This window comes from Sphingobium sp. CFD-1, assembly GCF_024611115.1.
Lineage (GTDB): Bacteria > Pseudomonadota > Alphaproteobacteria > Sphingomonadales > Sphingomonadaceae > Sphingobium > Sphingobium baderi_A.
Genome location: NZ_CP084399.1, coordinates 1 through 54,306 on the forward strand (window position 1 = coordinate 1; position 54,306 = coordinate 54,306).

At 63.2% G+C, this 54,306-nt stretch carries 62 protein-coding genes (1 of these 62 only partly in view); 31 read left to right on the plus strand and 31 right to left on the minus strand.

Annotation, left to right across the window (positions count from 1 at the left end; translation table 11 throughout):
- The first annotated feature begins 54 nt into the window (after positions 1-54).
- The 15 genes from LDB26_RS19290 (at position 55) to LDB26_RS19360 (ending at position 8,371) form a co-directional block, all read left to right on the plus strand.
- On the plus strand, positions 55-351 hold the full coding sequence (locus LDB26_RS19290; RefSeq protein ID WP_257542283.1) for a hypothetical protein: 297 nt from the start codon (positions 55-57) through the stop codon (positions 349-351).
- 5 nt (positions 352-356) lie between these two features.
- On the plus strand, positions 357-1,235 hold the full coding sequence (locus LDB26_RS19295; RefSeq protein ID WP_257542285.1) for a zeta toxin family protein: 879 nt from the start codon (positions 357-359) through the stop codon (positions 1,233-1,235).
- 97 nt (positions 1,236-1,332) lie between these two features.
- Positions 1,333-1,698 (plus strand): WGR domain-containing protein, encoded by a 366-nt coding sequence (locus tag LDB26_RS19300; RefSeq protein ID WP_257542287.1) that lies wholly within the window; start codon positions 1,333-1,335, stop codon positions 1,696-1,698.
- A gap of 344 nt (positions 1,699-2,042) precedes the next feature.
- The gene (locus tag LDB26_RS19305) at positions 2,043-2,375 is read left to right on the plus strand and encodes a single-stranded DNA-binding protein (protein WP_257542289.1); all 333 of its coding nucleotides are present in this window, start codon (positions 2,043-2,045) and stop codon (positions 2,373-2,375) included.
- Between the two features lie 881 nt (positions 2,376-3,256).
- The gene (locus tag LDB26_RS19310; protein WP_257542291.1) at positions 3,257-4,195 is read left to right on the plus strand and encodes an ArdC family protein; all 939 of its coding nucleotides are present in this window, start codon (positions 3,257-3,259) and stop codon (positions 4,193-4,195) included.
- A 59-nt stretch (positions 4,196-4,254) separates the two neighbouring features.
- Positions 4,255-4,557 (plus strand): hypothetical protein, encoded by a 303-nt coding sequence (locus LDB26_RS19315; protein WP_257542293.1) that lies wholly within the window; start codon positions 4,255-4,257, stop codon positions 4,555-4,557.
- Positions 4,554-4,820, plus strand: coding sequence for a hypothetical protein (locus LDB26_RS19320; protein WP_257542295.1), 267 nt, complete (start codon positions 4,554-4,556; stop codon positions 4,818-4,820). The genes LDB26_RS19315 and LDB26_RS19320 overlap by 4 nt, the downstream gene beginning before the upstream one ends.
- Complete coding sequence (locus tag LDB26_RS19325) at positions 4,817-5,416, plus strand: hypothetical protein (protein ID WP_257542297.1); 600 nt, start codon at positions 4,817-4,819, stop codon at positions 5,414-5,416. Before LDB26_RS19320 ends, LDB26_RS19325 begins: the two co-directional genes overlap by 4 nt.
- The gene (locus LDB26_RS19330; RefSeq protein WP_257542300.1) at positions 5,413-5,835 is read left to right on the plus strand and encodes a hypothetical protein; all 423 of its coding nucleotides are present in this window, start codon (positions 5,413-5,415) and stop codon (positions 5,833-5,835) included. The genes LDB26_RS19325 and LDB26_RS19330 overlap by 4 nt, the downstream gene beginning before the upstream one ends.
- 348 nt (positions 5,836-6,183) lie before the next feature.
- Positions 6,184-6,450, plus strand: coding sequence for a hypothetical protein (locus LDB26_RS19335; protein WP_257542302.1), 267 nt, complete (start codon positions 6,184-6,186; stop codon positions 6,448-6,450).
- Positions 6,451-6,452: 2 nt separating this feature from the next.
- Positions 6,453-6,689, plus strand: coding sequence for a hypothetical protein (locus LDB26_RS19340; RefSeq protein ID WP_257542304.1), 237 nt, complete (start codon positions 6,453-6,455; stop codon positions 6,687-6,689).
- Positions 6,690-6,711: 22 nt separating this feature from the next.
- On the plus strand, positions 6,712-6,918 hold the full coding sequence (locus LDB26_RS19345) for a hypothetical protein (protein WP_257542306.1): 207 nt from the start codon (positions 6,712-6,714) through the stop codon (positions 6,916-6,918).
- Positions 6,915-7,187: a hypothetical protein gene (locus LDB26_RS19350; protein ID WP_257542308.1), complete on the plus strand. Its 273-nt coding sequence runs from the start codon at positions 6,915-6,917 to the stop codon at positions 7,185-7,187. The genes LDB26_RS19345 and LDB26_RS19350 overlap by 4 nt, the downstream gene beginning before the upstream one ends.
- Positions 7,184-7,975, plus strand: a complete 792-nt coding sequence (locus LDB26_RS19355) for a hypothetical protein (protein ID WP_257542310.1) — start codon at positions 7,184-7,186, stop codon at positions 7,973-7,975. Before LDB26_RS19350 ends, LDB26_RS19355 begins: the two co-directional genes overlap by 4 nt.
- A gap of 72 nt (positions 7,976-8,047) precedes the next feature.
- Positions 8,048-8,371: a hypothetical protein gene (locus LDB26_RS19360; protein ID WP_257542313.1), complete on the plus strand. Its 324-nt coding sequence runs from the start codon at positions 8,048-8,050 to the stop codon at positions 8,369-8,371.
- Between the two features lie 123 nt (positions 8,372-8,494).
- Here the strand turns inward: LDB26_RS19360 and LDB26_RS19365 are convergent, their stop codons facing one another.
- The 3 genes from LDB26_RS19365 to LDB26_RS19375 all read right to left on the minus strand — a co-directional run bounded on the left by LDB26_RS19365 (position 8,495) and on the right by LDB26_RS19375 (position 9,678).
- A complete protein-coding gene (locus LDB26_RS19365; RefSeq protein WP_257542315.1) occupies positions 8,495-8,794 on the minus strand; it encodes a type II toxin-antitoxin system RelE/ParE family toxin in 300 nt (99 codons plus the stop codon).
- A complete protein-coding gene (locus LDB26_RS19370) occupies positions 8,791-9,051 on the minus strand; it encodes a CopG family ribbon-helix-helix protein (protein WP_257542317.1) in 261 nt (86 codons plus the stop codon). Before LDB26_RS19370 ends, LDB26_RS19365 begins: the two co-directional genes overlap by 4 nt.
- Positions 9,052-9,339: 288 nt before the next feature.
- Entirely contained in the window at positions 9,340-9,678 is a 339-nt protein-coding gene (locus LDB26_RS19375; RefSeq protein ID WP_257542319.1) for a hypothetical protein, read from the minus strand.
- 476 nt (positions 9,679-10,154) lie between these two features.
- On the opposite strand from LDB26_RS19375, the gene LDB26_RS19380 reads away from it, so the two are divergent.
- The 3 genes from LDB26_RS19380 (at position 10,155) to LDB26_RS19390 (ending at position 12,437) form a co-directional block, all read left to right on the plus strand.
- Positions 10,155-10,547: a DUF3768 domain-containing protein gene (locus LDB26_RS19380; protein WP_257542321.1), complete on the plus strand. Its 393-nt coding sequence runs from the start codon at positions 10,155-10,157 to the stop codon at positions 10,545-10,547.
- Between the two features lie 63 nt (positions 10,548-10,610).
- Positions 10,611-12,053: a DUF4942 domain-containing protein gene (locus tag LDB26_RS19385; RefSeq protein WP_257542323.1), complete on the plus strand. Its 1,443-nt coding sequence runs from the start codon at positions 10,611-10,613 to the stop codon at positions 12,051-12,053.
- A 195-nt stretch (positions 12,054-12,248) separates the two neighbouring features.
- Positions 12,249-12,437 carry a hypothetical protein gene (locus LDB26_RS19390; protein ID WP_257542325.1) on the plus strand — a complete coding sequence of 63 codons (189 nt, stop codon included), beginning with the start codon at positions 12,249-12,251 and terminating at the stop codon, positions 12,435-12,437.
- Between the two features lie 187 nt (positions 12,438-12,624).
- Here LDB26_RS19390 and LDB26_RS19395 read toward each other — a convergent pair whose 3' ends face one another.
- A complete protein-coding gene (locus LDB26_RS19395; protein WP_257542327.1) occupies positions 12,625-12,924 on the minus strand; it encodes a DUF721 domain-containing protein in 300 nt (99 codons plus the stop codon).
- Positions 12,925-13,184: 260 nt separating this feature from the next.
- On the opposite strand from LDB26_RS19395, the gene LDB26_RS19400 reads away from it, so the two are divergent.
- The 6 genes from LDB26_RS19400 to LDB26_RS19425 all read left to right on the plus strand — a co-directional run bounded on the left by LDB26_RS19400 (position 13,185) and on the right by LDB26_RS19425 (position 17,227).
- On the plus strand, positions 13,185-13,433 hold the full coding sequence (locus tag LDB26_RS19400; protein ID WP_257542329.1) for a hypothetical protein: 249 nt from the start codon (positions 13,185-13,187) through the stop codon (positions 13,431-13,433).
- A complete protein-coding gene (locus LDB26_RS19405; RefSeq protein ID WP_257542331.1) occupies positions 13,433-13,603 on the plus strand; it encodes a hypothetical protein in 171 nt (56 codons plus the stop codon). Before LDB26_RS19400 ends, LDB26_RS19405 begins: the two co-directional genes overlap by 1 nt.
- A gap of 28 nt (positions 13,604-13,631) precedes the next feature.
- Positions 13,632-14,396 (plus strand): ParA family protein, encoded by a 765-nt coding sequence (locus LDB26_RS19410; RefSeq protein WP_257542333.1) that lies wholly within the window; start codon positions 13,632-13,634, stop codon positions 14,394-14,396.
- The gene (locus tag LDB26_RS19415) at positions 14,396-15,361 is read left to right on the plus strand and encodes a ParB/RepB/Spo0J family partition protein (protein WP_257542335.1); all 966 of its coding nucleotides are present in this window, start codon (positions 14,396-14,398) and stop codon (positions 15,359-15,361) included. Before LDB26_RS19410 ends, LDB26_RS19415 begins: the two co-directional genes overlap by 1 nt.
- Before the next feature lie 212 nt (positions 15,362-15,573).
- Positions 15,574-16,113 (plus strand): mobilization protein, encoded by a 540-nt coding sequence (locus LDB26_RS19420; protein WP_257542337.1) that lies wholly within the window; start codon positions 15,574-15,576, stop codon positions 16,111-16,113.
- Positions 16,100-17,227, plus strand: coding sequence for a relaxase/mobilization nuclease domain-containing protein (locus tag LDB26_RS19425; RefSeq protein ID WP_257542339.1), 1,128 nt, complete (start codon positions 16,100-16,102; stop codon positions 17,225-17,227). Before LDB26_RS19420 ends, LDB26_RS19425 begins: the two co-directional genes overlap by 14 nt.
- Before the next feature lie 60 nt (positions 17,228-17,287).
- Here LDB26_RS19425 and LDB26_RS19430 read toward each other — a convergent pair whose 3' ends face one another.
- From LDB26_RS19430 to LDB26_RS19445, 4 genes are all read right to left on the minus strand, one after another.
- Entirely contained in the window at positions 17,288-17,686 is a 399-nt protein-coding gene (locus LDB26_RS19430) for a hypothetical protein (protein WP_257542341.1), read from the minus strand.
- 93 nt (positions 17,687-17,779) lie between these two features.
- Complete coding sequence (locus tag LDB26_RS19435; RefSeq protein ID WP_257542343.1) at positions 17,780-18,115, minus strand: hypothetical protein; 336 nt, start codon at positions 18,113-18,115, stop codon at positions 17,780-17,782.
- A gap of 332 nt (positions 18,116-18,447) precedes the next feature.
- Positions 18,448-19,788 carry an ATP-binding protein gene (locus tag LDB26_RS19440; RefSeq protein ID WP_257542345.1) on the minus strand — a complete coding sequence of 447 codons (1,341 nt, stop codon included), beginning with the start codon at positions 19,786-19,788 and terminating at the stop codon, positions 18,448-18,450.
- A complete protein-coding gene (locus LDB26_RS19445) occupies positions 19,785-20,444 on the minus strand; it encodes a winged helix-turn-helix domain-containing protein (RefSeq protein WP_257542347.1) in 660 nt (219 codons plus the stop codon). The genes LDB26_RS19440 and LDB26_RS19445 overlap by 4 nt, the downstream gene beginning before the upstream one ends.
- Positions 20,445-20,522: 78 nt before the next feature.
- On the opposite strand from LDB26_RS19445, the gene LDB26_RS19450 reads away from it, so the two are divergent.
- Both LDB26_RS19450 and LDB26_RS19455 read left to right on the plus strand, forming a co-directional pair.
- Entirely contained in the window at positions 20,523-21,338 is an 816-nt protein-coding gene (locus tag LDB26_RS19450; RefSeq protein WP_257542349.1) for a TlpA disulfide reductase family protein, read from the plus strand.
- Positions 21,335-22,036, plus strand: a complete 702-nt coding sequence (locus tag LDB26_RS19455; RefSeq protein ID WP_257542351.1) for a DsbA family protein — start codon at positions 21,335-21,337, stop codon at positions 22,034-22,036. Before LDB26_RS19450 ends, LDB26_RS19455 begins: the two co-directional genes overlap by 4 nt.
- Before the next feature lie 23 nt (positions 22,037-22,059).
- Here the strand turns inward: LDB26_RS19455 and LDB26_RS19460 are convergent, their stop codons facing one another.
- The 4 genes from LDB26_RS19460 to LDB26_RS19475 all read right to left on the minus strand — a co-directional run bounded on the left by LDB26_RS19460 (position 22,060) and on the right by LDB26_RS19475 (position 28,440).
- Complete coding sequence (locus tag LDB26_RS19460; RefSeq protein ID WP_257542353.1) at positions 22,060-23,478, minus strand: efflux transporter outer membrane subunit; 1,419 nt, start codon at positions 23,476-23,478, stop codon at positions 22,060-22,062.
- Positions 23,465-24,628 (minus strand): efflux RND transporter periplasmic adaptor subunit, encoded by a 1,164-nt coding sequence (locus LDB26_RS19465; protein ID WP_257542355.1) that lies wholly within the window; start codon positions 24,626-24,628, stop codon positions 23,465-23,467. Before LDB26_RS19465 ends, LDB26_RS19460 begins: the two co-directional genes overlap by 14 nt.
- On the minus strand, positions 24,621-27,803 hold the full coding sequence (locus tag LDB26_RS19470; RefSeq protein WP_257542357.1) for an efflux RND transporter permease subunit: 3,183 nt from the start codon (positions 27,801-27,803) through the stop codon (positions 24,621-24,623). Before LDB26_RS19470 ends, LDB26_RS19465 begins: the two co-directional genes overlap by 8 nt.
- A 154-nt stretch (positions 27,804-27,957) precedes the next feature.
- On the minus strand, positions 27,958-28,440 hold the full coding sequence (locus LDB26_RS19475; RefSeq protein ID WP_257542359.1) for a TetR/AcrR family transcriptional regulator: 483 nt from the start codon (positions 28,438-28,440) through the stop codon (positions 27,958-27,960).
- A gap of 126 nt (positions 28,441-28,566) precedes the next feature.
- Here LDB26_RS19475 and LDB26_RS19480 point away from each other — a divergent pair, with 126 nt between their 5' ends.
- Positions 28,567-29,334 carry an SDR family NAD(P)-dependent oxidoreductase gene (locus tag LDB26_RS19480; RefSeq protein ID WP_257542361.1) on the plus strand — a complete coding sequence of 256 codons (768 nt, stop codon included), beginning with the start codon at positions 28,567-28,569 and terminating at the stop codon, positions 29,332-29,334.
- Between the two features lie 104 nt (positions 29,335-29,438).
- On the opposite strand, the gene LDB26_RS19485 is transcribed toward LDB26_RS19480, so the two are convergent.
- The 4 genes from LDB26_RS19485 to LDB26_RS19500 form a co-directional block, all read right to left on the minus strand.
- Positions 29,439-30,545 carry an FAD-dependent oxidoreductase gene (locus tag LDB26_RS19485; RefSeq protein ID WP_257542363.1) on the minus strand — a complete coding sequence of 369 codons (1,107 nt, stop codon included), beginning with the start codon at positions 30,543-30,545 and terminating at the stop codon, positions 29,439-29,441.
- Positions 30,546-30,616: 71 nt separating this feature from the next.
- Positions 30,617-30,961, minus strand: a complete 345-nt coding sequence (locus tag LDB26_RS19490) for a carboxymuconolactone decarboxylase family protein (protein WP_257542430.1) — start codon at positions 30,959-30,961, stop codon at positions 30,617-30,619.
- A gap of 47 nt (positions 30,962-31,008) precedes the next feature.
- Positions 31,009-31,692, minus strand: a complete 684-nt coding sequence (locus LDB26_RS19495; protein ID WP_257542365.1) for a cupin domain-containing protein — start codon at positions 31,690-31,692, stop codon at positions 31,009-31,011.
- Between the two features lie 3 nt (positions 31,693-31,695).
- The gene (locus LDB26_RS19500; RefSeq protein ID WP_257542367.1) at positions 31,696-32,439 is read right to left on the minus strand and encodes an SDR family oxidoreductase; all 744 of its coding nucleotides are present in this window, start codon (positions 32,437-32,439) and stop codon (positions 31,696-31,698) included.
- Positions 32,440-32,563: 124 nt separating this feature from the next.
- Between LDB26_RS19500 and LDB26_RS19505 the strand changes: the two genes are divergently transcribed.
- Complete coding sequence (locus LDB26_RS19505; protein ID WP_257542432.1) at positions 32,564-33,487, plus strand: LysR substrate-binding domain-containing protein; 924 nt, start codon at positions 32,564-32,566, stop codon at positions 33,485-33,487.
- A 47-nt stretch (positions 33,488-33,534) separates the two neighbouring features.
- Here LDB26_RS19505 and LDB26_RS19510 read toward each other — a convergent pair whose 3' ends face one another.
- Genes LDB26_RS19510 through LDB26_RS19525 form a run of 4 tightly spaced genes read right to left on the minus strand, consistent with a single transcriptional unit; the run spans position 33,535 to position 37,131 of the window.
- Complete coding sequence (locus tag LDB26_RS19510; RefSeq protein ID WP_257542370.1) at positions 33,535-34,053, minus strand: carboxymuconolactone decarboxylase family protein; 519 nt, start codon at positions 34,051-34,053, stop codon at positions 33,535-33,537.
- A gap of 23 nt (positions 34,054-34,076) precedes the next feature.
- The gene (locus LDB26_RS19515) at positions 34,077-34,571 is read right to left on the minus strand and encodes a DUF2938 domain-containing protein (protein ID WP_257542372.1); all 495 of its coding nucleotides are present in this window, start codon (positions 34,569-34,571) and stop codon (positions 34,077-34,079) included.
- Complete coding sequence (locus tag LDB26_RS19520) at positions 34,568-35,809, minus strand: MFS transporter (RefSeq protein ID WP_257542374.1); 1,242 nt, start codon at positions 35,807-35,809, stop codon at positions 34,568-34,570. The genes LDB26_RS19515 and LDB26_RS19520 overlap by 4 nt, the downstream gene beginning before the upstream one ends.
- 2 nt (positions 35,810-35,811) lie before the next feature.
- The gene (locus LDB26_RS19525) at positions 35,812-37,131 is read right to left on the minus strand and encodes a tetratricopeptide repeat protein (protein ID WP_257542376.1); all 1,320 of its coding nucleotides are present in this window, start codon (positions 37,129-37,131) and stop codon (positions 35,812-35,814) included.
- A 135-nt stretch (positions 37,132-37,266) separates the two neighbouring features.
- Here LDB26_RS19525 and LDB26_RS19530 point away from each other — a divergent pair, with 135 nt between their 5' ends.
- On the plus strand, positions 37,267-38,052 hold the full coding sequence (locus tag LDB26_RS19530; RefSeq protein WP_257542434.1) for a helix-turn-helix domain-containing protein: 786 nt from the start codon (positions 37,267-37,269) through the stop codon (positions 38,050-38,052).
- A 249-nt stretch (positions 38,053-38,301) separates the two neighbouring features.
- Here LDB26_RS19530 and LDB26_RS19535 read toward each other — a convergent pair whose 3' ends face one another.
- Both LDB26_RS19535 and LDB26_RS19540 read right to left on the minus strand, forming a co-directional pair.
- Positions 38,302-39,279 carry an SLAC1 anion channel family protein gene (locus LDB26_RS19535; protein WP_257542378.1) on the minus strand — a complete coding sequence of 326 codons (978 nt, stop codon included), beginning with the start codon at positions 39,277-39,279 and terminating at the stop codon, positions 38,302-38,304.
- 120 nt (positions 39,280-39,399) lie between these two features.
- Complete coding sequence (locus tag LDB26_RS19540; protein WP_257542381.1) at positions 39,400-39,594, minus strand: heavy-metal-associated domain-containing protein; 195 nt, start codon at positions 39,592-39,594, stop codon at positions 39,400-39,402.
- A gap of 157 nt (positions 39,595-39,751) precedes the next feature.
- Between LDB26_RS19540 and LDB26_RS19545 the strand changes: the two genes are divergently transcribed.
- Together LDB26_RS19545 and cueR are read left to right on the plus strand one after the other, a co-directional pair.
- Positions 39,752-42,256 carry a heavy metal translocating P-type ATPase gene (locus LDB26_RS19545; RefSeq protein WP_257542383.1) on the plus strand — a complete coding sequence of 835 codons (2,505 nt, stop codon included), beginning with the start codon at positions 39,752-39,754 and terminating at the stop codon, positions 42,254-42,256.
- Positions 42,253-42,705 (plus strand): Cu(I)-responsive transcriptional regulator, encoded by a 453-nt coding sequence (cueR, locus tag LDB26_RS19550; protein ID WP_257542385.1) that lies wholly within the window; start codon positions 42,253-42,255, stop codon positions 42,703-42,705. The genes LDB26_RS19545 and cueR overlap by 4 nt, the downstream gene beginning before the upstream one ends.
- A 9-nt stretch (positions 42,706-42,714) precedes the next feature.
- On the opposite strand, the gene LDB26_RS19555 is transcribed toward cueR, so the two are convergent.
- The 9 genes from LDB26_RS19555 to LDB26_RS19595 form a co-directional block, all read right to left on the minus strand.
- Positions 42,715-43,896, minus strand: coding sequence for a bifunctional alpha/beta hydrolase/OsmC family protein (locus LDB26_RS19555; RefSeq protein WP_257542387.1), 1,182 nt, complete (start codon positions 43,894-43,896; stop codon positions 42,715-42,717).
- A gap of 15 nt (positions 43,897-43,911) precedes the next feature.
- The gene (locus tag LDB26_RS19560; RefSeq protein ID WP_257542389.1) at positions 43,912-46,095 is read right to left on the minus strand and encodes a protein-disulfide reductase DsbD; all 2,184 of its coding nucleotides are present in this window, start codon (positions 46,093-46,095) and stop codon (positions 43,912-43,914) included.
- 164 nt (positions 46,096-46,259) lie between these two features.
- Positions 46,260-48,536, minus strand: coding sequence for a TonB-dependent receptor (locus LDB26_RS19565; RefSeq protein ID WP_257542391.1), 2,277 nt, complete (start codon positions 48,534-48,536; stop codon positions 46,260-46,262).
- 197 nt (positions 48,537-48,733) lie between these two features.
- Positions 48,734-49,306 carry a DsrE family protein gene (locus LDB26_RS19570; RefSeq protein WP_257542393.1) on the minus strand — a complete coding sequence of 191 codons (573 nt, stop codon included), beginning with the start codon at positions 49,304-49,306 and terminating at the stop codon, positions 48,734-48,736.
- A gap of 51 nt (positions 49,307-49,357) precedes the next feature.
- Entirely contained in the window at positions 49,358-49,492 is a 135-nt protein-coding gene (locus tag LDB26_RS19575; protein WP_257542395.1) for a DUF2474 domain-containing protein, read from the minus strand.
- On the minus strand, positions 49,473-50,486 hold the full coding sequence (gene cydB, locus LDB26_RS19580; protein WP_257542397.1) for a cytochrome d ubiquinol oxidase subunit II: 1,014 nt from the start codon (positions 50,484-50,486) through the stop codon (positions 49,473-49,475). Before cydB ends, LDB26_RS19575 begins: the two co-directional genes overlap by 20 nt.
- Positions 50,483-51,889 (minus strand): cytochrome ubiquinol oxidase subunit I, encoded by a 1,407-nt coding sequence (locus tag LDB26_RS19585; protein ID WP_257542399.1) that lies wholly within the window; start codon positions 51,887-51,889, stop codon positions 50,483-50,485. Before LDB26_RS19585 ends, cydB begins: the two co-directional genes overlap by 4 nt.
- 63 nt (positions 51,890-51,952) lie before the next feature.
- Positions 51,953-52,744 carry a sulfite exporter TauE/SafE family protein gene (locus LDB26_RS19590; RefSeq protein ID WP_257542401.1) on the minus strand — a complete coding sequence of 264 codons (792 nt, stop codon included), beginning with the start codon at positions 52,742-52,744 and terminating at the stop codon, positions 51,953-51,955.
- Positions 52,741-54,306, minus strand: partial view of a bifunctional protein tyrosine phosphatase family protein/NAD(P)/FAD-dependent oxidoreductase gene (locus LDB26_RS19595; protein ID WP_257542404.1) — the 3' portion only. The gene runs 15 nt beyond the window's last position; only the last 1,566 of its 1,581 coding nucleotides appear in the window; the start codon falls outside the window, past its right edge — the gene reads right to left on this strand; its stop codon occupies positions 52,741-52,743. Before LDB26_RS19595 ends, LDB26_RS19590 begins: the two co-directional genes overlap by 4 nt.

Sequence of the window (54,306 nt, forward strand, 5' to 3'; positions counted from 1 at the left end):
CCTGTTCGCGGTCCCCAATTGTTCCGCCACGCCTTTTCTGATAGGATCATCGCCATGACCGAGATTGCCGCTCCCCTCTGGACTCAGGACCAGGCCGTCGCCTTCGAGGCGGCGCGCGAGGCGGTGGTTGACGTAATCGCGGGCTACAGCGCCGAGATCGATGCCGAGCAGACCAAGCCGCAGCCCGACGGCGATCGCCTTGCCTTTCTCGAAATGCAGACGCGCCATTGTTTCGACGTGATGAAGTCGCTGCGCGTCGCCGATGACGCTACGGTCGCGCAAGTCCTCCGCGAATATAGCGCGATTGTCCGCGCGCGCGACGGCAAGAGCGAGTTGGCCGTCGCCGCCTGATCTGCATGGATCGTGACCCGGATCGTTATCGTCTTTCCCCGGACAAGCATCGCGCGATCTACAAAAGCCGCATCGCGCCGCTGCTGTTCGCGCAGGCCGCGCCGGTCGAGCGCCCTACCGCTCTGGTGCTTGGCGGCCAGCCTGGCGCTGGCAAGAGCGCCTTGCTGGCGGCCGCCCACGCCGAGTTCGATCGGCGCGGGGGCCTGATCGAAATCATCGGCGATGACCTGCGCGCCTTCCATCCGCGCTATAGCGAATTGCAGCGTCAGGACGACCGCACCGCTGCTTTCTTCACCGATCGCGATTCGGGCCGCTGGATCGAAATGGCGATTGCCGACGCTGCTGGGCGGCGCTGCAATGTCGCGGTCGAAGGCACCATGCGCCTGCCCGACAAGGTGGCGGAAACCCTCACCCGCTTTCGCGACAGCGGCTTTGTGACCGATGCGCGAGCGCTGGCGGTCAACCCGGAGTTGAGCGCGCTTGGCATCCTTCAGCGCTTCATCGCGCAGAAGGACAGCCGCGGCTACGGGCGCATGACGAGCATGGAAGCGCATCGGGCCGCGCTGGGCGGAATGCTCGATACGCTGGACCGGATGCAGGATGAGCGCCTTGCCGACCGCCTCACCATTTATCGGCGCGGCGGTGAGATCCTGCATCGCTTCGATTTTTCCCGTCCCCCCTCCCCGGACGAGCCGCGCGCGCGTGCGATTGTCGAGCGCGAGCGCGGGCGCCCCCTTACGGCTGAGGAAGTAGCCTATAGGCGCAGGGAAATCGATCGCCTCGCGCCCGCGCTGCAACGCTATGGGATCGTTCCGCAGGCGAAGGCGAAGCCTGATCGCGGGCGCACCGATCAAGGGCGTGGCAAGAACCCGCGCGAACGCTAGGCGCGGCGCGCGACTGATTCATTGCGTGAATCAGTCGCGCGAGTTTGATTCGAAATAGTCGTCAGACTTCGCGCGCCGGGGCCGGTAGAATCCGGGGATGCATTGCAGCTTCCCGGCCCTGTTCGTCCCGATCGAGCTGATCGCGCTCGATCATGCCCGCAATATCCGTCGCCGCTATGAGATCGTCGTGACCCGCGACCTGTTCGGCTCCTATATCGTTGAGACGAGCTGGGGGCGCATCGGCGCGCATGGCCGGAGCAAGCGGCTGTCCTTTCCGGATCGCCCCAGCGCCGAGCGGCACGTCGCCGCGACATTGCGTCGACGCGGAACGGCGAAGAAGCGGATCGGTGTGCCCTATCTCCCCTCGCCCTTTTGCAATCGACCCGCAGCGTTCGACCGCACCACACCGCCAGCCTTGTCGCCTATTGCGGATAGCTTCGCGGAAAGACCTGCGCGGTTGTAAAACAATAGGCATTATGTTTTACACTTCCAATTGTCCTCGTGGTTGCCGGTTTGCTTGATCCTTGAGCACGTCGGCAGCGATAAGGCGGAACGCGGGCCGCTGCCGGACTGGCTCACACCATGCGGCAATCCCGAACAGGCAAGGAACTGCATCCATGTCCTTCAACGGGCTTTTTGCTGATGGAAGATCGCTCCGCCCCGGCTCAGACGTGCAAGGAAACAACCACCCCGTCGAGGTCGGGGCTACGGTTTCCGTGTGCCACGGACCCTCCGTTTCTTTCCTTGCACGCGCCGAAGCTGCCGCGACGCCCATTTCCATCATCAACCCGAAGAAAGGAAATGAAGATGCGTAACCTTGCCAAGTTCGAGATCATCGGCCGCATCGGTGAGATCAAGGCCGGTAACGGTGTGGTCCACCTGAAGATCGCCGCCAACTATCCCTACAAGGATGAGAACACCGGCGAATGGGCCGATGACACCTATTGGAACCGCGTCGCGATCTTCCGCGAAGGCACCCGCAATTATATCGCGGACAAGGCCAAGGTCGGCGACCTGGTGCGGGTCGAAGGCCGCCTGCGGGACAGCAGCTACGAGAAGGGCGACGAGACGGTTTACACCGTCGACCGCATCGTCGACCAGTTCGGCATCCTCGCTCACGCGGCCGAACGCGCCGAGTGACGGCGCCGGGGCGGGCCGCAAGGCCCGCCCCTCCTTCCGTGTTCGTAATGGCTGCGAATCTCCCGGTTGGACGCCCTAAAATGCACCGCCGCGACCGTCAATTTCGCGTCCGAACGGCCGTGATCCTCGTAAGCTGTCTTGATGCCCGAAGGCGAACGCGCTCTCCAATAGCGCCGTAGAGAGCTTTCGGGCTTCGGAGGTCCGAGTTACGCGATCGAGGGGGGAAGTCTCCCCCTGAGTTCGAGCCGCGTGCCGCGTCTCGCCCTACCCCCTCTGCAGGGGGACACGTCCCCCCGCAACGCCCCCCTGCCCGCGCTTCCACGTCACCCAGCTCGCCGGCGCAATGCTTGCCGCCTGGTCGACGCCGCGGTCGATCAGTGACGCCGCCCAGGGGCGGCGAGATCCTTTCGCCTTGTCGGGGAAAGGAGCGCGCGGCCCCCTCTCCCCAGCAAGCGAATTAGACCGGGCCGAGGCTCGCTTCGTTGCGCCCGCACCACCCCGATCGAATCCGCCTGCCCCCTCTCCCTGCGCGTTCTTGGGCGGGCCATGGGCCGAGCCGTTTTCTGAAGCACCGATCATTCGTCGTCGCGCTGACCCATGATCGTGATGGCCGCCGATAAATCGGCCGCGCTATTTGCAGGGATTCCGGGGCCTGTTCCGGCCCCCTGGCGCAAGGGCCAGGCCGTCTCGGTCGCAAGCTCCCTCGCTTGGTGATCGCGGGGGTATCCCCACCCTTCCGCGCTGCGCTTGTGCAGGGCGGGTGATCCCCCTCCCCCGCGATCAGCCCTCCGTTGCGCCATTCCCCGACCCGCTTCGCCAGCAGGCAGAAGCCGATGTCGCCAGCGCCTTCGGCTTCATCTTTTAGGAAGGGAAACAAGCACATGGCACGGAACACAGCCCGCAGCGCGCAAGCCAACCGGATCGACGTTTACGAAGAAGTCACAGCGGGCATTATCGCCTTGCTGGAGGCAGGCACCCGCCCGTGGTCGCCGTCATGGGCATCGGGCGCGGCAACCCTTCCCTTGCGTCACGAAGGGACTCCCTACCGGGGAATCAATATCCTCCTGCTTTGGTCCGCAGCGATGGCGCGCGGTTACGCCAATCCCTATTGGATGACTTACCGGCAAGCGCACGAGCTGGGCGGTCAGGTCCGCAAGGGCGAGAAGGGCAATCTTGTCGTTCATGCCGGAACCTTCACCCCGAAGGACGGCGAGGCCGAGCAGCACCAGAGCGACGATGACGGCGAGGATCGGACGCGGCGCTATCTGAAACGCTATGTCGTGTTCAATGTCGAGCAGATCGACGGCTTGGATATGGCGAAATATCCGGCCCCGGTTGTCGAGATCAAGAACCGCGATGAGCGCGACCCGGACCTTGACGCCGCCTTTGCCCATTACCCTGTCCCCTATAGCGAAGGCGGATCGAGCGCGTTCTACCGGCAGTCCGAAGATCGCATACAGATGCCCGTCTTTGGCGATTTCGTGAGCGGCAACGCCTTCTATGCAACCCTTGCCCATGAAGGAATCCACAGCACCGGGCATCCCGACCGCTTGGACCGCGACAGCCTTCGCAACTACGGTGAAAGCAAGGAAATCCGGGCTTTCGAGGAACTGATTGCCGAGATTGGCGCGGCGATGCTTTGCGCGCAGCTAGGCATGGAACCGACCGAGCGCGAGGATCACGCCGCTTATATTGCCGATTGGCTCAAAGCGCTTCGGGGCGACAAGCGCGCCATCTTCCGCGCCGCCAGCGCCGCACAGGCCGCGAGCGAATTGATCCTCTCCCACATGGCCGACGAACCCGCAAGGCAGGCCGCTTGATCGATCAGGGGCGGCGCGCCGCCGCCCCATTCCGTCCCTGTTCTCCCAAGGATCGACCCATGCCTAAGAATCCCCCGCAGATCGAATTGCGCTGGCGCGATGAAAACTATGGCTCCGTCTATGCCGTCGCTGCCTTCCGCAATTATGCTGGCACCTTCGATTGGAGCGAGCGCACCCACCAGCGTTTTCGCGGATGCCTGAAACGCGCCGGTTTTGAGTTTCATTGGGGCCGGTGCGCCTACATCGCGAAAACGGGCGACACAGCGGAGCGCAAGTGCGCGCTATGCGATGAACTGGCCGCAGCAGGCTTCCGGATCATTCATGGCGATGTGCGCCCCCAAGCCGAGGGAGGCGAAGCATGAACCGCGAACGCCGCAAGCGGATCGCCACCGTCCGCAAGAAGGTCGACGGCATCGTGGCCGATATTCAGGCCGTTATCGAGGCATTGCAGGAAATCCGCGACGACGAGGAAATCGCCCGCGACAGCCTGCCCATGAGCTTGCAGGAGGGCGAGCGCGCCCAGCAGATGCAGGAAAGCATCGACGCCTTGGAGGGAGCTATCGCGGCGCTGGAATCGTTCGATGCGGACGATATCGGCGAGACGCTGGAACGGGCCGCAACATGAGTAGCGGGGCCGGAGAGCGCGCCCGCGCCGTGATGGGCTATGATCCGAAAATCGCCACCAATTCGGAGGAGGAGTTTGCCGAGCTTATGGCGCTGGCGCGTGAGCGGCCGCCACTCACCCCCGATGGGCAATGGCGGCACGATTATCACGCCGCCATGATCGCCAGACGCACCATAGGCGTGCAGCCCGATCTATTCGGCGCGAAGGTGGTGACACACATGCACCGGACGAGGCCGGGGCCGGTCATCGACTGGCAACCGGAGCCTGTTGACGAGAAGCTGGCCCGGATCGCGCGCGATCCCCATGCAGCATTCGGCATCGGCCGCCCCCAGCTAAGCGACGAAGAGAAGGCGGCGATGCTCCGTTCAGCGGCGAATTGGCTGCGGCTTGGCCAGCGCGTTCGCCTGATAGGATCGTCAGCCTCCATCGACGGCCAATTCGAGCGCAGGGTCGGCCGCGTCGGCGTGGTCTGGCGCGTCTCCCGAACCATCACCGATTATGTCCATATCTATCTTGATCCGGTAGGTGCCGAGCGATCCGAGAAGATCGTTTTTGTCGAGCTACGCGACGTCGAACCGATCGAGGACGGGCAATGAAGGCCCCCCGCCCCGGCATAGGCGACAACGGGGGACCGCCGCTAGACGATCCGGCACCGCAGACACCGCCCCCAGCCTATGCGCCCCGGCCCTATGATGCGGCCTGTGGCCGCTGCCTTCATTGGAAGCCGCCCACCGCGCGCGAGGAATCCGACTATCGGGCATGGCAGGGAGGCTATGGCCGCAGGGTCAAGGAGCCGAGCGGCTATTGCAATCATATCCGTCATCGGCCGGGTGGCCCTGTCGCCAGTGGCGGCACGATGGGCCGCAGCTTCTGCTACAATTTCGAGCGCAAACCCGATCCCGAACCGGAGCGGGGCCGTGGTTTCGTCACCATCTGGCAAGGCGACAAGATCGCATGGCAGGGCCGGGAAGGCGAGGAACCCGCCGAGTTCCGGCAAGGCGAGCTGGACCTGTAGCAGTCGCCGGATCGGCGGGCCGATCCGGCGGGGTTTTTGACCGGGATCATTCGCCGGCGCCGCCGCCAATGATCGTGATGGCCGCCGATAAATCGGCCGCGCTGTTTGCAGGGATTCCGGGGCCTGTTCCTGCCCCCTGGCGCAAGGGCCAAGCCGTCTCGGCCGCAAACGGCCTCGCTTGGTGATCGCGGGGGTATCCCCACCCTTCCGCGCTGCGCTTGTGCAGGGCGGGTGATCCCCCTCCCCCGCGATCAGCCCTCATTGCGCCATTCCCCGACCCGGCTCGCCGCTCAGGCAGAAGTCGATGGCGCCCATCGCCTTCGGCTCCATTTTAAGAAGGGAATTGGAATGTTGAACCACGCCAATATCGAACCCAGCGGTTTCAAGGCCGGTGAATATGTTGGTTACACGATGGCCGGGAAAACCTCCTATCTCATGCGGATCAGGCGGGGCGGACGAGGCTGGGAAACATATTACCATGAGCCGCTGGCCAAGGCAGCGGGCGGGTGTTTCAGCTATGTGACCGCGCGGACGCTCAAGGAGATGTCCGGCAAGCTGGACGCCATGGCCCGTCGCCATCAGGCCGGTGACAGCCTTCCCGCAGAGGGGGTGTGACCATGCCCACCCTCGTAGAAACCCGCGAGCAGCACCGGGAACGGATCACACGGGCACTTACCGAACTGGAGCGTTTTTGCGCGCGGCGGGACGATTTTCTGGCCCGGATCGACTGGCAAGCCATGACCAGCGCCGACCGCGAGCAGGTTGAAGATTTCGACCTCGACCTTGCCATGTGCGCGCACGAGCTTGGTTGCGAGATGGCATCCATTTGGCGCGGCGACCACGGCATTTTCTGACTTCCCGATAGGAACGAGCATCATGGAAAGCATCGAAATGCGCTGCCCTCATTGCGGGAGCGCCAGCATTCTTAAGGACGCAGCGGCTGCATGGGACGCCGAAGCGCAGGAGTGGACCCTTGTGTCGGTTCACGATCACGAAACTTGCGAGGATTGCGAGCGGAGCGGCGATTACATGGCCGAGCGGCGCACCTTCGAGACGGCCGATGGATCGGGGGACGCACGATGACCAACGATCAGGAGCTTTTCGCAGCGATCCGAGCCTTGCCGCATATGGCGATCACCAAGGCGGACGGAGAATATCGGATCACATACCGCCTCGCGTCTATCGCCCTTGCCGATCAGCGTCAGCATAGTGCCGACTGGCACCGGGATCACGCCGAGCGGGCGGCTTACTATACGAACGACAGGGCCGATGCCCTTGGCACCGCCAAGTCGCTGTCCGCGCAGATGGTGCGCCTTCTGGACCGCGTGACCAGCAAGGAGGCGGGGAAATGACCGAAGCAATCAAAGACGAGCTGGGCGAACGGATCGTCGCGGCGGGCTTCGCGCCGAACCTCGCCGTTCTGGACATAAACCGTTCGTTCGACGTGCCCCGTGACTTCGCGCTTGCCGCGCCTTGGAATCTGCCCTCGCGCATGTTCCGCTTTCCTATCGAGGTTTGCCCGCCCGATGGCGACCAGCCTCGCAGGATCGGGCTTCGCCATCCCCTGCTGGCCGAACATCCCTATGTGCGGCGCGTAGAAGCCGCGCTGGGCTTCGAGATCGACCGCAACGGTGCTCCCAACCGCTTCGGCTATACCACCGCTCCCACGGCGCGTTGGTGGCATGCCGTCGACCTTATCAGCGCAGGCAAATGGCGCGAATTGCTCGAAACGCAGGATTTCACCGAATCCGGCTGCATCATGCGGGCCGTCGCCTACGGGTGCCGCTATTCCGACCATGAGGACAAGAAGGCCGCCGGTCATATCAACACGGCGGAGGCGCGCGCGATCATGCGCGAAATGGGCGCGACCGAACCCGACGACCGGAGCGCGATCATTCGTGCATTCAGCCAGCCCACGATTTGCCGACAGGACAATGGCAGCGAGCATTGGCCGATCAATTCCGGCCCCGACTGTGCCGAGGATTTGGCATGGGGCTTCATCATCGGCGTCGAGGACGGATGGTTCAGTCGCGACCGTTCCGGCTATCTCCAATGGTCCCAGCTAGGCCGCGACCGCTATGCGGCGGGTGATAGCGCGAGCTTCACCGAAAGCAGCGGACAGGCTGCTTTTGCCTTCTAGGCACCCGATGCCTTTCAGGGAGCCTTTGCCTTCTGATCCCGATGCGCCATGATGCAGGCCAAGAGGTGCGAGATGAACGAAACCGACAATATCCCCCATTCCGAAGCGCAGGCGGCGCTTGATCGCCTGTTAACCGTGGCTTTGTCGGACACGGGGCAGTCACGTATCACCGCGAATTTCCTGCTGGCATGGTGGAACGCGCACGATTGGGGCGGTTTCGATATTGCCGACCTGTTCGGCGTCGATCGGGCGATCGCGGCGGACATGGCGAGCATCTTCGCTTATCTTGGCCAACATGGCGTTGCGACCTATGCCGATGCCTTCGGTCGCAAGGGCGAAATGGTGGAGCTGATCCGGCTATGGCGACGGGCCGATGTGGAGACGGCCGAGGCGTAGCGCCGACGCGCCCCCGCCCTGGCGGCGGCGCTCCCCACCGCCAAGGCGGCGCGGCGGGCGCGGCCATCGGGCCGCGCGGGCGCTATTTGGGATGGTTCATCGCTCGTAAGCTGGCGCACCGCGCTATTGCGGCCATTCTTCCTCTGGCCAATTCCGCGACGTGTGGATGACGTGGAGGATCGTCACCACGCTTTCATCTGCGCTTAGCGCATAGGCAATAATGTAGGGGAGCCGGGCGACTGACTTCTCATAGGTGCCGCTGACCCGTCCGGGGTGGCCAGTCGCGAAATCGGCTAGACTGTCGCCGGTCGCGCGAATCCGCTTCGCAACCCGCCGAGCTGCGTCGGGGTTGTCCTTCGCGATGGTGACGGCTTGTCGTTCCAGATCATCCAGCGCGTCGTTCGACCATTGCACATGCCTCATGCGCCGTTGTTACTGGCAGCTTCTATCGCGGCATCAATCCGATCCATCGCTTCCTTATGCGGAGTGACCCGTCCTGCCTCCATGTCCGCAAGCCCGCGCTGAATACCTTCGATGATACGCAGTTCGCGGTTCACATAGGATTCGACCGCTTCGGCCGCGAGATAGGACCGCGTGCGGCGCGTATTGTGCGCCAATCGGCCCAGCTTCTCCTTGAGATCGGGCGTGACGCGGATCGTCATCGTTATGCTCGCACCCATTGGGGCCTCCTTTCCGTGTTTCGTGCACGTTGTAACACACTTGCCAGCCCATGTCTCCATAAGCTGCACGGGCAGCTTCCCCATGCTCTAGGCCGGACAGCGGCTTTCTAGGTTGGAAGAAGGGCAATAAACGGGGGAAGTCTCCCCCTGAGTTCGAGCCGCGTGCCGCGTCTCGCCCTACCCCCTCTGCGGGGGGACACGTCCCCCCGCAACGCCCCCCGATTGAACCTGTTCGACGCTTGATGCGGCGTTTTTCGGCTACCGGCGCTGGCTGGGATGTGGCTGCGATCAGGCGGCCGGGCCGGTTCGCACAAGGTCCAGCGTCAGCGCATTAGCAGCGGGAGCGGCGCCGGATAGCCGATCTTCGCCAGAAAGCAGCGTCAGCCATTGCCGTCCATAGGAACGCGCGGCCAAGAAATAGACGCTGCCATGACAGCCGACCACGCTGCACCTGTCGAGCTGGTCAAGGGGGGAAGCGCTCGCCCCGAAGCGAAGCGCCTGCACCGAGGCATCCACGCGCTGCTGGATGCCGCAGAGACGGCATTGCGACCGCACATGGGCATTGGCGCGGGCAAGTGCGCCCCATGAGGACGTCCAGCGCGGGAAAAGGCGGTCCATCTGGGTCATGCCGATCCGACTATCAAATCTTCCGCCCTGCCGTCCATCTTCGTTGCGGCAGCGCGGCGCAGACCTCCAGCGCCGACAATGATGCCCGGCCTTGCCGGACGCCTGTGTGAAGGCCGCGCCCGTCATGTCGTGGCGCGGAGAGACAGGGCTTGCCCTGTCCTGTGGCGCCCGCAGACGGGCACGTTCGCTTTTCCCTTGCCTCGATAGTGAGGCGGCAAGCCGCCGCGCTGTTTGCAGGGATTCCGGGGCCTGTTCCTGCCCCCTGGCGCAAGGGCCAAGCCGTCTCGGCCGCAAACGGCCTCGCTTGGTGATCGCGGGGGTATCCCCACCCTTCCGCGCTGCGCTTGTGCAGGGCGGGTGATCCCCCTCCCCCGCGATCAGCCCTCATTGCGCCATTCCCCGGCCCGGCTCGCCGCTCAGGCAGAAGTCGATGGCGCCCATCGCCTTCGGCTCCATTTTAAGAAGGGAATAAGCAGATGAAAAACTTTGCGGAAATGACTCCCGAACGGCTTGCGGCCTATCGTGAGTGTGTTGCGGTGCTCAACGATCAGATGCGCGCGAAGCTGGACAGTCCCGCACCCAATATCGTGGTGATGACGCAAGGCATTCTTGCGCTGGTCGATAGCAACCCGGCGATCGCCATCGCGCGCCAGTTGGAACTTATGTTCATCGTCTCCACCTATTCGGCCTTCAGCGAGGACAACAACCCGCACGGCGAGCGCGATTTCGGTGACTTCGAGTGGCGGGGCACCCGCTGCTATTGGAAAATCGACTATTACGACCGGCAGACGGATTACGGATCGCCCGACCCGGCAGACCCCGCCGTTACCTGTCGCATCCTGACCATCCTGCGCGCAGACGAATACTGATCGGCCACGCGCCGGGGGCGGAACCGACCGCCCCCCTTCCCCCCTAATTGCGAGGAATCGCCCATGTCTTTTGAATTGATGAACCGTGTCCAGATCGATGAGATCACCGCAGGCCGGGATTTGGCCATCGTGCGTTGGCTGGACGCCTTCGACAGCTTCCATCGCCTGAGCGACGAGGCCGCCGGATTGAGCATTGGCGGGGCGCTCTCGCTAACCGCGCCGTCAGGCGACCGCTACAACGATACCGGCTTGACGCGCGCATTCCTCGCAAAAGCCGACCATGAAACATACGACCGGGAAACTCGCAGCACGATCAAGACCAGTGCGCGCGACCATTTCGCCGCGAAGATGACGGCGGCAGTTGATCGGCGGTGCTGGCGGCATCTGCTGGAAACACTTGGCTTTGACCAGCTTCTCGACCGGCAGGCGCGCGAGGAATTTTATTCCGGCCTTGAAGGGGTGCCACCTGCCTTCACGACCGAGAATTGCGCGGCGACGTTCGGCCATATCTGGGAGAACCGGCGCGATATTTATCTGCGCGGGATTGCCAACACCTTTGCGGCGCTGGACCGGCGTTTCCGCTCGCATGATGGTTTCAAGATAGGGAGCCGTCTCATCATCGAGCGCGCGCTAAGCGATAGCGGGCGGTGGTGGAGCGACTATAACCGGCGCGATACCTTGCGGGACGTGGAGCGGGTTTTCCGCGAACTGGACGGGCTAGGCCCCTGCCCCGAAAGCATGAGCATCATCGAGCAGGTGACTTCCGGGCGCGATTATACGCCGTTCGTCATTAACGGCGATTATTTCCGCGTCCGTGTTTTCGGCAATGGCAATCTGCACCTGTGGTTCGAGCGCAAGGATTTGCTCAAGGAGGTGAACAAGCTGCTGGCCGAATATTATGGCGAGGTGATTGGCGACGGCTACGGCACCACCGAAGCAGCCGAAGCGCCGGAATATCATATGACGCCCGCAAAGGATTTCGGGGCGTTCATGTCGTCCGAGGCGGTCGCCCATCGCGTGATCGAAGATGCCCAGATCGGCAAGGGCATGATTGTTCTGGAACCGAGCGCCGGAACCGGCGTGCTGGCCAAGGCAGCGCGCGAGGCCGGGGCGCTGGTGGACTGCATCGAGATTCAGCCCGGATTGGCGCACGAATTGCGGGTGCTGCACGGCTTCGAGGACGTGCGGCAGGCGGATTTCCTAACCCTTTCCCCCTCGCCTTCCTATGATCGCATCATCATGAACCCTCCGTTTGATCGGGGCCGCGATTGCGATCATGTCCGCCACGCCTTCGGCTTCCTGAAACCGGGCGGTATCTTGGTTGCGGTGATGAGCGCGCGCGCCGAATTTCGCGACGACAAGCGGCACCGCGCGTTCCACGAGATCGTGGAGCGTTGCCGTCCCGCCTATGGCTGGCGGAAATGGCACGATCTGCCTGCCGGATCGTTCGCCCATGCGGGGACCAACATCAACACCGTCATTCTGGCGATCAGGAAGCCGGATTGATATTGTCGAAATGCTATGGCTTGCCCTGCGATTGCGCAGGTCAGCTACAGCTTCCCCTTCCCCTTCCCCTTTCCTTTCCCCAGCAGCCGGAAGATGAAGGCGATATGTCCGAAAGCTGCCTATATCGCTGGCCGATGGAACCCTGTGGTTCCACCAGCCCCTTTCCCCACTGATCCCGCGAAAGGAGATCGTGCGATGACGACGAGTAGCAACAGCAACCAGCAGGCTATCGACCTTGCTAATTGCATCAAGGATTGGTGGCAGCAGCACAAGTTCGACACCACCGGAGAGCGCGGAGAATGGAACCTCTACGACGATGAGCCGGAATTTGTGACGATGGCAAAGAGGATCATAGGCGATTGGGAAAAGCCGTCCGACGATTGAAGGCTGCGCATCCCAGAGGTCCGCGCAGCCGTGATCTTCCTAAGCTGTCTTGAGGCCCGAAGGCGAACGCGCTCCCCAATAGCGCCGTAGAGAGCCTTCGGGCTTCGGAGGTCCGGACGACAACCCCCTTCCCATCGACCGCGCGACTATGCACATGCATAGTCGCGCGGCCTTCATACCGTTCGAATCAACGGCGAACGCAGATTTTGATGTGTTCCACAGCCGGATAGCCAAACAGTTCATTGATTCGGGCGATCAGTTCGGGGATTTCTTTGCGCAAGGCGGTCGCCTGCGCCCGATCGGTCGCTACATCGAGAACCCCCCGCGCGCGACTGCCGGGAGGGTGGCGCAGCGTCATCGGTGTCGTATGTTGCGCGAGCGCTGGACCGACAATTTCCGGCCAGCGTGCAACCAATTCCGAACGGCCGAACCCCATATGGCGCATGACAGGCGCGGCGACGGTGCGCAGAAGGTCGCCGATCGCCATCGCCTCCCCTCCGCGTTCGTCGCGTCGTCCGAATCCTTCGCCGTCCTTCATGCTTGCCATCTTGCCACGGCGGCCCCGGCCCGTCGAGAAATGGCGTGTCGCCATTTCGGCGCGGCGCGACTATGCACATGCATAGCCGCGCCGCGCCTGCCACCATAGGCGACCTTCGACAAAGAGCATGAAGTATTGAGTTCATTAAGCTGTTGGCCTATGGTCCTGCCCCGCGTTCCTCTTCGAGACGCAGAAAAAGGACGGACGGTTTGAACGAGCGAAAGTCGGCCGCGAGCGGCGTCGATGCGATGGACGAGGATGCAATCGTCCAGATCCGCGTCACGAAGGCGCTGCGCAACGAGATCGCCCGGATCGCGTTGGATCGGGGCGGGATGACCTTTCGCGCGCTCATTTTGTCGGCGCTCAAGACCACTTACGGGCTGGAAGTTGCCGATTCCGATCTACGCGACCGGCGCGGGCGGCAACCTGGAGAGGGCGCAGGGCAAGGAGATGGGTGATGTCTGATTATTTTGCGGCGAATCCCGACCATGCCATCCTTGTCGGCATCATCGGCTTCTTCGCCTTGTCGTATTTTTTCGGCAGATCGAGGCGGCGTCGGCGCGGAGATCGTGCCGCCGAGGAATATTATCAGCGGATGTTGCGGGGCGGTTGGCGAGACGATGGCTAAGAGAGACGGAAAAGCTGGTATCCGACCGATGCAGACGATCGTAATCAACAACCGCAAGGGCGGCGTTGGCAAGACCATGCTGGCGACGCACCTTGCATGGTTCTTGGCCGAAGATGACGCGAGGGTGCTGTTCATCGACCTTGACGCTCAGGGCAACGGGTCGCGCACGCTTGCGGCCGCGGGCAGGGGAGGGCGATCGTCGGACCTGTTCGATCCTGATGCCAAAATCGAATTGACGGGCGCTCCTGGCCTCACCGTGCTCGAATCAGATGAAACGCTTGATATCGTCCAACTCCAAGACGTTCAGCAGATGGTGAAGGCATTCAATGCTTTTCCTCCGTTATTCGATTATTGTGTCATCGATACTCCGCCGACGTGGGGTGCGCTGAATTTCGCTGCGTTGACTGTTGCGGATCATTTGGTCGCCCCGATCGAGATGAAAGACTACGCGCTTGATGGTGTCGAACAGCTTCTGAAAACCATTCAGGCGGCGGAGCAAAGTGGCCGGGGAGGGCGTAAGATCAACTTTCTTGGCCTCCTGCCGTCTCGGTTCAACAGCCATAGTCCGCGCGAAAAGGAGAATGTCGCGGAGATCGTGCGGACGATCGGAACGAGCATGGTGTTCAACGGCCTGTTGGCGCAGCGCGACGGCTATGAAGAGGCCGTGTCGCAGGGTGTGCCAGTCTGGACCCTCAAAAAGCGGGCGGCAATGGTTGCAGGGCAGGAAATGCGCTTCGTGCTGTCCCAGATCCGCGACCGTATGGATGGCCTTCCGGCCAAGGAGATCGTGTAGTGAGCAGTTTCAGGGAGCGAGCGGCGCAGATCAGCGGCGTTCTTCACGCGCGGACGGCCGAGGCTGCGGTGCAGGAACTGGCGTTGGACGATGTGATCCCCGATCCGGAGAATCCGCGCCGTGACTTTGATGAGGAGGAACTGGCCAAGCTGGCGAAATCGATCGAACGACGCGGGGTTCTACAACCGATTACCGTCCGGCCCGCAGATAAGGACGGAAAGTTTGTCATTCGTTTCGGGGAAAGGCGTTGGCGGGCCTCGAAAATCGCGGGCAAGCCGACGATTCGTGCGATTGTTTCCGAAACCGCCAGCGAAACCGACAATCTTGTTGAGCAGGTTATCGAGAACGAGCAGCGGGCGGACCTGCGCACCAGCGAAATGGTCGAGGCGGTGCAGCGGCTATTGCAGAAGGGTTGGAGCAAGACGGCCATCGCGGAGGAGCTGAGCTGCAAGCCTGCCGAGATCACGCAATTCGCGGCGGTCCCCGAAATGGCGGATTATCTGCGCGAACTGATCGACGTTTGGCCCCGGCGAGCGCTCTACGATCTTCACATCGCCTCCCGCAAGCATTCCGACGCGATCAAGCGGTTTGTGGCATCACGGCGTGAGCAGGGCGTGACCACCGCGGCGGTCGCCGGTTTCGTGCGAGGGCTTAAAGACCCGCAGCCCCCCAAAGCGGTTGCCCCGGTCGAAACTCCTGCCCCGCCATCTTTCGAAACGGCGAGCGAGGAGCACGGCGGTCCCGATCCGGCTGAATCCGATTCAGTGCCTGCATCGGTTAGGGGGAAGGGGAGGCGTAAGGCAGTCGCCCCTGCCGCCCCGGTTGCCCCGATCGTAACCGTTATCGTGGGCGGCAGGAATGGACGGCTGATCTTGCCCGATACGGTTTCCGTGCTGTTCGAAGGCGCAGACGGGCCGGTGACGGTGGCCGCCAGCGAAGTCCGGCTTATCGGCGCAGCTTCCTGATTTTCGCACCGAACGAGCTTTTCTCGCGCACGACTATGCATGTGCATAGAGGCGCGGTCCGCACGTCAACCTGAAACGCACAACGCGCCTGGCGGGGAGGGTCGCCGGCGTGAGGCTATGCATGTGCATAGTGAAAGGGAAAGGGAAAGACTCTAAATGCTTGATGGCGGGATAGGCTTGCAGCCGGGCTTGTAAAACATTAGAGCTATTATGTGACATTTTTCGGGGTCCGCCTTCCTGCCGACTTGGCTCGGCGTTTCGACCGCGTGGCAGCGGGGCAGGGCGGTCGTTCGGTCTTGCTCCGAAAGGTGATCGAGCGAGCCACAGCAGACGCAGGGGAGGCAGAAGCGCCCGCTGCCGGCCCCGTGCGTCGGTCCCGTCGCGTCGAAATCCGGTTGTCCGATGAGGAGCTTACGTTGCTTGACCAGGCCGCCGCAGAACGCGGGCTTACGCGCAATGTCTGGGTCGCTACGTTGGTGCAACATCGGCTCCGTGACGACACGCCACCGGCGCTCCCGGAGCGGCAGGCCCTTGCCGATGCTTGGCGGCAAATCAGGCGGGTCGGCCTCAATATCAATCAGGCGGTCCATGCCCTTCATTCCGCGACGATGACAGACTCCCGGCTTGATCTTGCGCGCGAGGCGGCGCGGGTCGCGGCCATGCGCGAAGATGTGGCTGAGCAGACGCGCGCGATCGGTCAGGCGCTCAAGGGCGACCTGTCCTACTGGAGAGGCGATAATGAACGAGGATGATGTGCTCGCGCTGCCTTCGCTCATGGAGGCATGGCGGCCGCCTGTAGGCGGCAAGCGATCCGTGAGAGGGGCCACCCTGCGTATATCGAGCGGGCGGGGAAGGGGACACACAGCGGACAATGTGCGCGCGAAGCTGGCGCGCATCGTGCGTAAGGCGCCCGAGGTGGTGGTCAAGGTTTCGGGGCGACAGCGCGGCGGGGGCCATCTGAGTGCCCATCTCGAATATATAGGACGTCACGGCAAACTGGACGTCGAGACGGGCGATGGAGAGCGGATCGCCAGTGTCGCAGGGTTATGGGAACTGGCGGCCGAATGGGAAGCGCTGGACGACGCTACCAATCGGGGCCGGTCGCGTCCGACGTCCATATCCATGGTGCTGTCCATGCCAGCAGGAATCCCGGCTGATATCGTTCACGACGCCGCACGAGCCTTTGCGCGTGTCGAGCTGGGGGAGCGATTCAGCTACGCCATGGCGCTCCATACTGATACCGGCCACCCGCACGTCCACATCACGGTTGCGGCCGAAGGCTATCAGGGGGTGCGGTTCAATCCGCGCAAGGCGGACTTGCACGCATTTCGTGAGAGCTTCGCCCATGAATTGCGGGCGCGCGGCGTAGAGGCAGAAGCAACGCCGAGACGTGCCCGTGGCATCGTCCGGAAGGCTGATCCATCGGCAGTGCGACATATCGAGCTGCGTGGCCACCGCAGGCCAAAGGATAGGGGAGGGGAGTCGGTTCGCCTTCGACGCCGAACGTTGGACGAGGCGGTTCGGATCGCACGCGCGCCGGAGCCGGAGTATCGGCCTCAGGACGATCAGGCATTACGACGCCAGCAGGCGATCAGGGGAGCCTATGAGGAAGCGGCGCGGGCGCTTGACGGGAGTGGTAGGTCGCAGGACCGGGCGCTAGCAGCGGAGGTCCGCAATTTTGTCGCGGATATGCCGTTGCCGCTCTCGCGACGTCTGGCACTGGCGGTCCAGATCGGCCAACGTGATCGGCGCGTAGTGGCGGGGCAGGGGAGTGACCTTGAGCGCGGGGGCGACAAGAAGGGAACCGAGCGCGGGGCTGATCGCCGTGAGCCAGCGCCAGATGACCGGGGCGGCCGCCGGCGCTAGTCGGAAAGCGTTGGCAAGATGAAGCCTGCGTATTTGGGCAACTGTTAGTGTGTGAACGGTTTAGCGGCTCGACGACCCTTCGACCCCGAGCGTTCGCGCGGCGAGTTGTTCCGCGTCAGCAAAGGAGCCGACAAAGGCTGTCGGGTAGGGAAAGGCTATTGATGCGCGATTGCTGCGTTCCTCCATGAACTTGCGTTCTGCCGCATCTTCGACGACGTAGATGGCAAGTTTGACCTTGGCAGCGAGGGTTTCGCGGCGCGCTTTTAGCCAGAGTGCGAGCGGCTTACCCGCTTCCGGCCCTGGCCGTTGCGCGGCGTCCAGAATCACGACAACCGCGTCATGCTTTTCGATCAGGGCATCGTAGGCTTGGGTCCATGCGTTCCCATCATCTTCCGTTTCCATGACGCGTGTGCCGGAGCGATAAATGCCTGGACCGAGCGGGACAAAAAAGCTGTTCATATTACAGATTCCATATTGCGAGTCTTTCGCAATAGATATGCGCGGCCGGGCCAGCGAGCAAGCTGTCAGGCTAAGGGTAGCATGGTCAGGCGGTTACGCTTGCAAGACGGGAAGCCGCATACCGAGGCGCTTTAGCTGTTGCGCTGCGCCGATCATTTCTTTCCGTAAGGCGGATCGCAACTCCGCGTCGATCATAGGCCCGACCATCGGACAGTTGGCGGGGATCTTGCGGCGCTGTGCGAGAGCGAGGCAGGTCAGAAAATTCCATTCATCACGCGAGACCGAGCCGGCTTCCCGAATGGCGATGTCGAGGCCGACAATCATCAAGAGGCCGCACAGGCGGCCGAGCTGAACGAGAGCGTGACGATCGCCACCGACAGCAGCGAGCGCCGCCGCCCCCATCTCTATCGTGCGGCTGTCGCCGGCCAAATTTCGGATCAGCCTGAGAACCCATTGAGCGGAGTGACCGAGCATGTCAGCAGAACGCGGGATGAGCGAATGGGCTGGTGGCGGAAGGTCGTTATTCTTTGAACGCCTCCGCTGCACCGCTCACTCTCCATGATTGTCATCATTCCGCGAGGCGCGGCGTGACATCTTGTCGTTCGTGGCGGCCCTGAAAAATGGGCAAAACCCCTGCATGGAACAGTGGTCTTTTCCGAACCTTAAGGGAATCTTATGGCCAGTATCATGCGCGACAGTCGTTTGATCCAGATTGGACCTATTCCGCCGGAGCGAAATTTCGGCGCCGCATCGTAGAGAGATTAACCGGCCCGCTTTGTGCTCAGTGCGCTGTCTGGAATATGGATTGCGGCAATCAGGCCGGACGGTTCCGCACAGCGGAGATCCAAGCGGCCTCCCACCGAGCCGATCGCCGCTTCGACGATCGAAAGGCCAAGACCGCTACCGGGAACATCGGTGCCATTACCGCGCTCGAAGCGACGGCGGAGGCGATCCCTTTCTTGCAGCGGAATGCCGGGACCAGCATCGGTGACGCGCAGTTCCAGACCGCTATCCTTCGCGCATGTGATCCGCACGAGTCCCCCGGACACCCCGTGAAGGATGGCATTCTCGACCAGATTGCCGATCGCGAGCACCAGCACTTCGGGCTCGATCGCGATAAGAAGATTGCGGCAAGTCGCATCGATGTCGAGCCTCACGCCATTCGCGCGTGCAAGCGGCTCATAGGTCTGGGCAATCTCATCAAGCACCCTACCAAGTTCAGCGCGGGGCGGGGGATCGCTGCGCACGCGCCCTTCCTCTCGCGCGAGGTCGAGAAGTTGGCGGACGAGACGGCTCGTGCGATCGACCGAGAAGGCGATGCGTTCGAGGGCGTGATCGCGCATCGCGCCATCGCTCGCCCGGCGTGCCACTTCGGCCTGGGTCTTGAGGCCCGCGAGCGGAGTCAGCAGTTCATGGGCTGCGTTCGCCACGAAATCCCGTTCCGCGCGGCGAGCGGCATCGAGGCGAGACAGCAGACCATCCATCGCGTTCACGACCGGAGCCAGCTCGTTTGGCGCATTGGTAATTCCGAGCGGGGAAAGCATGTCCGGCGAGCGCGCCTCGATAGTCCGAGCCAGCTTGTCCAACGGGCGCAGGCCGCGCGAGATGCTAAGCCAGAAGAGGATGGCGAGGGCGATCAACCCGACGATCGCAGGCAGCAACAATCCCGTAATCATGCTGGAGATCAGTTTGTCGCGAACGATCAGGTTGTCGCCGACCATGACTCGGATGCCGCGTTCGGGATCGACATGGGTATAGACCCGCCAATGTCCGTCCCCGATCGCGCGTTCGGAGAATCCGGGCTTGCCGCTGGCGAGCGGCGACGTGGGCGTGCTGCCGGAATGACTGAGGAGTTCGCCGCGCAAGGACCAGATTTGGCAAGACAGTTGCCGGTCGTAGGGCGTGCGAGGCACACGTTGCGCGATCGCCGAGGCGGGGACATTGAGCGCCGCGACCATCCGGGCCGCTTCCACCAGACGGCTATCGAGCACCTTTTCGACTTTGGCGCGGGTGGAAAGCGATGTCCAAGCGGCTGCGCCGGACCACACGAGCATGGTGACGGCCGCGACCAGCGCGAACAGGCGAACACGCAGCGAGTTCATGGACGAGCGATCCGATAGCCCTCGCCGCGAACCGTCTCGATCCAATTGCGACCGAGTTTGGAGCGGAGCTTGTGGATATGGACCTCGACCGCGTTGCTCTCGACCTCCTCTTGCCAACCATAGATGCGATCTTCGAGCTGGGCGCGTGAGAGGATATGGCCCGGATGCGCGACGAGGGCGTGGAGAATGGCATATTCGCGGCGGGAGAGGGGGATTTCCTGCCCGTCCAGCCGGACTTCGCGGCGCGCTTCATCGATCGTCAGCGCGCCCACGACAATCTCGCTATGCGCGCGCCCGTTGGACCTGCGCAGCAACACCCGCAGGCGCGCCGACAACTCCGCAAGATCGAATGGCTTGCCGAGATAATCATCCGCGCCGCCATCCAGTCCGTCGATGCGATCCGAAACGAGGTTGCGCGCCGTCAGCAGGAGAATGGGTGTCGTGATGCCCTCCGCCCGCCATTCGGTGAGCAGATCCAGACCCGAACCGTCGGGCAGGCCGATATCGAGCACGATCGCCGCATGATCGCCGCTGGCGATGCCGGCGCGCGCGTCGGCGCAGCTTGCGACCGCATCGACCTCGAATCCATCGAGGCCAAGCCCGGCGACCAAGCCATCGCGCAGCACATCATCATCTTCGACCACCAGTATTCGCATCGTTCCTTCCGTTCAGGTCGCCAGCTTACCGCACACTTAAGGCGTGCGCTAAGCCTGTCTTAAGTTTGCCATCCAATCATGGGAATGATGGACGGCGTCATTCAGCTTGGCCCCTTGATGCTCGCGAGCGATCGGTTGTTCGCGGTCGCGGCGCTGTGGCTGTTTCTCAGCGCCGGCACATGGATTGGCGCGCGCACTGAGAGTCGGGCGGCGCGCGCGGCATGGGTCGCCGCGCTTGCGGGTGTCCTTGTCGCACGCCTTGCCTATGTCGCGGAGAATTTCACGGCTTTTGCGGTCGAACCCTGGACCATCCTCGCATTCTGGCAGGGCGGTTTCACCATCTGGGCGGGCGTGGCCGCCGCGGCCGTCATGGTGGCCTTGTTGCTTGGACGGCAACGCGCGACGGGCGGGTTGCTTGCGTCGCTCGCCGCGCTGGCGCTGACGCATATGGGCATGATGCACTGGCTTGCACCGCCCGCCCGTCCGCTGCCCCAAGGCATTGTCCTGGCCCAAATGGACGGTCAGTCGCTCCCGCTCGACAGTTTGCGCGGGCGACCGTTCGCGCTCAATCTCTGGGCGACCTGGTGCCCACCCTGTCGCCGCGAAATGCCGATGCTGATCGACGTGGCCAGCGGCTCGAAGGTGCCGATCCTGCTGGTCAACCAGCGCGAGGGGCAAGCCGCGATCACCGCCTATCTGAAACGCGAAAAGCTCTCTGCGGCGTCTATCGCCGTCGATCCCACCGGCTCATTGAGCGAGGCCACCCAGGCGCAGGCGTTTCCTACGACTCTCTTCGTTGATGCTACCGGACGGATACGCTCGATCCATGCCGGTGAAATCTCACGCGCCGCCCTGACTGCGGCAATCCGTGATCTTGAAAGGAATCCGATATGAAGAAATTACCCCTGATCGGCGCAATGAGCGCCATCGCGCTTGTCGCCGGCGTTGCAGTCCTCCGGGCCGGTGACGACGGCGCCCACGCCCAATCAGCCACCGGCAGCGTTGATGCGCAGGCGTCGGCCGAGGGCGAGCGCATCCGGCACGAGATCCAAAACGATCCTGTTGCGCCGACCGTTGCGCCGCAGGGCTATGATGTGACGATCGTTGTGTTCTCCGATTACCAGTGCCCCTATTGCCGCAAGGTCCACCCGGCGCTGGAAGCCCTGTTGCGTGAGGACAAGAAGGTGAAGCTGGTCTATCGGGACTGGCCGATCTTCGGGGCGCCCTCCACCGAAGCCGCCCGGGCCGCCATCGCGTCCCAATATCAGGGCAAGCATGCTGCATTCAACGATGCCCTCATGCAGTCACAGGGGAAGCTTAGTTCGGAATCGATTAGGGCGGCCGCCGATCGCGCTGGCGTCGATTGGGCGAGATTGCAGAGGGATTTGACCCAGCATCGCACCGAGATCGACCAGGCGCTTGGCCGCACGAGCCGCTATGCCGCGATGATGGGGCTTTCAGGAACGCCGGGCTTGCTGATCGGCAATTATCTGATCCCCGGCTCGATCGATCTGGCCAATCTGCGCGAAGCGGTGACTCTCGCTCGCTCGCAGGGTCAACAGATGCAAGAGCCGCGTCCCGCCGCTGGATGACCCGGCAGCGCTGCGCTTCCGCTTTATGGAAGCGCGGCCTGCCCGGATGTCTCCGCCCCACCGCCGATAGCCCGGACCAGCGCGATCGCGGCCCTTTGCTGATCGACCGACACCCGTATGTTGTCCTGCTGCGCCGCGAGCGAAGCCGCCTGTGCCGTCGTGACTTCGAGATAATCGGCCGCGCCCTCGCGATATCGGTCGAAAGCCAGTTCCTCCGTCCGCCTCGCCGCTGCCGCACCCTCACGTTGCCGGACATTCTGCCGTTCAAGTGAGCCTATCCGGGCAAGCGCGTCCTCAGTCTCGCGGAAGGCGTCCAGCACAATATTGCGATAGTTCGCCGCCAGTTCCTCATATTGGGCCTTGCTGAGCGCGAGACGGGCCTTGCGCCGCCCCCCGTCAAACAGGTTGAGGACAGCGCTTAACGGTCCCAATCCCCAGAAGCTGGTAGGCGCGCTGATAATCGGCGCATCTGTGGCCTGAAAGCCGCCAGTGAGGCCCAACGAGATATCTGGATAGAAAGCGGCCCTGGCTACACCGATCCGGGCATTCGCGGCCGCAAGGCGCCGCTGCGCGGCCGCGATGTCCGGGCGTCTCTGAAGCAGCTCCGAAGGCAACCCGCTGGGATAGGCGGGGAGGGTGGCGGGACGCACCTGCGCGGCCAAGGTGAAGGTCGAGGGCATTTCACCGACGAGCACCGCAATCTGGTGTTCGAGTTCGGCATGTTCGGCCTTCAGCGCTTCGGCGCGGGCTGCGGCGATGGAGAGTTGCGTCTGTGAACGGCTGACGTCGACGCCCGACGCAATACCCCCATCATGGCGCGTGACGATAAGCTGGTGCGCACGGTCATAAGCCGATACCGTCCGTTCCAGCAGCACTTGTTCCGCCTCGATGCCGCGAAGGCGGATATAGGCGTCCGCGACCGCCGCCTGGAGGCTGAGGCGCGCCGAGCGCAGGTTGGCGGCTTCCGCATCGGCATCGGCTTGCGCGGCCCGCACGGTGTTGTGCACACGGCCCCACAGATCGAGTTCATAGGATAGCGCGCCGCCCAGCATGAATTGATTGGCCGTCACCGGATAGCCGGGACCAATGGGGCGTCCGGCCGACAGCCTCTCTCGCGAGGCGGACCCTTGCGCGTCGAGCGTTGGATATTGCGCGGCGCCGGCGGCCCGCGCGTTCGCCACCGCCTGATCGTAGCGGGCAAGCGCTGCGGCGAGGGTAGGGGTGGCGGTATCGACCCTCGCCATCAGGCCGTCGAGGACAGGATCATCGAATGCGCGCCACCAGTCGCCACGATCAAGCGTGTCGGCGGGCCCTGCCACCGTCCATCCGTTCTCGTGCTTGTAGGAGGCCGGCACAGCCATCGTTGGCGGTTCTTGTGTGCTGACGGTCGCGCAACCGGCGAGGCCGAGGGCGGCGAGGGGCAGGAGACTAGCTTTTCGCATTGCTGGCCTTCGGCGTGTTGGCGCGCACCACGCGGACCTGATCGCCTTGAACGAGGGAGTCGGGCGGCGTCAGAACGATCCGGTCCTGCGCGCTTACGCCGGACAGGATTTCGATCGTCGTGCCCTGATCCCGGCCAACCGTCACGGGGCGCATTGAAACGCGGCCATTGCGATCGATGACCGCGACCCGCGCGCCGTCCGATCCCAAGATCAACGTGCTTGCGGGAAGCTGGAAAGTCCCGGCCGCGCCGGAAACCGGAATCCGGACGTCGACATAGGCGCCGGGACGAAGCTGGCGGTCACGATTGTCCACCAAAAATTCAACGAGCATCGTGCCGGAACGGCGCTCGACGGCTTCGGCGGTGCGGACCAGCACGGCATCGATTTGCTGGCCGGGCTGCTCCGGCAGCGAGAATTGCGCCCGCACCCCTTCAGCGAGGCTGTGCGCGAGAGTCTGGGGCACGCGGACATAGAGCCGAAGGCGGCGCACGTCCGCGATCGTGAACAGCGGTTCGCCTCCGGCGCTGCCCGCATTGACCAGCGCGCCGAGCTGGGCAGATCGGTTCGTCACCACGCCGTTGAAGGGCGCCTTGAGCTGCGTGAAGCCGCGCATGGCGCTCAGACGGCCGACATTGGCCTGTGCAGCCCGCGCGCGCGCATCGATCGAGGCGAATTGGCCGTGCTTTTCGTCGCGCTCCTGCCGCGACACCGCATCCTTGGCCAACAGGCTTTCCCATCGCTGGGCGCTGATCTGGGCCAGTTCGCGATCGGCAACCGCCGTCTGGTAATCGGCCCGCGCCTGTGCAAGCTGCTGGTCAAGTTCGGGTGCTTCGAGCACCGCGAGGGTTTGCCCGGCGCGAACCGTATCACCGATATCGGCACGCCATGCACTGACATAGCCACTGACCCGCGCATTGATTTCGGCGCGGTTCCAGGCTTCGAGCGTTCCCGGTAGAACGACCTGTCCCGCTTCGGCAGGTTTAGGTTGGATCACGCTTACGTTCGTCACCGCGTTTTCGGCCGCGATGGTCGCTTGTTCGCGTTCGGCCGCGCTGCGTGCGACAAGGCCGCCGCCGACCAACGCGAGAACGAGAAAGCCGCCAGCACCAGCGTAACGCCAGACTTTCTTTCGGGAAGGTTGGTCAGACATGATTGAGTTCCAATTCTCGTCCATGTGATGCAGGCGCACCCTTGCGATGCGCGAAGCTGAAGAGTGCGGGCACGAACACGAGCGTCGCGACCGTCGCGAAAATGAGGCCGCCGATAACGGCGCGGCCCAGCGGCGCATTCTGTTCGGCGCCTTCGCCGATCCCGATCGCCATCGGCGCCATGCCGATGATGATTGCGAGCGCGGTCATGATGACGGGCCGGAAGCGCACGGTCGCGGCATCAAGCGCGGCCTGGATCGCATCGCCCGTTTCAGCGAGGCGTTCCCGCGCGAAGCTGACGACAAGGATGGAGTTGGCTGTTGCGACCCCCATGCACATGATCGCGCCGGTCAAGGCTGGCACGGAGATCGTCGTGCCGGTGAGGAACAGCATCCAGACGATACCCGCAAAGGCGGCGGGGAGCGCGCCGATGATGACGAGCGGATCGACCCAGCTTTGGAAATTCACGACGATGATGAGGTAGATGAGCGCAATAGCGCCGATCAGCCCGAAGGCGAGGCCGGAGAATGCCTGGTTCATCGTCTGATACTGACCGCCGACGGTTACATTGACGCCCTTGGGGCGTTCTTTCTCCAGACCCTCGATGGCTCGCTGGATGTCATTCACGACCGCGCCAAGGTCGCGTCCCTGGGCGGTCGCATAGAGATTGACCATGGGCTGAATATCGGAGCGGCTGACCACGGAGAACGTCGTGTCGCGCGAGACACGGCCCAGACCGCCCAGAGTTTGCGATTCCGAAGTCGCCGACGACGAGATCGGGAGCGATTCCAGAGAGTCGATCGAATCCACCCGCATTTCCGGAACCTGCGCGACCACGGGATAGGAGACGCCGTTTTCCGGATTTAGCCAGTAAACCGGGGCCGTTTGCGCGGTTCCGGCAAGGGCTGTGGCGACATTGTTGGTAACGTCGCGCTGGGTTAGCCCGACCTGAGCGATCCGCGCCCGATCGATATCCACATTGATTTGCGGAGAACGCGACGATTGCTGGATGCGCGCGTCAGCGAGGCCGGGAACGGTGCGAATGCGCTGCAACAGCTTTTTGGCATAAGCCTCATTGGCGGCGAGGTTGCGCCCCTTGATCTGAATGTCGATCGGGGCAGGGGAGCCGAAGTTGAGGATCTGGCTGGTGATATCGGCGGGCAGGAAGGCGAAGTCGATGCCGGGATAGCTCTTGGGCAGCTCGCGGCGCAGCGTCGCGACGTGATCGTCCGTCGGCGCATGATCGCGCTGAAGGGTAATCAATATATCGCCTTCATGCGGGCCGACCGTGCCGGAATTATTGTAGATGACGTTGAGCGGCGCGGTCGAGAGGCCGATATTGGCAACCATCGACTTGATTTCCTTCGGCGGGATCAATTCGCGCACCCGCTTTTGCACCTGGGAGAACATGGCCGCGCTATCTTCGAGGCGGGTTCCGACCGGCGCGCGGACATGGAGGGTGATTTGCCCTGAATCGACGCTGGGGAAGAAGTCGCGGCCCAGCGTCGGAATGAGAGCCAGCGACGCGACCATCACGGCAAGGAAGGCAGGCATGAAGATCCCGCGGACGACGAGAATGCGGGAAAGCAGACTGCCGAACCGATCCTTGCGATGATCGAACCAGGTCGAGAAGCGATGCTGGAACCGCACCAGCGGATTGCGCGACGTCGCCCGCTTTTCCTCATCGCCATGGTGATGAGGCCGCAGCAGATACATCGCCATCGTCGGGATCAGGGTGCGCGAGAGGATGAAGGAGGCGATCATGGCGAAGACCACCGCCAGCGCCATCGGCACGAACAGATAGCCCGCCACGCCCGGCAGGAAGAACATCGGCACAAAAACGATGCAGATACAGGTGACGGCGACGAAGGCGGGCGTCACGATCTGCGCAGCGCCATCCATGATCGACTTGAGCACCGGCTTTCCTTTTTCGAGGTGCCAGTTGATGTTCTCGATCGTGACCGTGGCATCGTCGACGAGGATGCCGATCGCCAGCGCCAGTCCGCCCAGCGTCATGATGTTGAGTGTGTTCCCGGTCGCGCCAAGCGCAAAGAGCGCCCCCAGCAGCGCCAAGGGAATGGTGGCGACGATGATGACCGTCGACCGCCACGAGCCGAGAAAGAGCAGGATCATCAGCGATGTCAGCAGCGCGGCCAGGACGCCTTCATAAGCGACGCCGGACACCGCTGCCTTCACCAGCACCGATTGATCGCCGATAAGCTGGACGTTCAGGTTCCCCGGCACACCTTCCATGATGGCAGGCAGGCGGTCGCGGATCGTATCGACGATGGTGAGTGTAGAGGCCGCCCCGCTCTTGAGGACGGTCATCAACGCCGATCGCTGCCCTTCGACCTGAACGATATTGGTCTGTGGCGGGGCGCCGTCGCGCACCTGGGCGATATCGCGCATGAAGATGGTGGCGCCGTCGACAACCTTGATCGGCAGGTTGTTGAGCTGTTCGACCGATTCCGGCGCGCTGTTGAGGCGAACATTATATTGAAGGCCGCCGATCTTGGCGAAACCCGCCGGCGTGATTTGCGTCTGCGAGGCGATCGCGGCGCCGACGTCGCTTGCCGAAAGGCCCTTGGAGCGCAGGGCTTCCGGGTCGATGTCGATCTGGATTTGACGCTGCTTGCCGCCGTAGGGGAACGGCATGGCAACGCCGGGCACCGTGACAAGCTGGGGACGGATCTGATTCACGCCCAGATCGTAGAGCTGCTGTTCGCCCATACCCTCGCCGGACAGGGCAAGCTGCACGATCGGCACGGTCGAGGCGTCGTAGTTGGTAATCATCGGCGGCACGATGCCGGGCGGCATTTGCCGTAGGATGGTTTGCGAAATGGACGTGACCTGCGCGGTCGCGGTGCGAATATCAGCACCGGGTTGGAAGTAGATCCGCACGACCGCGATGCCGTTCAATGACTGGCTTTCGATCCGGTCGATATCGTTGACGGTCGTGGTCAGCACCCGCTCGAATGGATTGACGATACGGCCAGCCATATCTTCGGGCGAAAGACCGTTATAGCTCCAGGCGGTGGCGATCACCGGCACGCCGATGCGCGGGAAGATGTCGACGGGCATCCGAAGGACCGACAGCAGGCCAAGCCCGAAGATCAGGATGGCCATGACAATGAAGGTCAGGGGGCGCGTGAGCGCGATCCGCACCAATGCGATCATGGGCGGCCGCTCCACCGGCGACTGTAAACTATGAGCATTGCAGATTCCTCCCGCGTTGCGCGGGGGAAGACAGGCTCTAGCTTAAGGCTGTCTTATCGCGTGGAAAGCGCGCGGCGGGTTATTGCAAATAGTGATGAAGCGCACCGAAGGGACGTTAAGCAGCGAGCGACGCAGTGGCTTCGTCGAATGTCGATGGATCACCAAGAACATTCGCTAGCAGCATCGCGCCTTCCAGCGCGGCCAACGTCTGCACGGCTTTCGCGTGCGAAAGTCCACGTTTTTCGAGCTTTTCCAAGCATAGCTGGAAAAAGCGCCGGGCTTCTATCATGACTTCTTCCGGAAGGTCGTGAGAGGTGGCGCCGAGCACCCCGCACAGGCACATTTTACCATCGCCATGAAGCGCGCGGCGAAAAGCCGTGATCCAAGCTTCGATCTCGGTGCGGCCCGGCACCGCCTCTTGATCCAATGCTGACAAAAACCGCTCTGTATAGCGGCGGGCGACCGACGCGGCCAAACGCTCCTTCGTGGGGAAATGGTAATGAACGCTGGCGCTTTTGACGCCGACATCGGCCGCGATCTCGCGAAAGCTGAATCCGCTATATCCCGCTTTGCGTATCCGCCGCTCGGCGGCATCCATGATGGCATCGGCTGTTTCGCTCAACATTCCCCGTCCTCGATCTATCTTCTGATAGATAGGGGTTGCAGCTAGGCATGGCAAATACTAGATGGCCAATCTACCTATTGATAGATAGAGGAGGTGAATATGCGTTTTGATGGACAGGTCGTTGCGATCACCGGAGGTGGTTCGGGGATCGGAAAGGAAACCGCGACGCGCTTCGTTGCAAAAGGAGCCTATGTTGCGATCAACGGCCGCGACATAGGAAAACTCGAAGCCGCGGCGCGCGAGATCGATCCAAGCGGGCAAAAAGTGATCGTCTCTGCTGGAGATATTGCCGATCCGGCGACTGGCGCTGCGCTGGTGGAAGCCGCCGTCTCGCGCTTCGGTAAGCTCGATGTGCTGGTCAACAACGCGGGCGTTTTCAACCCCAAGCCTTTCCTCGACCTTACCGAGCAGGACTATGATTGGTATCTGGACACGATTCTGAAGGGCAAGTTCTTTACCGCGCAAGCGGCTGCGAAAGCGATGAAAGAAAAGGGTGGCGCCATTGTCCAGACTGGCTCCATGTGGGCGATCCAGGCCATCGGTGCCACGCCCTCCGCAGCCTACTCCGCCGCCAATGCGGGTGTCCACGCCATGGTCCGGAATCTAGCCATTGAACTGGCGCCCTACAAGATTCGCATTAACGCCGTGGCTCCGGCCGTCGTCGAAACGCCTGTTTACAATACCTTCATGACCGATGAGCAAGTGAAGGAGACTTTGCCGACCTTCGATGCATTCCACCCATTGGGGCGTAACGGTCAGCCGGGCGATGTGGCTGAGGCGATCCTGTTCTTCGCCTCGAAGGAGGCATCGTGGATTACGGGGACCATCCTGCCCGTCGACGGCGGCGTTACCGCGGGTCGACAGTAACCCGGTCACGAGTATCAAACGGTTGCTTGGATCATGGCTGCTGATGGAGCGGTCATGATCCAAGCCAAGTTTCGACGCCATGTTCCGGGGCGGTGCTTTCGCTTTCAGGACAGGTTCTCCGATGAATTTTCTTGTAGGCGGCGGATAACCTCGATTGCGCTTCGCTCTCCGGCTTCCACCGCTCCCGCGAGATAGCCGGGTTCAGTCAGGCTCGTTTCACTCGCTGCAAGAATGAGCCTATCCCGCCACTCAGCGCCCACCCATGAAGCGGACGCAGGAGAGGGGTGTTCGGCGCTGTCATGGTCAAGCTCTGTTGCGGTCAGCGGATCGGCGGCCCAATCCTTGAACAACGTGGCGCGCGGATGGGCGGCGTCAGACCCAAATAGCCGCGCCAACTGGAGCACGCACGCCGCCTTGATCGTCTCAACGCCGGCGTGCCGGCGTTGCGATGCGGGCAGGCCGAGGAAGCCAAAAAGCGCTGCTTGGCCGGAAGCGCTCGTTGCATCATGAATCTCGACCATTGGGCCGACCATGCTGCGCGCATAGCCGGAAAGGCCGGAGTCTCGCCAGAACGGGCGGTCGTAGAGCGCGAAGAACTTGGCATGAGGCGCCATCCAGGTCGGGGTTCGGCGCCAGCGTCCGATCGTTGCATCATCCAGCGCTGGCGTGAAGCCCATCGCGTTCTGAGCGAGCCGGGGCGGGATCGCAAGAACCGCCAGTCTGGCATCGATCGTATCGCCCTTGCCGGTCGTAAGCGCCACGCCGTCCACCGTCTGCGCGATATGGGTGACGCGCGTATCGAGCCGGATTCGGCTCGCGGGCACGGATTGGGCAAGGACAGCAATGATGGCCCCGGTGCCGCCCGCGAGCCGGATCGAAGCCGGGGCCGACGGCATGGCCCGATGGCGTTGCGGTGATTGGCGGGCGGCGCCTTCGAACAGCATGTCGCCGTCGCTGAATTGGGGAAAAACGGGCAATTGCAGTTCGCGGACCAGCGCCTCTAGCTGCGGTTGCATGTCGGGCCAGATCCACGACGGGCCAAGATCGAACCCGTCGCTGGACCATGCACCGCTAGCGTCGGCCGAGAGGATGCGACCGCCTAGCCTGTCGCGCGCTTCGAGCAGCAGGCAGTCTATTCCAACCTCACAAAGCCGGTGAGCAACGAGGAGGCCGGAAAGGCCCCCTCCGATTATGGCGACATCGGTTCGCATCGATCAGCCGATAGCCTCTGTCCGCCGCCGAACGCCGTAATCCGCGATCAGTATAGCGCGCACCGGCGTTCTTACTTCCCGTCCGAAAATGCGCTGAAGGCATCCATGACACGCGCCGAATAGGCGACGGCGGCGCCAGCATTGAGCGCGACTGCGACCGTGAGGGTTTCGGCAAGCTCCTCCTTCGTCGCCCCGTTTTCGGCGGCCGCCCTTGCGTGCGTGGCGATACAGCCGTCGCAACGGGTCGTGACCGCGACGGCCAGCGCGATCAAAGAATGCATCTTGGCGGGCAGATGGCCGGGGGCCTCCACGGCTCCGCGGAACGTCTGAAGGCCCTGGCCCAGCTCCGGGCTGAGCGCCGTCAATTCGCCAACGCGGCCCATCATGTTCTCCAGATAGGCGTTCCAGTCCTGCATCATCGTCCATGTCCTTCTTTTGTGGTGATTGCCCCAACGGGCGGGAGTCAGTTTGCGTCGAAAGCGCACACGTCATCGTGGAGCAGCGGCGCGGACTTGAGCCATGCGCTTGCTCCCTCCGGTCCGATGTGCGCGGTCAGCGGCTCGCCGGGCGGCAGTCGCAGCCAGCTCCAGCGCGTCAGCCGATCGTTTTCGCTCTCGAAGCTCCCACCTAGGACCAGCATTTCCAGTCCTTCGGGATTGACCAGATTGATTTCGGTATTGGGTTGCCACGTTTCGAGCATCACATGCTCCGACGCGCTCTCGAACAGGACATGCGAGGATGCGACGCCTGGGCGGAGCGCGGCCGAGGCGCCTTCACCGGGACGACACACGATGCGTTCCCGATCGGCCTCACCGAATTGCCACAGCTTGACGAGGATGGTGCAGCCATCGTCGCTGCCCGGCGCGTGAGCGGTGCCGGGCGGATTGCGGACATAGGTGCCGACCGGGAAGTCCCCGGTTTCATCCTGAAAGGTGCCTTCCAGCACAAGAAACTCCTCGCCGCCCGGATGGCCGTGGCACGCGAAATGGCTTCCCGGCGCGTAACGGACGATCGATGTCGCGCGAGCTTTCTCATCGCCGATCCGAAACAGCATCCGGCGCTCGACGCCCTTGGCCGGGCTTGGCACCCAATCCAACTCGCCGGCATGGACCAGCGTGCGGACGGAGAGATCATCGTTCAGCAGCACGGCTCACAACTCCGCGCGGCCGCCATCGACGACGATTTCAGCGCCCAGCATGTAGCTCGATGCGTCGCTGGCGAGGAACAGGACGGCCGCTGCGATTTCTTCCGGACGGCCCATGCGCCCCATCGGCACTTGCGCGCCCACCTTCTCCGCATAGGCACGAAATTCTTCCTCGCTCTGTCCGTTGCTGCGATGGATCGGCGTTTCGATCGAGCCGGGGCTTACCGCGTTGACCCGGATCTTCCGGTCGATCAGTTCGGCGGCCAGCGTGCGGGCGAACGAACGGACCGCCGCTTTCGACGCCGACAGGAGCGCGCGGCCAGGCGTGCCGACCTGATTGAGCCAGGACGTGTTGAGGACGATCGAGCCGCCCTCGCGCATGAGTGGCAACACTGCCTGGACGGTGAAGAAAACGCCCTTCACATTCACGTCCATCATCCGATGGTAGCCGGCTTCGTCGGTCGTCGCGATCGGCGTGCCGAAGGCGACACCGGCATTGGCGAACAGAATGTCGAGGCCGCCAAAAGCGGTTTCGAGCGCATCACGCACCTTCGCAAGATCATCGAGTGAGGTGACGTCGCCGCGCAGCGCCACGACATCATTGCCGAGATCGGCAACGGCACGATCGAGCTTTTCCTGCGAGCTGCCCATGATCGCCACCCGCGCGCCCTTGTCCCGAAGCAGACGCGCCGCGGCTAGCCCGATACCGCTCGATCCACCCGTTACCAGGGCCGTCTTTCCATTCAGCATAATCCAGACCTCTTTTCGCTTTTCTCGAACATGGACCCCGCCAAGCGACTTCGCGAGGCAAACGAGCAGCATCGGAAAGAAACAAAATCTTTGTCGTGACGCCGTTATGGGCTATCATCAGGATATGCGCTTCCTGACCCGACTGAAATCATTGCAGGCCCTTGAGGCGGCCGCACGACATGGCAGTTTTGTCGGGGCAGCGGCCGAACTCGACGTGACGCCGCCCGCCGTCGGGCAACTTGTGCGCTCGCTGGAAGATTGGGTTGGATATCCGTTGTTCCGGCGGACCCGATCGGGCGCCGAACGCCTGACCCCGGTGGACGAGGCGCGCGAGGCGCTGGAGGACATCGCGCAGGGCCTCGACAAGCTCGAAGCTGGATTGCGCAAGCTGCGCGGCCGCAAGGCGCGTTCGGTAGTGGTTGTCACGGCTTCGCAAGCTCTGGTGGCGAATTGGCTCCTCACCCGGCTCAATGATTTCGCGGCCGAGCATCCGAGCATCGATGTGCGGCTCGATGTGTCGGATCGCGTGATCGATCTTGCGCAGGGCGAGGCCGATATCGGTATCCGCTGTGGCCTGGGATCGTGGAGGGGTGTGAAATCCACATACCTCATGGGCGAGGAAATCATCGCCGTCTGCCATAAGAGCCTGCTGCCGAATGAGGGACAGATAACAGCGGGTTGGATTGCCGATCAGACGCTGATCCATGACGGCACTCCCCATCCTGGGGGCGACTTTCCGACATGGGCCGAATGGCTTGCCAGATCAGGGCTGAATCAGACCCCGACCGATCGCGGCCTTCAGATCAATTCGACCGCCGCGGTCATTCAGGCAGCGATCGCCGCGCGAGGAGTCGCGCTCGTGCGCAAGGCGCTTGTCGCGCAGGAGTTGGAAAGCGGCCGTCTCATCCATCTGCTGCCGAAGCAACGCTGGCCGGTGAAATGGGCCTATTATGTTGTCGCTGCGCCCAAGGCGCTCCGGCGCTACGAGGTGAGCGCCTTCCACGACTGGCTTGCTGGAAAGGCGCTGCCCCAAACCGAAAGCATTTGATCGGAGGCACGCTGGCTGACCGCGCAGATAATCGATCGGCGACGCTCTCAGATCGCGAGTGCGACCAGAAAGCGGGACACCATGTTGTAGGCCGCGACCGTCGCCACCGCTTCGACGGTCTGTTGTTCGCCGAACAGCGACTTGAGCCTATCGATAGTGCGTTCATCGACTTCGACGGTGCGCGTCGATTGATCGGTCAGATCCAGAAGCGCTCGTTCCGGTTCATCGAACAGCGGATCGATGCCATCGGCGCGCAGGGCTTCGCATTTTTCTTCCGTGCCGCCAGCAGCGAGATAAGCGGGCTTATGCACCCCCCACTCGAACTCTGCGCGATTGAGGACCGCGACGCGACACATGATAAGCTCGCGATATTCAAGCTTCAGGTCGAACTCTGCGCGCACCCGTCCGAGCAGCCCATTCCAGCCCGTCGCAAGCGGGAAGCTTCTAAGAAGGACGCGATCGATGCCAATCAGCTCGCCATTCGGGCGACGGGCCTTGATGCCTTCGACCAGCTCGTTAGGAGCCGGATCGCCATCCTGCCATGGGGTCACTCTCACGCTGGACACGTTTTCATTCTCCTCTGAGGGAATCATGCTGCCGTTTCGAGCAGTTGCGCGGTGAAATACATGCCGCTGCCGAACACCGAATGTCCGATCACGCTTTTCAGCCGGGTCACATTGGGCTTGGGCGTGCGCGATCCGGCCATCCCCATGCCCATGCCCGGCATCATCACGAAATAAGGCAGAACCAGCAGCGTCAGCGCAAGGATCAACGGCGGGACAATCGTGGGGGCTTCTAGCCATCCGGTTCCCCAGATCGTCACCAGCAGAAGCCCGTAGCCGACGCCGATGACATAGTGAAAGATCCAGCCCAGCGCATGTTCGCCGGGGACGGGCTTGGCCCGACCAAGATTGAACTGAATGAACTGTCCTTGCGGCATATGACCGATCCAGCGTCCGACCATCCTCCAGTTTGTCGCCGGTGTGCCGATGAACCGCTGCACAAGCGCTGCATAGATATCGAGGATGATGGTGCCGCCGATCCCGACCAGCGCGGCCCTTACGATGATCTCCATTGTCGTCATGCGCCTTCCCTTTCGGTCGATGGAACGGGCCGCGCCATAGCGGCTAGCCCCAGCGCTGCCACAGCAAGGGCGAGCGGCGCGAACGACACCCACAAGACCGAACTCCAGCCATGCGAGGCGAGCAGCCCGCCCGACGAGAAGGAGCCGACCGCCATCGTGCCGAATACGAGGAAATCATTGAGCGCCTGCACCTTCGTCTTTTCTTCCGGCCGATGGCATTCGAGCACCAGCGCCGAGGCGCCGATAAAGCCGAAATTCCAGCCCACGCCCAAAAGGATCAGCGTCGCCCAGAAATGCGCGACATCGATCCCCGCAAGGCCGACAGCCGATGACACGCCAATCAGCGCCAGTCCGACCGCAACAACCCGGCCAGCCCCGAAGCGGGTAATGAGCCGTCCGGTAAAGAAGCTTGGGGCATACATGGCGATGACATGCCATTGCAGGCCGAGGTTGGAGCTTTCCTGGCTGTGCCCGCACATCCGCATCGCCAGCGGCGCGGCGGTCATCAGGAAATTCATCAGCATGTAGGACACCGCGCCGCAGAGCGCTGCGATGATGAAGCGCGGTTGTCGGGCAATCACCGAAAGGGGGCGTCCACCCGATCTTTCAGCGATCGTCGGCATCGGGAGCCGCACGCCGGCGAGCACGATCGCCGAGAGAATGGCGACCCCCGCCTGTGCGATGAAGGTCGCCGCGAACATATGCGGAGGCCACAGGTTCATCGTATAGGTGACGAGCTGCGGCCCGACGACACCGGCGGCGACGCCACCGGCCATGACGATGGACAGGGCGCGGGGCCGCCATTCCGGCTCGACGCAATCGGCCGCGGCAAACCGGAAGGAGAGAACCACGGCGGCATAGGAACCGCCGAAGAACGTGGCGAGACAGAACAACCAGAATGATCCCATAATCACAGCGAGCGCCGCGATCAGACCGCTCAGCACTCCGGTCACGGTTCCCGCGAGGAATGCTGCCCGCCGACCGTGATGGCGGGCGATCATGCCAGTCGGCAGGATGCAGGCGGCCATTCCCACCACGAAGATCGAGATCGGGAGCGTAGCCAGCGCCTTGTCGGGGGCGAGCGTGGCGCCGATGATCGCGCCGGTCGCGTAGATGACTGTCGAATTGGCGCCGGCGAGCGCTTGCGCAAGCGAAAGACGGATGATGTTGCCGCGTTGCTCGCGCCTGCTTCCGATATCGGGCGCGTGCTGTTCCGACGATATGCTCGCGTTCGTCATGGTCAGGCCGCCAGTCCGGTGAGCCAGCGCGTGTCGCGCGGCGAGGGGCGCCGGTGAAGGCGGCGATCTAGCAGAGCGCGGGCCTTTTGCACTTCGCCCGCGCGCATCAGGGCAACGAGAAGCGTGTCCTCGATCACTTCGCGCTGGGCGTTGCTGCCCCCGATCCGCGCGAAATCCACCGTCATCGGTTCGAGGATGTGCACGCATCCCGCATAGTCGCCTTCGGCAAAGGCCAACGCGGCGCGGCCGATGGCGGGGACGATCGCGCCCGCGCCGATCGCCCCTTTGGCGACCAGTTCGTCCAGCGCGGTGAGACGGCGACCGAGCGCCGCGCGGTCGCCGGTCGCCGCTTCGAGCAGCGCCATGTGCGGATCGACGAAAGCATGGCCGGGCTTGGGAAAGACCCGCCGCGCATAGTCGGCCGCATCCTCCCACAATCCTTCGGGAACGGCGTGGCCATAGGCTTGCAGTCGCCAGAGCAGAGAGGCGGCGTCGCTGACGATGTTGATCGGCGTTCCCAGCGACACCGAATGCCGCACCGTGCCGTCATAGATCGCGAGCGCCGTATCGGCATCGCCCCGCTCCAGCGCGGCGAGCGCGGCGTGCCAGGCGATATGCCCGTGGAGGATGCCGCTGCGGTCATATTCGGGAAGCCATCCCGCGATCAGTGCTTCCGCTTCGTGGTTGGCGCCCGCCTCGAACATGGCGTGGGCCAGCGCGTGCGCGCAATTGGCGTTTTGGCGGCGCAGCTCGATCGCGCGTTCCAGCATCGCGCGACCGCGCGCGACCTCACCATTTTCCGCCAGCGACCAGCCCCGATAGGTGAGGAACCACCAGTCGTCGTCGGCAAAGTGCGCGGCGTGGCGCTCGCACAGATCGACCTTGGCCTGATTGTGTTCGACCATGCCGGAGAAGGCGAACAGGCCGAAAGCGCCGATCGGCAGAGAGAGGATGAGTGTATCGCGAGGCCAGCGGTCGGCGTGAGCGAGCGCGGCTTTCAGCGCCTCTTGCGACTTGCCGTTGACGGCGAGGGCCAGCACGTCGACATGGCTTGCCTCTCGTTCCGAATGAGCGGCTGTGACCTTTTCTTGTGCGACCGCGATCCGCGCGCGCGCTTCGACAAGCTGGGCGTGCATTGCGTGAAGCCGGGCGCGGGCCGCATGAGCGAGGGCGGAATCGGGATCGGCCGCTATCGCGGCGTCGAGATCCTCGCCTGCCCCCGGCCAGGCCGCGAGCATGAGCGCCACGCCGTCACGATAATGGGCGGCCGCCACATCCGACGCGGTTGAAAGGGAGAGTCCGTGATTGTCGAAATGCGCCATGGCGGCTCTTTCCAGATTCTTGAGCTATCGATGACGCACGCCGCCTGGCGTCCCGATTATCATATCTGCTTTTCATATGTCGGTCTTTCGATTATCCGACATGCTATGTATAATATCGGCCAATATTCGCCCATGTTGGGCTGGCAGTCGATCGAAGCGCCCGCCGACGCGCCTTCGCCAGAGCCGATGACCGTGCGCGCGCAGGCCGTTACGGCGCGGAGCTATTTTCCTGAGCACAGCCATGATTGGGGACAGCTTGTCTATGCCATCTCCGGGGTGCTTGCCGTCGGCATTACCGGACAATCGTTCGTCATTTCCCCCGAACAGGCTGTGTGGCTTCCCGCGGGGATCACGCACCGCGTCGGCTCCTTGCTGGGCGCTCAGTTTCGTAGTCTTTGGATCGCCAACGAAGTCGTGTCCGCGCTTCCAGAGGAACCCGCGGTCTATCCTGTTGGCGCGCTCCTGAAAGCCCTGATCGCAGAGGCCGCGAACTTGCACCGCGAGGAAGATGACCACGGATATGCCGACCGGGTGACGACCATGATCCTCGATCAGCTCCGGCGCGCGACCCCTATTTCGGCCGAGCTGCCGTGGCCGCGGAGCGAACCGCTCGCCCGCCTGTGCGAAGCGCTCTACGCTGATCCGGCCGATCCCCGTTCGGCCGAAGATTGGGGGCGTGATCTGGGCATGTCTTCGCGGACATTGAGCCGCCGCTTCGAGGCGGAAATCGGCATGAGCCTGCGATCGTGGCGGCGGCGTATGCGGCTGTTCAAGGCCATCGAGCTTTTGGGCGGGGGCGAAGACGTGACCAGAACCGCAATGGATCTGGGATATGGTTCGCCATCCGCTTTCATCTTTGCATTTCGCACCGAAATGGGGGCAAGTCCGCGATCCTACATGCGCGAAGAAATTCAGATCTAGCCGAAATTCCTTTTCGGTCTGCTATATGGATATGTCTTTTCATCTATATAAATTGGCGCCTAATCGAAAGAATATCGTGGAGGCTGCTGCTATCTGCTATTGGCCTGCCCTTTCCTTTTGGTTCTCACTTCAAGGTGGCGGGCACTCCTTCGCTCCAATGGAGCGAATCTCCAACTGCCGCGCGGTTTCGGCCGCGCGGCGTTTTTCCCGATTATGCAGCGGCTGTCGGTTTGGGCCGAACGACGTTATTCATTCGGGCCGTAGCAAATTGCCGTTCAGCGCCGCGCGTAGCGTCGCCATAGAGACGATGGCGAGGATCAGCGAGGCGCCAAGCAGGATGCCCCACAGCACCAGTTGGTAGCCGGGGAAAGAGTAGGATCGGGCGACCGTGAGAGCGGCCACGGTGAAGGCCGCTGTCGGGAAGGTCCAGCCCCACCACGACATCGCGAACGGCGTGCGCCGAAATTCGGGGATCATCGTCGCGAACATGATCGCGAGCATGGCCGCATAGCCGAACAAGGCCAGGGCGAGGGGGCCGACGCCGCCCGTCAGATTGGCCACCGCGACGGTGCTGACTGCCGGTGGCGAGAGGAAGATGACGACCGTGGGGCGAAGCAGCTCCGGCAGGGGAGGGCCGGTGAAAATGCGCCCGAACAGCAACGGTTGCACGCTCACCCACAGCGCGATCCCCATCCCGAACAGCATCCATGATATGACCACGAAGCCGAGCTTTGCACCGACGATCGGCGCGACGACGTTGCCGATGAGCGGCATCAGAAGCAGTGGAGTGAAGGTCGCGGCTTCGCGGGGCGTGTGGAATAACGCGCGCAGGAACCAGATGCCGAGAGCGACCTGCAAGCCGATCGCGCCAAACCAGATCACGGCGGCGATCGACGGGGAATAGGGCAGGACGCCACCGGCGATCAGCATCATGCCAATGGCAATCGCGCCGGTGAACCCGGAACGGACGGGATGCTTCAGATCGCCCAACAGCGAAGCCGGGCTATGCAGCGCGCGGATGATGTGCAGGGCGGTGACGATCAGCCAAAGCGCCACGGTCATCGCAAACAGGGCTTCGCCTATCAACTTCGGCGCGCCGAGCACGCGGGCGGCCTCTCGCCATGCAAGGCCAATGCCGCCGAAGCCCATCGGCGCGGCAAAGAGCGGGAGGGGCAGGTGCGCCAGTCGCGGAACCGATGCCGTTTTCGATAATGTGTGGGCGCTCATTGCTTGACCTGCTCCGACAGCACCGGCCGCGCTGGGCTGGAGCGATACGCGAGGGTGGTGCGTCCCTCGCGCTTCCGGTCCAGACCGATCAGCGATCAGCCGGAATCCGCGTGATCGCCATCAGATCGCGGATGCCTCATAGCCATCGGCCGCGAGCGCTTGCGTGACGGCTTCCGGGCTTGCCGAGGTGGCAACATCGATCGTGCGCGCGGGAATATCCGCGTCGATCTTCGCGCCCGGATCGATCGCCATGATGGCTTCGGTGACATGCTTCACGCAATTGCCGCAAGTCATCGTCTGGACATGGAACCGCATCGAATATCTCCTTGATATCTGTAGGTTCACAGTCAGATGCCCCTTACCATCGTTGGAAGGTCAAGAAGCAAATCGCGTGAATAACGGCCTTGACCTTCCCACGATTGGAACCCCCATCTTCAGGAAAATTCCAATCGAACGATGAGGTTTTCGGATAATGGCGGCCGCGAGCATTGCGAAAAATCCGGTGGATTCCCCCGAAACGGCGATCAGCCTGCCGATCGAGGGAATGACCTGTGCATCCTGCGTCGGTCGGGTCGAACGCGCGCTGGGGAAGATCGAGGGCGTTCACACCGTCAGCGTCAATCTGGCGACCGAACGCGCCGATATCCGCGCGAATGACGGCGTCGATCAACGGACATTGGTGCAGGCGATCGAAGGTGCGGGCTATCGCGTGCCCTCGAACAGCATCGACCTGGCTGTGGACGGCATGACCTGCGCATCCTGCGTCGGCCGCGTGGAGCGGGCGCTGAAAGCGGTGCCCGGCGTCACCGATGCAACCGTCAACCTGGCGACCGAACGTGCCAGCGTGCGCGGAACGGCCAGCGGGCAGGCGCTTGTCGCCGCGGTCGCCGGCGCAGGCTATGTCGCACGCCCGGTTGAAGCTACCGCCGCCAGTGATGACGAGGCGACCGAGCGCAAGGATGCCGAACGCCGCGAACTGAAGCGTGACCTCATCGTTGCGATCGTGCTGGCGTTCCCGGTGTTCGCGCTCGAAATGGGATCGCATTTTATTCCCGGCGTCCACAAGCTGATCGCCCACACTGTCGGAATGCAAGCGAGCTGGTATCTCCAGTTTGTCCTTACGACGCTGGTGCTCGCCATTCCCGGCAACCGCTTCTATCGCAAGGGCCTGCCCGCGCTGCTGCGGCTCGCGCCCGACATGAACTCGCTGGTCGCGATCGGCACGTTCGCCGCCTATGGCTATTCGCTGGTGGCGACCTTCGCACCCGGCTTGCTGCCTGCCGGGACCGTGCATGTCTATTATGAGGCGGCGGCCGTCATCGTCGCCTTGATCCTGCTGGGCCGGTATCTGGAAGCCCGCGCCAAGGGGCGCACGTCGGAAGCCATCAAGCGACTGGCAGGGCTGCAAGCGAGGATTGCTCGCGTCCGCCGCAATGGAACGCTGATCGAGATTCCCATCAACGACGTCATCACCGGCGATGAGATCGATGTGCGGCCAGGGGAGCGTATCCCGGTCGATGGCGAAGTGACCGAGGGGCACAGCTACGTTGACGAGTCGATGATTACCGGCGAGCCGATCCCGGTCGCCAAGACGGCGGGCACGATGCTGGTCGGAGGCACGGTCAACCAGAAGGGCGCGCTTACCTTCCAGGCAACGGCCGTGGGCGATGCGACGATGCTGGCGCAGATCATCCGCATGGTCGAGCAGGCGCAAGGTTCGAAGCTGCCGATACAGGCGCTGGTCGACAAAGTGACCATGTGGTTCGTGCCCATCGTCATGTCGATCGCGGCGCTGACCTTCGGGGCCTGGTTGTGGTTCGGGCCATCACCGGCGCTGACCTTCGCGCTGGTGAATGCGGTCGCGGTGCTCATCATTGCCTGCCCCTGCGCGATGGGGCTGGCAACGCCGACTGCGATCATGGTCGGCACCGGGCGCGGCGCGGAGCTTGGCATCCTGTTCCGCAAAGGTGAGGCGCTACAGCTTTTGAGGGACGCGAAAGTCGTCGCCCTCGACAAGACAGGCACGCTCACCGAGGGGCGTCCCGTTCTCACCGATCTGGAGGTGACGGCCGACTTCGATCGCGCGGCGGTGCTGGGCCGGATCGCGGCGGTCGAGGACAGGTCCGAACATCCCATTGCCCGCGCTATCGTGGAAGCGGCGCTGGGGGAGGGGATCGCGCTCCCGGCTGTCGCTGACTTCGAATCCGTGACCGGCTTTGGCGTGCGGGCCTATGTGGAAGGCGAGCCGATCCACGTCGGCGCCGATCGCTACATGCGCGAATTGGGGCTGGACGTCGGGGCTTTTGCCGCCACGGCGGAGAAGCTGGGACGAGAGGGAAAATCCCCGCTTTATGCCGCTATTGGCGGGCGGCTCGCAGCGATCGTCGCGGTCGCAGATCCGATCAAGGAAACGACGCCGGCCGCAATTGCCGCGCTTCACGGACTCGGCCTGAAGGTTGCGATGCTTACCGGCGACAATGCTCTCACGGCCGATGCGATTGCGCGCCAGCTCGGCATCGATGAAGTGGTTGCCGAAGTCCTGCCCGATGGCAAGGTGAAGGCGATCCACAGGCTGAAGGAGGAATATGGCCGGATCGCGTTCGTGGGCGATGGGATCAACGATGCGCCCGCGCTGGCCGCCGCAGATATAGGCGTAGCCGTGGGCACCGGCACGGATATCGCGATCGAGGCGGCGGACGTGGTGTTGATGTCGGGCCATCTGGGCGGCGTCGCCACGGCGATCGCGCTCTCTCGCGCAACGATCGGCAATATCCGCCAGAACCTGTTCTGGGCCTTCGCCTATAATGCGGCGCTCATTCCGGTCGCAGCCGGGGCGCTCTATCCCGCCTGGGGTATCCTCTTGTCGCCGATCTTCGCCGCGGGCGCGATGGCGATGTCGAGCGTGTTCGTCCTGGGCAATGCGCTGCGCTTGCGCGGTTTTAATCCCCCTCAGCTTACGGCAGGAAAAGCAGCATGAATATCGGAGAGGCAGCGAAGACATCGGGCGTTTCGGCCAAGATGATCCGCTATTATGAGCAAACCGGCCTGATCCCGAAGGCGGATCGCCGGGATTCCGGCTATCGCGACTATTCGCCGGCGGATGTGCATATGCTCCGCTTCATCCGGCGCGCGCGCGATCTTGGCTTTGCCGTTGCAGAGATAAACGAACTGTTGAGCCTGTGGCGCGACAAGTCCCGGCAGAGCGCGGACGTGAAGCGCATCGCGCAGGCGCATATCGCCCAGCTTCGCGAGCGGATCGACAGCCTTGAGCAGATGGCGGCGACGCTTGGAACGCTGGCGGATTGCTGCGCGGGCGATGACCGCCCCGATTGCCCGATACTGGCCGATCTTGAGGAGCCGGGGGACGGTGCGAGCGCGTCCGGCCCCTTCACGTCGAAAACCGGACGTCTCCGGCATCGTCCGTGAATACCGGCTTCATTCCGCAAGCCGGGTCGATATCTCCGATCCCCGAACAAGCGTAAGATCGACCGGGCAGCGATCGGCGATCGACATGAGCTTGTCCCGTTGGGCCGCGTCCAGCGGACCTTCGAGCGTGATAATCCGCTCGAAAAAGTCTGCCGGTGAATCTTCCGGCCGCTTCGAATAGCGCACGGTGATACCCGCCCGATCGAGCGGAAGCCCTTTGCGTTCGGCATACATGCGCATCGTCATGACCGTGCAGGCCGCCAGTCCGGCAGACACCAGCTCATAGGGCGACAAGCCGCTGGCCAACCCTCCGACCGATACCGGCTCATCAGCGAGGAAGTGATGCGGGCCTGCCTGCATCGCGAGCTGGAATTTCCCATTGCCGGTTTCGAGCGCCGTTACGCCGTCCCCGCGCGAGAGATCGGGTAGATCCTCCTCCAGCGGCGGCAGATAGCGCGAGGCCCAGGCGGCGATGACGGCCGCCGCATATTCGGCGTCGGTGCGGTTGGTCAGGAGATGATCCGCCGTATCGAGCGACACGAAACTCTTGGGGTGCTTCGCGTGCTGGAATATCTCGGAGGCGTTGTCGATACCCACGATCGGATCGCTGGGCGCGTGCAGGACCAGCAGGGGTCGTTTGAGATCGCGCACATAGCTCAGAAGATCTTGCTGCCGTATGTCGTCGATGAAGCTGCGGCGAAGCAGGAAGTGCCGTCCGGCCAATTCAATCTCCCCAACACCTTCCGCATCGATCCGGGCCAACTCGCCGGGGTCGAAATGGCTGAGGACATGCCCGATGTCGGCGGGCGCTCCGATGGTGGCGACGGCTTCGATAGAGGCAAGTTCGCTCGCGGCCGCCAGCGCGGCCGCACCGCCCAGACTATGACCGATCAGCAGCGAGGGCGATTTGCCCGCCGCCGTCATTGCATCGGCTGCGGCGATCAAATCATCTATGTCGGCCGCAAAGGTTTCGCCGCCGCTGCCGCCGAGGCCCGCAAAATCAAACCGCAGCACGCCGATCCCGGCCCGTGCGAGGGCGCGTGATATCCGCACCGCCGCCAGGCTGTCCTTCCCGCAAGTGAAGCAATGGGCGAAAATAGCCCATCCGCGCGGCGTGGCTTGGGGGCTTTCGAGGCGACCGGAGAGCCGACGTCCCGAAGCGCCCTCGAAATCGAACATCTGTTGAGCCATGGATTCCTGCTTTCCCTATGATGGCTTACCCGATGCGGCTTGCTCGATCAGCAGCTCGCTTGTGAGGATTTGCGGCAATTCCCGCGTCTCGCCCGAAGGGGTTACAAAGAGATAATAGGGGATCGAATTGCGGCCGCGCGAAGCGAGGAACCGCGTGATCGCAGGATCGCCGTTCGTCCAGTCGCCGACCAGCGTGACGACGCCCTCCTTGTCGAACGCCGCGTGCGTATCGGGGCGATCGATGGCGACCCGCTTGTTGACCTGGCAGACGAGGCACCAGTCGGCGGTCATGTCGACGAACACCGGCTGCCCGGCCGCCTGTAGCTCAGCGAGCCGCGTTTCGCTGAAAGGCTCCGTCTTGCCGGTGCTGGCGATCGGCGTTGCCTCGACGGGACGCGGCAGATCGATCGCTATCGCCAATAGCAGCGCCGCCATGATGGGCAGCGCCGCCGTGCCTGCCCTCCTTCCTCGACTTTGACGATGACCGATCCACCAGAGGCCGAGCGCGCCGAGCGTGGCGATGAGCAGGCCGAGAGACAGGCCGTCGACGCCGCTTTGCCGTCCGAGCACCCATGCCAGGCCGATCGCGGTCAACAGCATTGGGATCGCCAGCAGGCGCCGGAATGTTTCCATCCACGCCCCCGGCTTGGGCAAAAGCCGTTGCAGCGCTGGCACGAAGGCCAGCAGCAAGAAGGGCAGGGCCATGCCGATGCCCAGCCCGGCAAAGACGGCCAGGGCCGCGGGCGGCGGCAGGACGAGGGCAGCACCCAGCGCTACGCCCATGAAGGGGCCGCTGCACGGAGTTGCGACGAGCGCGGCGAGAGCGCCCGTCCCGAAGGCCCCCGACCATCCCGGCTTGCCCATGACGCGATTGGCCACCGAAACGCCCGTCATTTCAAACAGTCCGGCCAGATTGAGCGCGATCGCCAGCGACAGCAGCATCAGCAAAAGAATGATGTGCGGATTCTGAAGCTGAAAGGACCAGCCAATATCATGGCCCAGCGCACGCGCGCCGATCAGTATTGCGCCGAGCAACAGTGTCGTCGCGACGCTCCCCGCGAAATAGGCAACGCCTTCGAGTCTTGCGGCACGCCGATCGACACCGGCCCGCGTCAGACTCAACGCCTTCAGCGAGAGGATCGGAAAGACGCAGGGCATGAGATTGAGCAGCAGACCGCCCAGCAGCGCGCCTATGAGCGCGATTTTCAGCGCGGGGACATCGCCCGTCGAAGGCGGGGTGGCCTTCGGCGCGCTGCCATTTGCCTCGCGGCCCGTCGCCGGATCGGGAATTTCGGAGGCGGTCGCTTCTTCGGCGGTCGCGGGTTCAGAAACCGGAGCGACCGCCTTGTCGGGCTTCAAACCAGTGAGCATGAAACTTTGCCGTCCGTCCGATATGACGCCGGCGAAGCGCGGGGAAGGGGCAGGACCGGGCGCGGCGACCTCGATCCGGATTGTTCCGTCCGCTGCACGGGTTGCCTGCTGTTTCGCGCTGGCCTCGAACCAGCCATCTTCCATCGGGAAGAGATAGGTTCGGCCAACATTCAAGCCCTGCGCCCCGGAAACGACGAACGACCAGCGCCCGTCGGCCGCCTCCAGACGCCCTTGCGCGCGCCCCGACGATGGCAAGGCAGCTTCGGCCGCCGAGAATAGCGACTGGCGGCTCCGATCGACGGCGCCATCGCCAGCCCGGAGGGTAAGCTGAAGCGTGGTTCGTTCCGGCACGCAAAGACTGTCGGAGCAGGCCAGCCATGTCAGATCGACCTTGACGGGGAGGGCTGTTCCGGGCGCCACAGAGCGGTCGATGGCGAGATCCGCGAGCAGCGTGAACGCACCTTCATGGACGTAGCTGGCGAGGCCGCCCAGTTCGAGCAGAGTGGGGGAGGGCTGTTCGAGCGCCCCGGCGCGAACGCCGTCCGGCAGATGCCATTCGGCTTCGACCGGAACGCCGCTGTCCCCCGGATTGATCCAATAGCCATGCCATCCCGTTTCCGGTGTCATGCGGATCGCGATGCGTGTGTTGGTGCCGGGACGGGGGGCTTCGCTTTTGGCGACGATCGATGCCTGGACATGCTGCGGCATTTGCGCCAGCGCTGCGGTGGCCGCGAGTCCGGGCCATAGGAGCACGATGGCGCGCAGCGTGATCCAAAAAAGAGGCTGGAAAAGCGCTACCGTAGGTGTGAACCGAAAATTCCGCATCATGGCCTGACTGTCGGCCGCCAAGCTTAAGACAGGCTTAGGTAAAGGGCTGGTTCCACGACCATGCCAATATCGGCAGTGACGCCAAATGGCAAAGAACAGAAGCGGGTGAAAGCAAGCGAAAAGTTCAGGGACCGTGACTGGTAGCCGTCACGATCCCCTGGACGTCAAAATTGGTGCCGCATCCCGAATACGAGATTTCGACCACGTAGCGGCGATTGATTTTTCACGAATGATGTGTGCGAAAAGGCCAATTCGTTTGTGAGATTGGTTCCCCGTGCATAGAACTCGACCGACTTACCCAAGCCCACATCGAACCGATAGGCGAGCGTCGCACTGACCATGTTGTAACCGTCGGTCTTGGTTTCATAGGACGCTATCCGGCTTTGACCAAAGGTGCGGGAATATTCGACGTCCGCAGAGAGCGGCCCCCAATTGCCTTCATAGCGCGCACCAAGTCGTGCAGGTGACATGCGGGGCACATTGTCGTCGAGGCTTTTGATCCTGCTGGCGCGCACATAATCGCCGAAGACAATCACGCGCGATTCCGGCGTGAAGCGATAGCTGATCTGCCCGTCGATCCCAGTAAACTTGGCATCTGCCGCCGTGTAGATCAGATAATGGTGTGGAACGCCCGTCTCGATCTCGGTTTCGATATGGCGCGCAAAGATATAGTCCTCGATATCCTGATAAAACAGCCCAACCTCGAATTCGAGTGGCCCACCCGTCTTCCGCAAAGTGAGGTTGACCGCTTTCGCCGTCTCCATAACGTCCGTCGTCGAAAGAGGGAATTGTGAGGACGCGCGACGCGTTTGCGAAAGGCCTACCTCATAGCTGTTCGTAGCGAGATTATTCCCATAAGCGTAAAGCTCACGAACATTCGGCGCCCGCTGGGTGCGAGCAAGCGAGAGCGCCGCCGAATAGCCATCGCCGATCCGCCAGGTCATCGCCAGTGACGCAGAAAACGGATTATGCTTCGAGAGCGGATTGACGGTGCGATATCCCTCTTCCGCCCTTCTCCTGAAAGAACCCGCGCCATTTCTCGCCTCGAAGGCGTCGATAACGCTTTGGAGCAGTGGCGAGGAGATAACCCAGGGCGTGAAGGGAATGTCCGTGTCGCGCCAGTCCTTGCGCGCGGCGATCTCCACATCGATGGCCCCGAACGAACGTCTCTCGCTCAGGAACACGCCGATACTCTCGGTAACATAGTCCGGCGGGATCTGGAGGAAACCCGCGGTCGAGGTCGGAAGCCCCTTGTGGACATCGTTCTTGTTGATGCCGTTGAAGGTGCCGTGCGTATATTGCGCGCCCAGCGTGCCGGTGAAGCCGAGCAATGGCGCATGCGTCAGTTCAACGCGCGCATCATAAACCTTGTTAGAATATTGCGAGAACAGTGCCGGACCGTCGATCTCGTCATGCTTGTAATCGGTGTAGGAGAGACGCACCCGGGCATGGGCCAGTCCCGGCAGCAGGTCGTCATAGTCGCCGCGGACGTCAACGCGTTCGCTGCGCAGCTTGATGTAGGCCGTATGGTTGTCCGATGAACCGAACGGATCGTCAAACTCGTCATGGGCGGCACAATGAAGATCGGTGCCATGAGTATGGCAAACGCCGTTTATGTGCGAATGGCCGGGCAGACCATATTCGCTGTCCTGCCTTGTATAGGCCGCGCCGATATAGCCCTTGGACGTGATCCAGGACGCGCCGAAGCTGTAGCTCGAACTATCGGCGAAGCTGTCCCTGAGTTCACCGCTGCCGAATGCTTTGGAGACATTATAGTTCTCGCTGCGACGGCGCGAACCTTCGGCGTGAACAGCGAAAGGACCAACGCCTGCCGTCACCCGGCCAACCAGCGTTTTTTCTTCGTCGCCCGTGCCGAAGCGCACTTCGGTTGCGCCGGAAAAGCCGCCTTCCGGCAGTGTCTTTGGCACTTTGCTGTCAATGAGGTTGATCGCGCCGTTCATGGCATTGCCGCCATAACGTGCGGCAGCCGGGCCGCGCAGGACTTCGATGCCATCGAGCAGCAGCGGATCGGTGGTGATGGCATGGTCTGGCGAAACAGATGAAACGTCGAACAGGTTCGCGCCGTCCGACAGGATTTCGATGCGCGGCACGGTTTGGCCACGGATGACCGGACGCGAGGCGCCACCCCCGAAATTGTCGAGATGGACGCCGGGAAGCCCCGCCAGCGTTTCGCCCAGGCCACCTTGTCTACGATGTGCGAGTTCGTCACCCGATAGAACCTGCACGGGTGTTGCGGTCGGCATGTCCGGCGAACTGAGCGAACGCGCGGTAACGACGATCTCTCCCCTCCGGTTGCGTTCCGTTTCTTCACTTTCGCCCGGAGCCACCTGTGCCATCGCGGCGGCAGGGAAAACCATCACGGAGGCCATGGAGAGAAGGCTGATTTTCGATTTGAACTGATTTGCAGATGTGTGATTCATGAAATTTGATCCCCTTGCCGGCCTGATCGATTAGGATACGATATATTGTATCGTCAACAGCGAACGGAGAAGTTCTATTTAACATGAGCCTTCTCACATCGCTGGGGGAACATAGGGCAAGCTTAAGACCGTCTGCAGCGATCTCTCCACGCCAGATATGATCCCGCCTGGCGATGCCCGTCCGGGGACGGCCGCTGCTATCCGGGGATGACCGCCCAACCCTTCAATTGCAGGTTGGCCAGCGTGACCATGGCCGCAAGGTCGATGATTACGTCCTTGGCCACAGCATTCCGCTCGATCTTCTGATTGGCGAGGGCGTAGCTGCATACATGAATGGCGACGCCCGCGCGTTGCAGCTCCTCGATCAGCCGCGTGTTCGGGTTGGCCCGGTGGAACCGCGCCTGATACCCGGCATCGTTCAGGATGGCCGGGGTCGCGGGGCCGTGAATGACGACCACGATGTCACCCGGCGCGGGACGGACACCGGAAGCGCCGAGCAGATTCACGAAGCGCGCAACCCGATCGAGAGCGGGGTTGATCTGCGCGTCGTCGGTTCCGGTGCGCGTGACTTCAAAGGCGACGTGATAGCGGAGCGACGGGTCTGGCATGCTGGCGACGTCGTGCGCTGGCATGATTGCGCCATAGCCGGGGATGACGGGGTGGCTTGCATCCTGTGCCATCGCGCTACCGGGCACCGCCAGCGCGAATGCCAGTCCCATCCCGGCTCGTTTCCAAGGAAATGCCCGCGCGCGGGCCGTGCTCGACTGCATATATGTCTCCTCTCGTAATCATTGGAATGACGGGTGCATCTTTCGGCTCTGTCACGATATGACCAGACGGATGCCATAGGCCACGGCGCCGAGCGCCGCCACGCTCATTACCCAGATCGCGGCGAACCATGCGAGGCGTTTCCAGAGAGCGCCGGGCGCGGCCAAGTCAATGATATCCAGCTTCATCGACTTTCCCCCGGAATACCCAATAGGCCCAGATCGTGTAGCCGAGGATCACCGGCACCAGCACGCCCGCCCCGATCAGCATGAATATCTGGCTGCGTTCGGGCGCGGCGGCTTCCCAGATCGAGACACGGCCCGGAATGACATCAGGCCAGATCGAGATGGCCAGTCCGATCATCGACAGCCCGAACAATAGCAGGATCAGGAAGAAGGGCATCCAGTCCCGTCCCCCTTTCTGCCCAATATTGCGGATCGCACGCCACGCCAGAAAGCCTACGATCGCCACCAGGAGCGGCATCTGGGCGCTCGCCAGCACGCCCGGCCATTCGAACCAGCGCTGATAATATTGCGCTTCGAGGAACGGCGTCGATACGCTGACGAGGCCGATGGCGACAAGCATCGCGGGCAGGAGCCATCGCGCCATGCGGCGGGCCTGTGCCTGTAGCGCACCTTCCGCCTTCCAGATCAGCCAGCCCGCGCCAAGCAGGGCATAGCCGATGAGCAGGCTGAGGCCGGTCAGCAGCGAGAAAGGTGTCAACCATTCCCACCAGCCACCGGCATAGGCGCGTCCCTCGATCGTGATGCCTTGCAGCAGCGCGCCGAGCGTGATGCCCTGCGCCAGCGTGGCGACGATCGAGCCGCCGCAGAAGGCGAAATCCCAGAAACGGCGATGGCCGGGATCGCGCCAGCGAAACTCGAACGCAACGCCGCGAAAGACCAGACCGAGCAGCATCGCCATCAGCGGCGCGTAGAGCGCGGGCAGCACGATCGCATAGGCGAGCGGGAAAGCTGCCATCAGACCGCCGCCGCCGAGCACCAGCCATGTTTCGTTGCCGTCCCACACCGGCGCGATGCTGTTCATCGCCATGTCGCGATCGCGGCCGACTGGAAAGCGAGGAAAGAGGATGCCGATACCAAGATCGAAGCCGTCCATCACGACATAGGCGGCGACGGCGAACGCGATGATGCCCGCCCAGATGATCGTAAGGTCGATCATGGCTGGCCTCCCTCGATCGCGGGGGCGGGCGTGATCCCGGCGGTCCGCACCGGGCCGTGCGTTGGAACGGCCTCTTCATGAGGTTCGGGCGGCTTGTCCATCAGCTTGAGGATGTAGAAGGTGCCAGCCCCGAATACGGCGAAATAAACAACGATGAAGGCTAGAAGCGAGGCCGCCACGGCGGGGGCGTCAAGCGGGGCCGCTGAATCCGCGGTCCGAAGCAAGCCATAGATCGTCCAGGGCTGGCGCCCCACTTCCGTTGTCACCCACCCGGCGATCACGGCGATGAAACCCGAAGGCCCCATCACGATAGCGGCCCGATGCAGCCAGGACCAATCATAGAGTTTGCGGCGCGCGCGGGCGGCCAGACTCCACAGGCCCAGACCCAGCATGCCGAAGCCTATGCCGACCATGATCCGGAAAGCCCAGAATACGGTGCCAACGGGAGGATGCCGATCCTCCGCTATGGTATCGAGCCCCGCCAGTGGCGCGTCCGCATCATGCTTGAGGATGAGCGAAGATGCCTTCGGAATCTCGACGGCATAATCGACGCGCTTTTCCGCGCTGTTGGGAATCCCGAACAGGATCAGTGGCGCGCCGTCGGGGTGGCTTTGATAATGCCCCTCCATGGCCATGACCTTGGCGGGTTGATGTTCGAGCGTGTTGAGGCCGTGCATGTCGCCGGCGAAGATCTGCACCGGCGCGACCAGCGCAGCCATCCACATCGCCATGGAGAACATCTTGCGCGCGCCGGGATTGGCCCGATCGCGCAGCAGATGCCAGGCGCCGACCGCGCCGACCACGAAGGCGGTCGTGAGGTAGGCGGCGATGACGGTATGGACGAGGCGGTAGGGGAAGCTGGGGTTGAAGATGATGGCCGCCCAGCTTGGCCCCGGCAGGAATTGCCCGTTCGCGCCTATCTCATAGCCGGTAGGCGTCTGCATCCAGCTATTGACCGACAAAATCCAGAAGGCGGAAATGAAGGTGCCCAGCGCCACCATGCAGGTCGCGGCGAAGTGGAGCCGAGGCCCCACCTTGTTGATCCCGAACAGCATGACGCCGAGAAAGCCCGCTTCGAGGAAGAAAGCGGTCAGCACTTCATAGGCCATCAGCGGCCCGATGACGGGACCGGCCTTATCCGAGAAAACCGACCAGTTGGTGCCGAACTGGTAGGACATGACGATGCCGGAAACGACGCCCATGGCGAAGGCGATCGCGAAGATCTTCAGCCAATAGCGGTAGAGGTTGGCATAGACGCCCTTGCCGGTCTTGAGCCACAGGGCTTCGAGCACCATAAGGAAGCTCGCCAGCCCGATCGAGAAGGCCGGAAAGATGAAATGAAAGCTCACCGTAAAGGCAAATTGCGCGCGGGCGAGGAATAGCGCGTCGAACGATTCGAACATTTCTATGTCCTTTCGGTGCCCGCTCTAGGAGAGGCGAACGGCTTTGATAGTGGACATACTGCCTCACGCCCCCATGAAGGCACCGGCGCTGCGCCAGAGCATGTAGGCGGCGACGGCGAAGATCAGTATTGCGAAAACCAGCGTCAGCCGCCCGGTTTCCGCGCCGAGACGCCGCGCGAGCCGGGTGCCCGCCAGACTGCCAAACGCGCCGCCGATGATGAACAGGATCGCCAGCGGCCAATCGATAAGACCTGAAAAGGCATAATTCGCAGCGGTAGTCAGGCCGAAGGCGGTCACGGCGACCAGTGATGTGCCGACCGCGAGCAGGATCGGCATGCCCGTGGAGGCGACGAGGCCGGGCACGATCAGGAAGCCGCCGCCTATGCCGAAAAAGCCGGAGAACAGACCGGAACCGAGGCCGTAGCCGAGAACCTTGGGCGCCTTTTCCCTGTTGCATTCCGCGCCGGGATTGCCGGGATTGCCGCGCCCCTTGAGCATCAACGCGCCGACCAGCAGCATGACCAGCGCGAACAGGAACAGCAGCCGGTCGCCGTCGACCATCTTGCCAAAGGTCGAGCCACCCAGCGCGCCGACAATGCCCGCAGCCGCGAACATGCCCCCGCAGCGCCATTTGACATTATGCGCATAGGCATGATTGGCGAGGCCCGTCGCAGCATTGGCCGCGACCGCGAGCGCGCTGGTGCCGATCGCGACATGGGCGCTGGGCACGCCGACCAGATAGACCATCAACGGAACGGCGAGGATCGATCCGCCGCCGCCGACCAGTCCCAGGCTGAATCCGACCAGCGCCCCGGAGGCAATACCGAGCAGATATTGCAGCGGTTCGAGTGTCACCGCACCTGTCCGATCGGGCGCGGATCGGCCAGCCATTCGCGGCCTTTGAGCATCCCGTGCCAGTAGATCGGCGGCAGCATCCGATCCTTGAGGAACCAGGCGAGCCGCGAGGGCCGACGGCCATCAATCAGCCATGTCGGGAAGCTGGGCAGGAGCTTGCCCCCGTAACCGAACTCCGCCAGCACGATCCGCCCGCGCTCAACGGTAAGCGGGCAGGAGCCATAGCCGTCATAGCCCGCCTGCGGCTGTTTGCCGTCCAGGGCGGCGAGGACGTTCACCGCGACCACCGGCGCCTGCTTGCGTGCGGCCGCGGCGGTCTTGGCATTGGTGGTGGCGACGACATCCCCCAGCGCGAACAGGTTGGACCATATCGGATGGCGCAGGGTGGCAGGATCGGCTGCTACGAACCCGCTTTCATCGGCAAGCGGGCTGGACCGGATGAAATCCGGCGCGACCTGCGGCGGGACGACGTGCAGCATGTCGAAGGGCCGTTCGACAACCGTTTTTTCGCCGTCGCCGCCTTGCTCGAAACGGGCGACCCGCGCGGCGCCATCGACCCCGACCAGTTTCGAGCCGGGCCGGAAGTCGATGCCGTAGCGCTCGATATAGGTCATCAGCGCAGGCACATAATCGGCCACCCCGAACAGGGCTGGACCGGCGCTGTGGAACTCGACATCGATCCCTTCGAGCAGGCCGCGCTTCTCCCATTCGTGGCAGGAGAGATACATGGCCTTCTGCGGCGCCCCCGCGCATTTGATCGGCATGGGCGGCTGCGTAAACAGCGCGCGGCCCGGCGCTGCGCTGCGCACCAGCTCGTGCGTGTAGGGCGCGAGATCGTAGCGATAGTTGGAGGTGACGCCGTTGCGGCCGAGCGTTTCGGGGAGGCCGGGAATGGCGTCCCAATCGAGTTTCAGGCCGGGCGCGACGACCAGCGCGCGGTAGGCGACCATCGTTCCGTCGTCGAGCGCCACGCTGCTATTGTCCGGGTGGAAAGCGCTCACCGCCTGCCTGATCCAGTGCGCCTTACGGGGCATGACCTCCCCCATGGTCCGGCGCGTGGTCTGGGGATCGAACACGCCCGCGCCCACCAGCGTCCATCCCGGCTGATAATAATGCACGTCGGACGGCTCGATGATCGCGATCGAAAGATCACCCCGACGCTTGAGCAGGCTGGCGGCGCAAGCGATGCCCGCGCTTCCGCCACCGACGATCACCACGTCATAGGTCGCCGCGCTATTGTCGTTCAATGCCATGGCCGCGTTGTGCAACGCGGTCGAGCGCGCGCCCGATCGGCAGAAGGCCAGCACGGGCTTGGGGAGGCGGTCCAGCGCGGCCCGCATCGCCTGGGCATCGGCAGGGGCGATGTCGGGACTGGCGACCGGCACATGCATGAAGGCCAAGCCTTGCTCCAGCGCCGCATGTCCGAGCGCGGCGGCATCGGGTTGTCCCGGCTCCTCGCCGTCCGGGCGATTGCACAGCACCGAGCGGAACCCGGCCGCTACGATTGCGGGCATGTCCTCCGGTCTGACTTGCGGCGATACCGAGAAATCGGGGGCGATGGG

Bases quoted from the DNA above. Each gene is read 5' to 3' on its own strand.
- LDB26_RS19290 (WP_257542283.1), top strand. From the start codon at position 55: ATGACCGAGATTGCCGCTCCCCTCTGGACTCAGGACCAGGCCGTCGCC.
- LDB26_RS19295 (WP_257542285.1), top strand. From the start codon at position 357: ATGGATCGTGACCCGGATCGTTATCGTCTTTCCCCGGACAAGCATCGC.
- LDB26_RS19300 (WP_257542287.1), top strand. From the start codon at position 1,333: ATGCATTGCAGCTTCCCGGCCCTGTTCGTCCCGATCGAGCTGATCGCG.
- LDB26_RS19305 (WP_257542289.1), top strand. From the start codon at position 2,043: ATGCGTAACCTTGCCAAGTTCGAGATCATCGGCCGCATCGGTGAGATC.
- LDB26_RS19310 (WP_257542291.1), top strand. From the start codon at position 3,257: ATGGCACGGAACACAGCCCGCAGCGCGCAAGCCAACCGGATCGACGTT.
- LDB26_RS19315 (WP_257542293.1), top strand. From the start codon at position 4,255: ATGCCTAAGAATCCCCCGCAGATCGAATTGCGCTGGCGCGATGAAAAC.
- LDB26_RS19320 (WP_257542295.1), top strand. From the start codon at position 4,554: ATGAACCGCGAACGCCGCAAGCGGATCGCCACCGTCCGCAAGAAGGTC.
- LDB26_RS19325 (WP_257542297.1), top strand. From the start codon at position 4,817: ATGAGTAGCGGGGCCGGAGAGCGCGCCCGCGCCGTGATGGGCTATGAT.
- LDB26_RS19330 (WP_257542300.1), top strand. From the start codon at position 5,413: ATGAAGGCCCCCCGCCCCGGCATAGGCGACAACGGGGGACCGCCGCTA.
- LDB26_RS19335 (WP_257542302.1), top strand. From the start codon at position 6,184: ATGTTGAACCACGCCAATATCGAACCCAGCGGTTTCAAGGCCGGTGAA.
- LDB26_RS19340 (WP_257542304.1), top strand. From the start codon at position 6,453: ATGCCCACCCTCGTAGAAACCCGCGAGCAGCACCGGGAACGGATCACA.
- LDB26_RS19345 (WP_257542306.1), top strand. From the start codon at position 6,712: ATGGAAAGCATCGAAATGCGCTGCCCTCATTGCGGGAGCGCCAGCATT.
- LDB26_RS19350 (WP_257542308.1), top strand. From the start codon at position 6,915: ATGACCAACGATCAGGAGCTTTTCGCAGCGATCCGAGCCTTGCCGCAT.
- LDB26_RS19355 (WP_257542310.1), top strand. From the start codon at position 7,184: ATGACCGAAGCAATCAAAGACGAGCTGGGCGAACGGATCGTCGCGGCG.
- LDB26_RS19360 (WP_257542313.1), top strand. From the start codon at position 8,048: ATGAACGAAACCGACAATATCCCCCATTCCGAAGCGCAGGCGGCGCTT.
- LDB26_RS19365 (WP_257542315.1), bottom strand. From the start codon at position 8,794: ATGAGGCATGTGCAATGGTCGAACGACGCGCTGGATGATCTGGAACGA.
- LDB26_RS19370 (WP_257542317.1), bottom strand. From the start codon at position 9,051: ATGGGTGCGAGCATAACGATGACGATCCGCGTCACGCCCGATCTCAAG.
- LDB26_RS19375 (WP_257542319.1), bottom strand. From the start codon at position 9,678: ATGACCCAGATGGACCGCCTTTTCCCGCGCTGGACGTCCTCATGGGGC.
- LDB26_RS19380 (WP_257542321.1), top strand. From the start codon at position 10,155: ATGAAAAACTTTGCGGAAATGACTCCCGAACGGCTTGCGGCCTATCGT.
- LDB26_RS19385 (WP_257542323.1), top strand. From the start codon at position 10,611: ATGTCTTTTGAATTGATGAACCGTGTCCAGATCGATGAGATCACCGCA.
- LDB26_RS19390 (WP_257542325.1), top strand. From the start codon at position 12,249: ATGACGACGAGTAGCAACAGCAACCAGCAGGCTATCGACCTTGCTAAT.
- LDB26_RS19395 (WP_257542327.1), bottom strand. From the start codon at position 12,924: ATGGCGATCGGCGACCTTCTGCGCACCGTCGCCGCGCCTGTCATGCGC.
- LDB26_RS19405 (WP_257542331.1), top strand. From the start codon at position 13,433: ATGTCTGATTATTTTGCGGCGAATCCCGACCATGCCATCCTTGTCGGC.
- LDB26_RS19410 (WP_257542333.1), top strand. From the start codon at position 13,632: ATGCAGACGATCGTAATCAACAACCGCAAGGGCGGCGTTGGCAAGACC.
- LDB26_RS19425 (WP_257542339.1), top strand. From the start codon at position 16,100: ATGAACGAGGATGATGTGCTCGCGCTGCCTTCGCTCATGGAGGCATGG.
- LDB26_RS19430 (WP_257542341.1), bottom strand. From the start codon at position 17,686: ATGAACAGCTTTTTTGTCCCGCTCGGTCCAGGCATTTATCGCTCCGGC.
- LDB26_RS19440 (WP_257542345.1), bottom strand. From the start codon at position 19,788: ATGAACTCGCTGCGTGTTCGCCTGTTCGCGCTGGTCGCGGCCGTCACC.
- LDB26_RS19445 (WP_257542347.1), bottom strand. From the start codon at position 20,444: ATGCGAATACTGGTGGTCGAAGATGATGATGTGCTGCGCGATGGCTTG.
- LDB26_RS19450 (WP_257542349.1), top strand. From the start codon at position 20,523: ATGGGAATGATGGACGGCGTCATTCAGCTTGGCCCCTTGATGCTCGCG.
- LDB26_RS19455 (WP_257542351.1), top strand. From the start codon at position 21,335: ATGAAGAAATTACCCCTGATCGGCGCAATGAGCGCCATCGCGCTTGTC.
- LDB26_RS19460 (WP_257542353.1), bottom strand. From the start codon at position 23,478: ATGCGAAAAGCTAGTCTCCTGCCCCTCGCCGCCCTCGGCCTCGCCGGT.
- LDB26_RS19465 (WP_257542355.1), bottom strand. From the start codon at position 24,628: ATGTCTGACCAACCTTCCCGAAAGAAAGTCTGGCGTTACGCTGGTGCT.
- LDB26_RS19470 (WP_257542357.1), bottom strand. From the start codon at position 27,803: ATGATCGCATTGGTGCGGATCGCGCTCACGCGCCCCCTGACCTTCATT.
- LDB26_RS19475 (WP_257542359.1), bottom strand. From the start codon at position 28,440: ATGGATGCCGCCGAGCGGCGGATACGCAAAGCGGGATATAGCGGATTC.
- LDB26_RS19480 (WP_257542361.1), top strand. From the start codon at position 28,567: ATGCGTTTTGATGGACAGGTCGTTGCGATCACCGGAGGTGGTTCGGGG.
- LDB26_RS19485 (WP_257542363.1), bottom strand. From the start codon at position 30,545: ATGCGAACCGATGTCGCCATAATCGGAGGGGGCCTTTCCGGCCTCCTC.
- LDB26_RS19490 (WP_257542430.1), bottom strand. From the start codon at position 30,961: ATGCAGGACTGGAACGCCTATCTGGAGAACATGATGGGCCGCGTTGGC.
- LDB26_RS19500 (WP_257542367.1), bottom strand. From the start codon at position 32,439: ATGCTGAATGGAAAGACGGCCCTGGTAACGGGTGGATCGAGCGGTATC.
- LDB26_RS19505 (WP_257542432.1), top strand. From the start codon at position 32,564: ATGCGCTTCCTGACCCGACTGAAATCATTGCAGGCCCTTGAGGCGGCC.
- LDB26_RS19515 (WP_257542372.1), bottom strand. From the start codon at position 34,571: ATGACGACAATGGAGATCATCGTAAGGGCCGCGCTGGTCGGGATCGGC.
- LDB26_RS19520 (WP_257542374.1), bottom strand. From the start codon at position 35,809: ATGACGAACGCGAGCATATCGTCGGAACAGCACGCGCCCGATATCGGA.
- LDB26_RS19525 (WP_257542376.1), bottom strand. From the start codon at position 37,131: ATGGCGCATTTCGACAATCACGGACTCTCCCTTTCAACCGCGTCGGAT.
- LDB26_RS19535 (WP_257542378.1), bottom strand. From the start codon at position 39,279: ATGAGCGCCCACACATTATCGAAAACGGCATCGGTTCCGCGACTGGCG.
- LDB26_RS19540 (WP_257542381.1), bottom strand. From the start codon at position 39,594: ATGCGGTTCCATGTCCAGACGATGACTTGCGGCAATTGCGTGAAGCAT.
- LDB26_RS19545 (WP_257542383.1), top strand. From the start codon at position 39,752: ATGGCGGCCGCGAGCATTGCGAAAAATCCGGTGGATTCCCCCGAAACG.
- cueR (WP_257542385.1), top strand. From the start codon at position 42,253: ATGAATATCGGAGAGGCAGCGAAGACATCGGGCGTTTCGGCCAAGATG.
- LDB26_RS19555 (WP_257542387.1), bottom strand. From the start codon at position 43,896: ATGGCTCAACAGATGTTCGATTTCGAGGGCGCTTCGGGACGTCGGCTC.
- LDB26_RS19560 (WP_257542389.1), bottom strand. From the start codon at position 46,095: ATGATGCGGAATTTTCGGTTCACACCTACGGTAGCGCTTTTCCAGCCT.
- LDB26_RS19565 (WP_257542391.1), bottom strand. From the start codon at position 48,536: ATGAATCACACATCTGCAAATCAGTTCAAATCGAAAATCAGCCTTCTC.
- LDB26_RS19570 (WP_257542393.1), bottom strand. From the start codon at position 49,306: ATGCAGTCGAGCACGGCCCGCGCGCGGGCATTTCCTTGGAAACGAGCC.
- LDB26_RS19575 (WP_257542395.1), bottom strand. From the start codon at position 49,492: ATGAAGCTGGATATCATTGACTTGGCCGCGCCCGGCGCTCTCTGGAAA.
- cydB (WP_257542397.1), bottom strand. From the start codon at position 50,486: ATGATCGACCTTACGATCATCTGGGCGGGCATCATCGCGTTCGCCGTC.
- LDB26_RS19585 (WP_257542399.1), bottom strand. From the start codon at position 51,889: ATGTTCGAATCGTTCGACGCGCTATTCCTCGCCCGCGCGCAATTTGCC.